General features: G+C 69.8%; 43 protein-coding genes, 1 tRNA gene and 2 pseudogenes. 27 read left to right on the forward strand and 19 right to left on the reverse strand.

The window, feature by feature from the left end; translation table 11 throughout:
* Positions 1–125 (reverse strand): annotated as a pseudogene (locus tag FV234_RS26695) (cold shock domain-containing protein); the annotation flags it as partial.
* Positions 126–433: 308 nt separating this feature from the next.
* Here FV234_RS26695 and FV234_RS14735 point away from each other — a divergent pair.
* The 3 genes from FV234_RS14735 (at position 434) to FV234_RS14745 (ending at position 2874) form a co-directional block, all read left to right on the forward strand.
* Complete coding sequence (locus FV234_RS14735; RefSeq protein ID WP_147753471.1) at positions 434–907, forward strand: response regulator; 474 nt, start codon at positions 434–436, stop codon at positions 905–907.
* A 150-nt stretch (positions 908–1057) separates the two neighbouring features.
* Positions 1058–2146, forward strand: coding sequence for a Ppx/GppA phosphatase family protein (locus FV234_RS14740; RefSeq protein ID WP_147753470.1), 1089 nt, complete (start codon positions 1058–1060; stop codon positions 2144–2146).
* Entirely contained in the window at positions 2143–2874 is a 732-nt protein-coding gene (locus tag FV234_RS14745; RefSeq protein ID WP_147830079.1) for an RlmE family RNA methyltransferase, read from the forward strand. Before FV234_RS14740 ends, FV234_RS14745 begins: the two co-directional genes overlap by 4 nt.
* 245 nt (positions 2875–3119) lie before the next feature.
* Here FV234_RS14745 and FV234_RS14750 read toward each other — a convergent pair whose 3' ends face one another.
* From FV234_RS14750 to FV234_RS14770, 5 genes are all read right to left on the reverse strand, one after another.
* On the reverse strand, positions 3120–4373 hold the full coding sequence (locus FV234_RS14750; protein ID WP_147830082.1) for a DUF4167 domain-containing protein: 1254 nt from the start codon (positions 4371–4373) through the stop codon (positions 3120–3122).
* 428 nt (positions 4374–4801) lie between these two features.
* Complete coding sequence (gene prmC, locus FV234_RS14755) at positions 4802–5692, reverse strand: peptide chain release factor N(5)-glutamine methyltransferase (RefSeq protein ID WP_246686208.1); 891 nt, start codon at positions 5690–5692, stop codon at positions 4802–4804.
* Between the two features lie 196 nt (positions 5693–5888).
* Entirely contained in the window at positions 5889–6974 is a 1086-nt protein-coding gene (gene prfA, locus FV234_RS14760) for a peptide chain release factor 1 (protein ID WP_147830084.1), read from the reverse strand.
* A 60-nt stretch (positions 6975–7034) separates the two neighbouring features.
* A complete protein-coding gene (gene ptsP / locus FV234_RS14765; protein WP_147751083.1) occupies positions 7035–9299 on the reverse strand; it encodes a phosphoenolpyruvate--protein phosphotransferase in 2265 nt (754 codons plus the stop codon).
* An 85-nt stretch (positions 9300–9384) separates the two neighbouring features.
* The gene (locus FV234_RS14770) at positions 9385–10620 is read right to left on the reverse strand and encodes an aspartate kinase (RefSeq protein WP_147830086.1); all 1236 of its coding nucleotides are present in this window, start codon (positions 10618–10620) and stop codon (positions 9385–9387) included.
* A gap of 265 nt (positions 10621–10885) precedes the next feature.
* Here FV234_RS14770 and ubiG point away from each other — a divergent pair, with 265 nt between their 5' ends.
* The 3 genes from ubiG to FV234_RS14785 are packed head-to-tail and all read left to right on the forward strand — an operon-like array spanning position 10886 to position 13308.
* A complete protein-coding gene (gene ubiG / locus FV234_RS14775) occupies positions 10886–11662 on the forward strand; it encodes a bifunctional 2-polyprenyl-6-hydroxyphenol methylase/3-demethylubiquinol 3-O-methyltransferase UbiG (protein WP_147830088.1) in 777 nt (258 codons plus the stop codon).
* Positions 11663–11713: 51 nt separating this feature from the next.
* Positions 11714–12274 (forward strand): YbhB/YbcL family Raf kinase inhibitor-like protein, encoded by a 561-nt coding sequence (locus tag FV234_RS14780; RefSeq protein WP_147830090.1) that lies wholly within the window; start codon positions 11714–11716, stop codon positions 12272–12274.
* A gap of 59 nt (positions 12275–12333) precedes the next feature.
* Positions 12334–13308, forward strand: coding sequence for an NADPH:quinone oxidoreductase family protein (locus tag FV234_RS14785; RefSeq protein WP_147830092.1), 975 nt, complete (start codon positions 12334–12336; stop codon positions 13306–13308).
* Positions 13309–13312: 4 nt separating this feature from the next.
* Here the strand turns inward: FV234_RS14785 and FV234_RS14790 are convergent, their stop codons facing one another.
* The 4 genes from FV234_RS14790 to FV234_RS14805 all read right to left on the reverse strand — a co-directional run bounded on the left by FV234_RS14790 (position 13313) and on the right by FV234_RS14805 (position 16289).
* Complete coding sequence (locus tag FV234_RS14790; RefSeq protein ID WP_147751078.1) at positions 13313–14326, reverse strand: adenosine kinase; 1014 nt, start codon at positions 14324–14326, stop codon at positions 13313–13315.
* Positions 14327–14392: 66 nt separating this feature from the next.
* The gene (locus tag FV234_RS14795; RefSeq protein WP_147830094.1) at positions 14393–14956 is read right to left on the reverse strand and encodes a Uma2 family endonuclease; all 564 of its coding nucleotides are present in this window, start codon (positions 14954–14956) and stop codon (positions 14393–14395) included.
* Between the two features lie 42 nt (positions 14957–14998).
* Complete coding sequence (locus FV234_RS14800; protein ID WP_147751076.1) at positions 14999–15319, reverse strand: hypothetical protein; 321 nt, start codon at positions 15317–15319, stop codon at positions 14999–15001.
* Positions 15320–15395: 76 nt separating this feature from the next.
* Complete coding sequence (locus FV234_RS14805; protein WP_147761484.1) at positions 15396–16289, reverse strand: protein-methionine-sulfoxide reductase heme-binding subunit MsrQ; 894 nt, start codon at positions 16287–16289, stop codon at positions 15396–15398.
* 197 nt (positions 16290–16486) lie between these two features.
* On the opposite strand from FV234_RS14805, the gene FV234_RS14810 reads away from it, so the two are divergent.
* Together FV234_RS14810 and FV234_RS14815 are read left to right on the forward strand one after the other, a co-directional pair.
* Positions 16487–17506 (forward strand): aldo/keto reductase, encoded by a 1020-nt coding sequence (locus tag FV234_RS14810; RefSeq protein WP_147830096.1) that lies wholly within the window; start codon positions 16487–16489, stop codon positions 17504–17506.
* A 146-nt stretch (positions 17507–17652) separates the two neighbouring features.
* Positions 17653–18774 (forward strand): DUF2336 domain-containing protein, encoded by a 1122-nt coding sequence (locus FV234_RS14815; RefSeq protein ID WP_147830098.1) that lies wholly within the window; start codon positions 17653–17655, stop codon positions 18772–18774.
* A gap of 102 nt (positions 18775–18876) precedes the next feature.
* On the opposite strand, the gene FV234_RS14820 is transcribed toward FV234_RS14815, so the two are convergent.
* The gene (locus FV234_RS14820; RefSeq protein ID WP_147830100.1) at positions 18877–19221 is read right to left on the reverse strand and encodes a hypothetical protein; all 345 of its coding nucleotides are present in this window, start codon (positions 19219–19221) and stop codon (positions 18877–18879) included.
* A 321-nt stretch (positions 19222–19542) separates the two neighbouring features.
* On the opposite strand from FV234_RS14820, the gene FV234_RS14825 reads away from it, so the two are divergent.
* Genes FV234_RS14825 through FV234_RS14835 form a run of 3 tightly spaced genes read left to right on the forward strand, consistent with a single transcriptional unit; the run spans position 19543 to position 22598 of the window.
* Positions 19543–21438, forward strand: a complete 1896-nt coding sequence (locus FV234_RS14825) for a PAS domain-containing sensor histidine kinase (RefSeq protein WP_147830102.1) — start codon at positions 19543–19545, stop codon at positions 21436–21438.
* A gap of 24 nt (positions 21439–21462) precedes the next feature.
* Positions 21463–22200 (forward strand): peptidoglycan-binding domain-containing protein, encoded by a 738-nt coding sequence (locus FV234_RS14830; RefSeq protein WP_348643066.1) that lies wholly within the window; start codon positions 21463–21465, stop codon positions 22198–22200.
* A 56-nt stretch (positions 22201–22256) separates the two neighbouring features.
* On the forward strand, positions 22257–22598 hold the full coding sequence (locus FV234_RS14835) for a DUF1491 family protein (RefSeq protein ID WP_147830104.1): 342 nt from the start codon (positions 22257–22259) through the stop codon (positions 22596–22598).
* 2 nt (positions 22599–22600) lie between these two features.
* Here FV234_RS14835 and gltX read toward each other — a convergent pair whose 3' ends face one another.
* On the reverse strand, positions 22601–23944 hold the full coding sequence (gltX, locus tag FV234_RS14840; RefSeq protein WP_147830106.1) for a glutamate--tRNA ligase: 1344 nt from the start codon (positions 23942–23944) through the stop codon (positions 22601–22603).
* Between the two features lie 337 nt (positions 23945–24281).
* On the opposite strand from gltX, the gene FV234_RS14845 reads away from it, so the two are divergent.
* The 3 genes from FV234_RS14845 (at position 24282) to FV234_RS14855 (ending at position 26341) form a co-directional block, all read left to right on the forward strand.
* Positions 24282–24356: transfer RNA gene (locus tag FV234_RS14845), tRNA-Val, on the forward strand.
* Between the two features lie 227 nt (positions 24357–24583).
* Complete coding sequence (gene motA, locus FV234_RS14850) at positions 24584–25441, forward strand: flagellar motor stator protein MotA (protein WP_147751068.1); 858 nt, start codon at positions 24584–24586, stop codon at positions 25439–25441.
* Between the two features lie 33 nt (positions 25442–25474).
* Positions 25475–26341: a flagellar motor protein MotB gene (locus tag FV234_RS14855; protein ID WP_147830108.1), complete on the forward strand. Its 867-nt coding sequence runs from the start codon at positions 25475–25477 to the stop codon at positions 26339–26341.
* A gap of 199 nt (positions 26342–26540) precedes the next feature.
* Here the strand turns inward: FV234_RS14855 and FV234_RS14860 are convergent, their stop codons facing one another.
* Together FV234_RS14860 and FV234_RS14865 are read right to left on the reverse strand one after the other, a co-directional pair.
* Complete coding sequence (locus FV234_RS14860) at positions 26541–27452, reverse strand: neutral zinc metallopeptidase (protein ID WP_147830139.1); 912 nt, start codon at positions 27450–27452, stop codon at positions 26541–26543.
* Between the two features lie 87 nt (positions 27453–27539).
* Positions 27540–28436: a uracil-DNA glycosylase gene (locus FV234_RS14865; RefSeq protein ID WP_147830141.1), complete on the reverse strand. Its 897-nt coding sequence runs from the start codon at positions 28434–28436 to the stop codon at positions 27540–27542.
* A 239-nt stretch (positions 28437–28675) separates the two neighbouring features.
* Here FV234_RS14865 and FV234_RS14870 point away from each other — a divergent pair, with 239 nt between their 5' ends.
* The 3 genes from FV234_RS14870 (at position 28676) to FV234_RS14880 (ending at position 33469) form a co-directional block, all read left to right on the forward strand.
* Complete coding sequence (locus FV234_RS14870) at positions 28676–30349, forward strand: electron transfer flavoprotein-ubiquinone oxidoreductase (protein ID WP_147830110.1); 1674 nt, start codon at positions 28676–28678, stop codon at positions 30347–30349.
* Between the two features lie 263 nt (positions 30350–30612).
* A complete protein-coding gene (locus tag FV234_RS14875; protein ID WP_147830112.1) occupies positions 30613–32481 on the forward strand; it encodes a tetratricopeptide repeat protein in 1869 nt (622 codons plus the stop codon).
* 115 nt (positions 32482–32596) lie between these two features.
* Positions 32597–33469, forward strand: coding sequence for a 4-(cytidine 5'-diphospho)-2-C-methyl-D-erythritol kinase (locus tag FV234_RS14880; protein WP_147830114.1), 873 nt, complete (start codon positions 32597–32599; stop codon positions 33467–33469).
* A gap of 36 nt (positions 33470–33505) precedes the next feature.
* Here the strand turns inward: FV234_RS14880 and FV234_RS14885 are convergent, their stop codons facing one another.
* Entirely contained in the window at positions 33506–34528 is a 1023-nt protein-coding gene (locus FV234_RS14885; protein ID WP_238271745.1) for a polyprenyl synthetase family protein, read from the reverse strand.
* A 163-nt stretch (positions 34529–34691) separates the two neighbouring features.
* Here FV234_RS14885 and FV234_RS14890 point away from each other — a divergent pair, with 163 nt between their 5' ends.
* Positions 34692–34922 (forward strand): DUF2007 domain-containing protein, encoded by a 231-nt coding sequence (locus FV234_RS14890; RefSeq protein WP_147830118.1) that lies wholly within the window; start codon positions 34692–34694, stop codon positions 34920–34922.
* Between the two features lie 2 nt (positions 34923–34924).
* Positions 34925–35686, forward strand: a complete 762-nt coding sequence (locus FV234_RS14895; protein WP_147830120.1) for a methyltransferase — start codon at positions 34925–34927, stop codon at positions 35684–35686.
* Positions 35687–35758: 72 nt separating this feature from the next.
* Here the strand turns inward: FV234_RS14895 and FV234_RS14900 are convergent, their stop codons facing one another.
* A complete protein-coding gene (locus FV234_RS14900; protein WP_147751060.1) occupies positions 35759–36034 on the reverse strand; it encodes a hypothetical protein in 276 nt (91 codons plus the stop codon).
* A 217-nt stretch (positions 36035–36251) separates the two neighbouring features.
* Between FV234_RS14900 and FV234_RS14905 the strand changes: the two genes are divergently transcribed.
* The gene (locus FV234_RS14905) at positions 36252–37106 is read left to right on the forward strand and encodes a S49 family peptidase (RefSeq protein ID WP_147830122.1); all 855 of its coding nucleotides are present in this window, start codon (positions 36252–36254) and stop codon (positions 37104–37106) included.
* Between the two features lie 35 nt (positions 37107–37141).
* Here FV234_RS14905 and FV234_RS14910 read toward each other — a convergent pair whose 3' ends face one another.
* Entirely contained in the window at positions 37142–37405 is a 264-nt protein-coding gene (locus FV234_RS14910; protein ID WP_147751058.1) for a hypothetical protein, read from the reverse strand.
* Between the two features lie 213 nt (positions 37406–37618).
* Between FV234_RS14910 and FV234_RS14915 the strand changes: the two genes are divergently transcribed.
* From FV234_RS14915 to FV234_RS14930, 4 genes are all read left to right on the forward strand, one after another.
* Positions 37619–38557 (forward strand): glycine--tRNA ligase subunit alpha, encoded by a 939-nt coding sequence (locus tag FV234_RS14915; RefSeq protein WP_147830124.1) that lies wholly within the window; start codon positions 37619–37621, stop codon positions 38555–38557.
* Entirely contained in the window at positions 38554–39015 is a 462-nt protein-coding gene (locus tag FV234_RS14920) for a DUF3828 domain-containing protein (RefSeq protein WP_147830126.1), read from the forward strand. The genes FV234_RS14915 and FV234_RS14920 overlap by 4 nt, the downstream gene beginning before the upstream one ends.
* Before the next feature lie 93 nt (positions 39016–39108).
* Positions 39109–41316, forward strand: coding sequence for a glycine--tRNA ligase subunit beta (gene glyS, locus FV234_RS14925; RefSeq protein ID WP_147830128.1), 2208 nt, complete (start codon positions 39109–39111; stop codon positions 41314–41316).
* A 208-nt stretch (positions 41317–41524) separates the two neighbouring features.
* On the forward strand, positions 41525–41920 hold the full coding sequence (locus FV234_RS14930) for a DUF559 domain-containing protein (RefSeq protein WP_246686209.1): 396 nt from the start codon (positions 41525–41527) through the stop codon (positions 41918–41920).
* A gap of 6 nt (positions 41921–41926) precedes the next feature.
* Here the strand turns inward: FV234_RS14930 and FV234_RS14935 are convergent, their stop codons facing one another.
* On the reverse strand, positions 41927–42925 hold the full coding sequence (locus FV234_RS14935) for a magnesium transporter CorA family protein (RefSeq protein WP_147830131.1): 999 nt from the start codon (positions 42923–42925) through the stop codon (positions 41927–41929).
* Between the two features lie 209 nt (positions 42926–43134).
* Here FV234_RS14935 and groES point away from each other — a divergent pair, with 209 nt between their 5' ends.
* From groES to FV234_RS14950, 3 genes are all read left to right on the forward strand, one after another.
* Entirely contained in the window at positions 43135–43422 is a 288-nt protein-coding gene (gene groES, locus FV234_RS14940; protein ID WP_055886789.1) for a co-chaperone GroES, read from the forward strand.
* Positions 43423–43506: 84 nt separating this feature from the next.
* Positions 43507–45159 (forward strand): chaperonin GroEL, encoded by a 1653-nt coding sequence (gene groL / locus FV234_RS14945; protein WP_147751053.1) that lies wholly within the window; start codon positions 43507–43509, stop codon positions 45157–45159.
* A gap of 304 nt (positions 45160–45463) precedes the next feature.
* Positions 45464–48919: a DNA methyltransferase gene (locus FV234_RS14950; RefSeq protein ID WP_147830133.1), complete on the forward strand. Its 3456-nt coding sequence runs from the start codon at positions 45464–45466 to the stop codon at positions 48917–48919.
* Between the two features lie 19 nt (positions 48920–48938).
* On the opposite strand, the pseudogene FV234_RS14955 reads toward FV234_RS14950, so the two are convergent.
* Positions 48939–49356, reverse strand: a pseudogene (locus FV234_RS14955) (peptidase inhibitor family I36 protein); the annotation flags it as partial.

The raw sequence follows: 49356 nt of genomic DNA on the forward strand, positions 1-49356 counted from the left end.
CCGCCGAAGCCGCCGCCACCGTATCCGCCGCCACTCGGGGGAGCCTGATCAGGCCATCTCGGCTCTGCGCCACCCTCATCGAAGCCGCGCTTCTGCGGCCCCCGGAAATCACGACCACGTCCCATCGAAAGCTCGCCAAAAACCGTCCGCCGACCACGTCTCGAATACCGCGTGCGCGCCATCCCAGACAGCTCACGCCCCGCACTCCCATTACCCCCGGTCGCGGTAACCAAGAATAACGCCTCAGTCCTGACGCAATTGGGGCTTGACCGCAAGGACCTTGTTGTCGATCCACCGAGAGTTCCATCACTTTCTCGTCGGCGCACCCGGGCGGCGCGACGCGGTGCCGCCCCGTTAGGGAAGCGCAAAGGGCGGTGGCGTATGCAGGGCTACAGGCTCCCGCCTCCGCCGGGGCCCGCGTGCCGCCCCCCGAATGATCGCGACCCCGACCTTCCCGGACTATTCCGCCCTCGTCGTGGACGAGAGCCTCTACATCCGCCGAATCGTGCGCGACATGCTGATGCGCGTCGGCATCAAGCGTGTGCTGGAGGCGCCCGACGGGGCCGAGGCGCTCGGCGTGCTGGCCGAGAGCAAGCCAGACCTGACGATCATCGACTGGGACCTCGCGATCCTCTCCGGCGAGGAGTTCATCCGGCTGGCCCGCACGCCCTCGACCTCGCCCTGCCCGACGATCCCGATCATCCTGATGCTCGCCCAGCCGCGCCGGAACGTCGTCGACCGGGCGATCAACCTCGGCGTCAACGAGATCATTGCAAAGCCGTTCTCGCCCAAGACGCTGTGGTCGCGCCTCGACGAGGTCATCAACCGGCCGCGCCCCTATTCCCAGGTGAAGAGCCTGCTGCGTCCCACCTCCCGCGCCGCGAGCCTCGCCAAGGCGATGGCCTGATTTCACAGAGCGTTCGCCACGGGCGACCGTGGATGCAGGGCCGGGTGCTGCGAACGGACGTTGCAGTTCGCCGCCGAGCGAGTAGGGTCGGACGCGAATGATGGCCGGGCTCCTCGCCGGGGCCAAGGATGGGAAAGCGCGGCGACGCCGATGAGGGACGAGAGTGGCGCGACCGCGCCGGCCCGCCCCCAGGGCGCGCCACCGGCAGGGGCACCCGGCTCCGCCCCCGTGGTCTCGCATCGCGACACGCGCCGCAACGCCTACGCGGCCCTGGACCTCGGGACCAACAATTGCCGGCTGCTGATCGCCGAGCCGTCCTCGCACGGCTTCCGGGTGATCGACGCGTTCTCGCGCATCGTCCGGCTCGGCGAGGGGCTCGGAAACTCCGACCGCCTGAGCGAGGCGGCGATCGAGCGGACGATCGACGCGCTGCGGATCTGCAAGGGGAAGATGCGCGCCCGCGGCGTCGGCCGGGCCAAGATCATCGCCACCGAGGCGTGCCGGCTCGCGGTGAACGGCGCCGACTTCGTCGCGCGGGTGCGCGCGGAGGTCGGCCTCGATCTCGAGATCGTCGATCGGCAGACCGAGGCCTATCTCGCCGTCACCGGCTGCGCGGCGCTCGCCGACCCGTTGGCCGAATCCGTCGTGATCTTCGACATCGGCGGCGGCTCCACCGAGATCGCTTGGCTCGACGGCGCGGCCGCCAACCCTTCGACCGACCCGACGCTTCGCATCCGCGCGTGGGATTCGCTGCCCGTCGGCGTCGTCACCCTGGCCGAGCGCCATGGCGGCTCCGAGGTCACGCGGATGATGTTCGAGGGCATGGTCGAGGAGGTGGCCGAGATGCTGGGCCCCTTCGCGATCCGTGCGGCGGCGGCGGCGATCGCCCCCGGCTTTCACCTGCTCGGCACATCGGGCACCGTCACCACCATCGCGGCGATGCACCTGCGTCTGGTTCGCTACGAGCGCCGCCGCGTCGACGGACTGTGGATGAGTGACGCCGAGGTCTCGGGCGCGATCGACGACCTGCTCGACACGCGCCTCGACCAGCGGGCCGAGAACCCTTGCATCGGCCGCGACCGTGCCGACTTGGTGCTCGCCGGCTGCGCGATCCTGGAGGCGATCCGCCGGGCGTTTCCAGCCGAGCGCCTGCGCATCGCCGACCGCGGCCTGCGCGAAGGACTTTTGATGAACATGATGCGGGAAGACGGCGTCTGGCGCCGCGGGGGCTACCGGTGACCGACAGGCGTGGCGGAGTGGGCGCGACGGGTGGAGTCCGCGGAGAGCTCAAGCAGCGGGTGAAGACCGGCCGTGGGCGCACCCACTCGCAGAAGAGCTGGCTCGAGCGGCAGCTCAACGATCCCTACGTGCAGCGGGCCAAGCGCGAGGGCTACCGCTCGCGGGCGGCCTTCAAGCTGATGGAGATCGACGAGCGGTTCAAGCTGCTCAAGCCCGGCCAGCGCATCGTCGACCTCGGTGCGGCGCCCGGCGGCTGGTCGCAGGTCGCGGCGAAGGTCGTCGGCGAGACCGGCCGCATCGTCGGCATCGACCTGCTCGAGATCGAGCCGATGCAGAACGTCGAGTTCATCACCCTCGACTTCCTCGATCCCGAGGCTCCGAAGCGCCTCACCGGCCTTCTCGGCGGCCCGGCCGACCTCGTCCTGTCGGACATGGCCGCCAACGCCACGGGGCACAAGAAGACCGACCACCTGCGCATCATCGGCCTTGCGGAGACGGCGGCCGAGTTCGCGCGTGAGATCCTCGCGCCGGGCGGCGCCTACCTCGCCAAGGTGCTGCAGGGCGGCACCGAAGGCGCGCTGCTCTCCGACCTGAAGCGCGACTTCGCGCTGGTCCGCCACGTCAAGCCGAACGCCAGCCGGGCCGATTCGAGCGAACTCTACGTGCTGGCGACCGGCTATCGCGGGCCGAGCCCGGCCGTCGCCCTCGCCGAGGCGGACGAGGACTGAATCGCGGCGTTTCGGACGCTGCGCGAACGGGCACCCGTCGTCCTGTCGAAAGCCGGCGACGCCTGGGGGTGGGATCTGGCGCCGTTCGCCGATTTTGCTCGCCGCCGTCGGCTGATCCACTCAGTCCGCGCCTATCCTGATTGTTCTTGGGTGCGATCGTAGGTGCCCATCGCCGGGCTTTAGCGCCAAAGAAAAAAGGCCGCCCCGGAGAACCGGAGCGGCCTTCGATGGAGTCGTGAAGGCGATTACTCGCCCGAGCCGGTGCCGTCCGGCGTCTTGCCCTCGGCGCCGCCTTCCGCCTCGATGCCCTCGAAGCGCGGGCGGCGCCGGCGGCGGACCTTGGGGGCCGGGGCATCGTCGCCGTCGGTCACGGGCTGGCTCGGCGCCTGCGACTCGACGACGGGCGCCTCCGAGGCGGCCGGAAGCCGCGGCGGCGTCATCAGGAAGGCCGGCAGGCCGGCCGCATCCTCGGCGACGGCGCGCGGCTCCTCGCGGCGGCGCTCGCGACGGGCGGGAGCCGGGGAGTCCGGGCGCACCGGCGCTTCGGCACGCACAGGCGCCTCGGCGCGGACGGGTGCCTCGGTGCGGACATCCTGGCGCGACTCGCGGCGCGGCTGTTCTGTGCGTCCGTTCTCGTAGCGGCTGTCGCGCGGCGCGTCGGTGCGGGGCTGCTCCTGGCGCGACGGGTCCTGTCGCGCGATGTCCTGCCGAGACACGTCCTCGCGCGGCTGGTCCCGGCGGGTGAACTCGGCACGGTTCTCTTGCCGGTTCTCTTGCCGGTTCTCCTGGCGAGGATACTCCTGCCGCCCGTTCTCTTGCCGCCCGTTCTCCTGGCGAGTGAAGGTCTGCCGGGGCGCGTCCTGACGGTCGTAGTCGGAGCGCTGGCCGTTATCCTGGCGCGGCTGATCCTGCCGATTGCCGTCCTGACGATTGCCGTCCGGGCGCTGGTTGTCGAAGCGGGCGCCGTTGTCGAAGCGCGGCCGGTCGTTGCGGTTGTTCTGGAAGCGGTCACGGCGCTCCTGCCGGTCGCCACGGTTCTGGTTCTGGCCGAACCGGTCGTTCTGGCCGCGATCGTTCTGGTTGCGATCCTGGCGCCCGTCCTGCTGGCCGCCCTCGCCGCGGTTGTCGTAGGGCTGCGGCTGCTGGCCGGGATCGCCATACTCGGTGGCGTAGCCGGCATAGCCCTGGCCGTTGGCCTCGCCGCCCTGCTCGTCGTCACCGTCTTCCATGTCGTCGTCGTAGGCGCGGGAGGCGTAGCCGGCGCCAGCCTGCGGGCGGCCCTGCTCCTGCGCGCCGGAGATGATCCGGAAATAGTGCTCGCCGTGCTGGAAATAGTTTTCCGCCGCCACCGGGTCGCCCGCCGCCTGCGCGTCGCGCGCGAGCTGCGCGTACTTGTCGGCGATATGCTGGGCGGTGCCGCGGACTTTGACGTCGGGACCGTTGGATTCGTAGGACCGCGTCAACGGATTCGGGCCCTTCGGCCGATTCCGGCCACGCACCCGTCGGTTCTGGTTTGGTCTCATCGGTCTCAGATGACCCTCGTTACTGCGAGCGCGTCTGGTCTGGGGTTCGGGCTCCCGAGGCGCCGCCAGGCGGGTCCTCGCCGGCGCCCGCGGAGGGATCATCGGACTTGATCCACGAACCGCTCGCCTACCAGCCGTCTGTCCCGATCCCTCGGGGCCTACGCTTGCGTCCAAGACGCGTGTCGATTGTCAGGTTCGAAAACCGCCGCGCCGCTGCTCGAACCCGAGCCTGCGTCTGATCGGCGGTGGAGCGCTCGGCCGACATCCCGCGAAGGATGACCCATGCCGAACCTACGATCGGTACTCTTAACGGATCGTCCACGAACCGCAAGTCGCACGGGTCTTTCCTGCAATAACGTGATGGGGATTTCGTCGCCTTTCGCAGGATCGTTGCAGCGAATCCGCTACGCGGACACCGCTTCGGCGCGCGAGGTGAACGATGCGACCCGTGCGTGCCCGGCGAGATCGCGCACGATGCCGCCCGGTCGAAGGCCGGCCGTCGCCCCCAAGTCGGTCACGGCCTCGGCCTGATCGTAGCCGATTTCGAGATGGAGCGAGCCGCCCGACGCCAGCAGGCCCCGAGACACCGCCCCAACGATCCGTCGATAGGCGCCGAGGCCGTCATCGCCGCCGTCGAGGGCCGCGAGGGGGTCGTGCTCGCGCACCTCGCGGTCGAGCCCGGTGATCACCGGGCTCGCGATATAGGGCGGGTTCGAGACCACGCGGTCGAACGGGGCGCCGAGGGCATCGCACCAATCGCCGGCGACGAAGCCGGCGCGCTCGGCGACGCCGTTGTCGCGCGCGTTCGCGCGCGCCGTCCTCAGGGCGCCCCAGGACCGGTCCAGCCCGATCCCGGTGGCGTTCGGCAGCGCGCTCAGCAAGGCGACGAGGATGCAGCCGCTGCCGGTGCCGAGATCGAGGATGCGGACCGGCGCCGCGTGGTCGGGGATCGAGGCGAGCGTCGCCTCGACCAGGGTCTCGGTGTCCGGCCGTGGCACCAGCGTCTCCGGCGACAGGCGGAACGGCAAGCCCCAGAACTCCCACGCCCCGAGGATGCGAGCCACGGGCTCGCCGGACAGGCGGCGCCTTGCTGCGACCTCCAGCCTATTCGCCTCTCCCGGCCCGAGTACACGTTGCCCGTGCAGCGCGAGGTCGATCGCGCGAAGATCGAGCACGCCGAGCATCAGGAAGCGGGCGTCGCCCTCGGGCACACCCTCGGCTACGAAGGTGCTGGTGAGACGCCGAAGCGCATCGCTGCGGCTGTCGGCGGGATGCACGATCGCTGCGGCGCTCAAGGCTGCTTCGCCGAGGCCCGCAATTCAGCGGATGCAACAGCGGCACGCTGTCCGAGCATGGCGCGGGTCCCCTCTTCCGGGGCGGAGGGGGACAGGGTGAGGGATGAGAACCGTCCGGAGAGGTCACGCCCCTCACCGCACCCCTCTCCCCATGGGAGAGGGAGCCGCGCTGCGGCCAGCCTTACGCGGTACGGGCTCACGACATGCCTTCGGCGGCCAGCAGCTCGGCTTGGTGCTCGGTGACCAGGGCGTCGACGAGTTCGTCCAGCGCGGTGCCGGAGAGCATCTCCTCCAGCTTGTACAGGGTGAGGTTGATGCGGTGGTCGGTGACCCGGCCTTGCGGGAAGTTGTAGGTGCGGATGCGCTCGGAGCGGTCGCCGGTGCCGACCTGCGACTTGCGGTCGGCGGCGCGGACGGCATCCTTGGCTGTACGCTCGGCGTCGTAGAGCTTGGCGCGCAGCAGCGACATCGCGCGGGCGCGGTTCTTGTGCTGGGAGCGCTCCTCCTGGACGAAGATCACGATCCCCGACGGCAGGTGGGTGATGCGGATCGCCGATTCGGTCTTATTCACGTGCTGACCGCCGGCGCCCTGCGAGCGCATGGTGTCGATCTTCAGGTCGGAATCGTTGACGACGATGTCCACCTCCTCGGCCTCGGGCAGCACCGCCACGGTGGCGGCGGAGGTGTGGATCCGCCCCTGCGCCTCGGTGTCGGGCACGCGCTGGACGCGGTGAGCGCCGCTCTCGAACTTCAGGCGGGCGAACACGCCACGCCCCTTCACCTCCGCCACGACCTCGCGGTAGCCGCCGACCGTGCCCTCGCTCTCGGAGATCACCTCGACCTTCCAGCCCTTGGTGTCGGCGTACTTCGCGTACATCCGGAACAGGTCGCCGGCGAAGAGCGCCGCCTCGTCGCCGCCGGTGCCGGCTCGGATTTCGAGGATCGCGCTCTTCTCGTCGGCCGCGTCCTTGGGCAGCAGCATCAGCTGCAGATCGCGATGCGCCTTGATCAGCGCGTCCTCGGCGTCGGGCTTCTCGGCGGCGGCCAGCGCGCGCATCTCCGGGTCGCCGCCGGGCTCGTCGATCAGCGCTTCGACCTCGGCGAGGTTGGCGGCGGCGGCACGGTAGGCATGGATGCCGGCGACGACGGGATCGAGGTCCGACAGCTCGCGGGAGAGCTGGACGATGCTCTCCGAGCTTCCGTCGCCAGCCGCGAGGGTGCCGGTGACGATGTCGTGGCGCACGAGGATGGCGTCGAGGCGGTCGGGGGGAAAGGGAATCATCGACCGGGGTCTACTCTGGGACGCTGACGGAAACGAGACCGGTTTTGACGCGCAGTGCGCTCAGACCGGGATGCCGTGGGCCTTGGCGAAGGCGGCGAGCGCCGGGCGGAGCGAGGCGCCGTCGTGAGAGCGGGCCATCTCGGCGTCGATCACGTCGGCGATCGCCCGCGCGTCGAGGCTCAGCACCATCGCCTTGATCGGGCCGATGGAGGCCGGCGACATCGAGAGGTCGCGGAACCCCATCCCGATCAGCGCCATCGCTTCGAGCGGACGGCCGCCGATCTCGCCGCACACCGTCACCGGGCACCCGGCCGCGTCGGCGCGCTCGGCGATCAGCCGGAAGGCGCGGATCGCGGCGGCGCAGAGCGGATCGAACCGGTCGGCGACCCGGCGGTTCTCGCGATCGACCGCGAACAGGAACTGCATGAGGTCGTTCGAGCCGACCGAAAGGAAGTCGGCGACCTTCGCGATTTCGTCGATCTGGAACAGCAGCGAGGGCACCTCGACCATGGCGCCGAGGCGGCAATCGCTCGGAAGCGGATGGCCGTGGCGGCGCAGGTGCGCCTTCTCGCGATCGACGATGGCCTTGGCCCGCACGAACTCGTCGACGGTGGCCACCATCGGGAACATGATCTTGAGCGGCCGCCCGGCCGCCGCCCGCAGCAGCGCCCGCAGCTGGACCCGCAGCAGCGCCGGCCGGTCGAGGCCGATGCGGATCGCGCGCCAGCCGAGCGCCGGGTTCTCCTCCTCGAGCTTGGGCATGTACGGCAGGATCTTGTCGCCGCCGATGTCGAGCGTCCGGATCGTCACCGGCCGGTCACCGGTGGCGGAAAACACCGCCTCGTAGAGCGCCTGCTGCTCGGCCGCCGACGGCATCCGCTGCGCCACCATGAACTGCAGCTCGGTGCGGAACAGGCCGATGCCCTCGGCGCCGGTCTCGTTCAGGTGCCCGAGGTCGACGAGGAGGCCGGCGTTGAGGTGGAGCCCGATGCGGATGCCGTCGCGGGTGATCGCGGGCACGTCGCGCAGCGCCCGATATTGTTCTTGCCGCTTGGCGCGCAGGCGCACCATCTCGGCATAGGCCGCCTCGATCTCGGGTCCGGGGCGGACCTGGACCTCGCCCGAGACGCCGTCGACGATGATCGCATCGCCGGAATCGCAGAGCGCCGTCGCGTTCTCGACCTCGCCGACGGCGGGGATGCCCAAAGCCCGCGCGACGATCGCGATATGGCTGGTCGGGCCGCCCTCCTCCAGCACCACGCCGCGCAACCGAGACGGGTCGTAGTCGAGGAGCGCCGCCGGCCCCATCGAGCGGGCGACCAGGATGGCGTTGTCAGGCAGGAACGCGCCTGAGCCCGCGCCCTCCTGGCCGGTGAGGCGGCGCAGCAGGCGGTTGGCGAGGTCGTCGAGGTCGTGCAGGCGGTCGCGCAGGTACGGGTCGCTCTGGCGCATCATCCGCGCGCGGTTGTCCGACTGGACCCGCTCGACCGCGGCCTCCGCGGTGAGGCCGGAGACCACCGCCTCGCGCATCCGGCGCAGCCAGCCCTTGTCGTGGGCGAACATGCGGACCGTTTCCAGCACTTCTCGCGATTCGCCGGTGCCGATCTTGTCGCCGCGCTCGACCAGGGCGTCGATCGCCGAGCGCACCGCCTCGATCGCAGCTTCGAGCCGGGTGATCTCGGCCTCGACGTTCTCGGCGATCAGTGTCTTCACGACGATACGCGGCTCGTGCAGCACGACGTGGCCGAGGCCGATGCCGTCGGCGAGCACCACGCCGCGGGCGCTGACCGCGCGGCGCGCGGCAGTGCCGGCGTCGGGCGCCAGCCCCTGCAACTCGCCGGACGCGATCATCTCCGAGAGCACCATGGCGGTGGTCTGGAGCGCCTCGATCTCTTCGTCGGAATAGACGCGGTAGGTCTTGTTCTGGACGGTGAGCACGCCGAGCGTGTTGCCGGCCCGCAGCAGAGGCACGCCGAGGAAGGCGTGATACGCCTCCTCCCCCGTCTCGGGGCGGTAGGAGAAGGCCGGGTGGGTCTGCGCGTCGGAGAGCGAAAGCGGCTCGGCCGTCTGGGCGATCAGGCCGACGAGGCCCTCGTCGGCACGCATCCGCGTGAGGTGGACCGCCTCGCGGTTGAGGCCTTCCGTCGCGAACAGCTCGAGCGTGTTGTCGTCGCGCAGGACGTAGACCGAGCAGACCTCGGCGATGACGTTGGCGGCGATGACCACGACGATGCGGTCCAGGCGCGCCTGGGGGCTGACCGGCTCCGCCATGGCTTCGCGAAGGCGGCGCAGCAGCAGGCGCGGGCCTCCGGGCGCAGCGGGCATCGTCTGGTCAATCCCCTGTCAGCGCGGCGCCGAACGTCGGCGCCGGGCAACCTCAGGTCGAACCCGTCGGACGGGCCTGCAAGCCTCAAGCTTGATCCAGGCCGTATAGCGAGTGGAGCGTGCGGACGGCAAGCTCGGTATAGGCCGCGTCGATCAGCACGGAGAACTTGATCTCGGAGGTGGTGATGGCGCGGATGTTGATGCCCTTGTCGGCAAGCGCCCGGAACGCCTTGGCCGCGACGCCGGCATGGCTGCGCATTCCCACGCCGATCGCCGACACCTTCACCACGTCGGTGGCGCCTTCGATCTGGGCGAAGCCGATCGTGTCGTGCGCCCGATCGAGCACTGTGCGGGCGCGGTCGTAGTCGGCCGCCGGCACGGTGAAGGTCATGTCGGTGGTGGACTGGTCGCCCGACACGGTCTGGATGATCATGTCGACGTTGATGTTGGCGTCGGCGAGCGGCCCGAAGATCGCGGCGGCGACGCCGGGGCTGTCCTTGACACGGCGAAGCGTGATCTGCGCCTCGTCCCGCGCGAAGGCGATCCCGGTGATGATCTGCTGTTCCACGTCGGTTTCCTCGTCGCAGATGAGGGTGCCGGGGCGCGCGGCGTCCGGCGGATCGAAGGAGGAGCGGACCGTGGTCGGCACCCGGTGCACCATGGCGAGCTCGACGGAGCGGACCTGCAGCACCTTGGCGCCGAGGGAGGCCATCTCCAGCATCTCCTCGAAGGTGACGCGCTCCATGCGCCTCGCCTTCGGCACGACGCGCGGGTCGGTGGTGTAGACCCCGTCCACGTCGGTGTAGATGTCGCAGCGCTCCGCGCCGATCGCGGCGGCGATCGCGACCGCGCTGGTGTCCGACCCGCCACGGCCCAAAGTCGTGATCCGGCCGGTCTGGGAATGGATGCCCTGGAAGCCGGCGATCACCGCCACCTCGCCGCGCTTGAAGCCGGCGTCGAGCCGGGCGCCGTCGATCTCCTCGATGCGGGCCGATCCGTGCGCGTCCGAGGTCTGGATCGGGATCTGCCAGCCTTGCCAGGAGCGGGCCGCGATGCCGGCCTTGCGCAGCGCGATCGCCAGTAGGCCGGAGGTGACCTGCTCGCCCGACGCGACGACGGCATCGTACTCGGCGGCGTCGTAGTCGCCGTCGGCGTCTTTGACCCAGCCGACGAGTTCGTTGGTCTTGCCCGACATCGCCGAGACCACGACCGCGACCTCGTAGCCGGCCGCGACCTCGCGGGCGACGTGGGCGGCCACGTTGCGGATGCGCTCGACGTTGGCGACCGAGGTGCCGCCGAATTTCATCACCAGACGGGGCATGGAGCGTCCGCGTTTCTCAAACTTCGTCGATCGGCCGATCCGGGCGCATCGGGACCGGGCGTGTAGGACGGCCCGCAGGGATTTCCGAGCGGCCGCACCGATCGCTGTACCGCACCGGCGTCCGGCGGGTACAAGCGGGGTCGGGACCTGTCAACACGCCGCCGATTCCGCTGCCGCGTTCCGCTGCGAAGTTCGGCCGCCCGTGCGAACCGGTCGGGCCGGCGCGTGTTTCCCACTGCCTGGTACGGACCCTCAAGGAGAGCGGATGAGCATCGACGAGACCGCCGCGGGCGGCGCCGCGCACGCGCGCACCGGGTCGGTGAACCCGGCCGAAATCGCCCGGTTCGACGCGCTGGCGGCGACGTGGTGGGACCCGCGCGGGCCGATGCGGGTGCTGCACCGCTTCAATCCCGTCCGCCTCGCCTACATTCGCGACACGGTCTGCCGCCATTACGGGCGCTCGGCTGAGACGCCCTTCGCGCTGGACGGCCTCTCGGTGGTCGACGTCGGCTGCGGCGGCGGCGTGCTGTCCGAGCCGCTGGCGCGCCTCGGCGCCGACGTCACCGGCCTCGACCCGGCCGTGCAGAACATCGCCGCCGCCCGCCGCCATGCGGAGGCCGAGGGCGTGCCCGTGGATTACCGGGCCGAGACCATCGAGTCGGTGGCCGCCGCGGGCCGGACCTTCGACGTGGTGCTGATCATGGAGGTGATCGAGCACGTCTCCGACATGCCGGCCTTCGTCCGCACCGCGGCCTCGGCGGTGAAGCCGGGCGGCCTGCTCTTCGCCGCGACGCTGAACCGGACGATGCGCTCCTTCGCGCTCGCGATCGTCGGTGCCGAATACGTCCTCGGCTGGCTGCCGAAGGGCACGCACGACTGGCAGAAGTTCGTGACGCCGTCCGAGCTGACGGCTGCGCTCCGGGGCGGCGACCTGTCCGTGACCGACACGACGGGCGTCGTCTACAACCCGCTCACGGACGGATGGCGGGTGGGCCGCGACACGGCGGTGAACTACATGATGGCGGCCGAGAAGCCGGCTTAGGGCGCCCCTGCCCAACCCTGCCACCACCGGGCGGTCCCCGAAGGAGACGCGATGCTCGAGAAGATACCCGCCGCCGTGGGCCATGCCCTGTCCGGCCTCAAGGCCGGGCTCGAGAAGGCCGTCTTTCACGCCGAATTCCCCGACGCTCCGGCGACGATCGCGTTGACGAGCCCAGACTTCGCTGACGGCGCGGCTCTGCCGGCCCGTTTCACCGCGGACGGCGAGGGAACCACGCCGGCGCTCGCCTGGAGCAACCTTCCCGCCGGCACGGCCGCCGTCGTGATCCTGGCGGAGGATGCCGACAGCCCGACGCCGCATCCGCTGGTGCATCTGATCGCGTGGAACCTAGCGCCGGCCATGTCGGATCTCGCCGAGGGCGCGTTGACCGCGGATGCGCCCGTGGATCTGGGCAAGAACAGCTTCCTCAAGGACGGCTGGCTGCCGCCGGACCCGCCGAGCGGTCACGGCGCGCACCGCTACCTGTTCCAGGTCTACGCCCTCGACCGTCGCCTCGACCTGTCGCCCTCCCCGGGCCGCGGCGCGCTGCTCGACGCGATGCGAGGCCACGTCCTGGCAAAGGGCTCGCTCACCGGGACCTACCAGCGGCGCTGAGGCGCATAGCCGGCCTCGATCGATCGAGGGCGGATGACCAAACCAACGGAACGCGCGCGATGAAGGCTCTCCTCTGCACCCGGCTCGGCGGACCGGACGACCTGTCGATCGAGACGTTGCCCGATCCCGTGCCCGGCCCCGGCGAGGCGCTGGTGCGGGTCTCGGTCGCCGCGCTCAACTTCTTCGACACGCTGATCATCGCCGGGCGCTACCAGGTGAAGCCGGAGCTGCCGTTCTCGCCCGGCGGCGAAGCCTGCGGCGTGGTCGAGGCGCTCGGCCCCGGCGCGGAGGGCGTGCGGGTCGGCGACCGGGTGATCGTGCACGCCAAGTACGGCACCTGCCGCGAACGGGTGACCGTCCCGGTGCGCCTGCTGACCCCCGTGCCCGACGGCGTGAGTGACGAGCAGGCGGCGGGCCTGACGATCACCTACGGCACCTCGCTGCATGCCCTGCGCAACCGCGCGAAGGTCCGGCCGGGCGAATGGCTCGCGGTGCTCGGCGCCTCGGGCGGCGTCGGCCTCGCGGCGGTGGAACTCGGGGCGCTGCTCGGCGCCCGCGTCATCGCCTGCGCCTCGTCGGAGGACAAGCTCGCGGTCGCGCGCGAGCACGGGGCCGAGATCGGCCTCGTCTACGACCCGGCGACCTTGCGCGACGCCCTCAAGGAGGCGACCGGGGGCAAGGGCGTCGACGTGGTCTACGACGCTGTCGGCGACGCGTTCTCGGAGCCGGCCTTCCGCGCGCTGACCTGGCGCGGGCGCTTCCTCGTCGTCGGCTTCGCCGCCGGCGAGATCCCGCGCCTGCCGCTCAACATCATGCTGCTCAAGGAACTCGACGTGATGGGCGTCCACTGGGGCGTGTTCACCGAGCGCGAGCCGGAGGTGCACCGCGAAAACCAGCGCCAGATGCTGGCCTGGGTCGCCGAGGGTCGGCTGACCGCGCGGGTGCACGGCGCCTACCCCCTCGAAGACTACGCCGCGGCCCTCGGCATCCTCAGCCGCCGCGAGGCGGTGGGCAAGGTGCTGCTGCGGCCCTGACGCCTCAGATCAGGCCCTGCGCCTTGGCGAGCGCCACGAGGTCGCCCTGCGGCCGGGCGCCGATGTGCTGGATCACCTCCGCCGCCGCCAACGCGCCGAGGCGGGCCGCGGTGACGTAGTCGAGGCCGCGGGCGTGCCCGGCCAGGAAGCCGGCGGCGAAGAGGTCGCCGGCGCCGGTGGTGTCCACGACCTCGCGCACCGGCGACGCCTCGACCGAGCGGATCTCGCCGCCCTTCACCACCATCGCACCCTCGGACGAGCGGGTGACGAGGCCGAGGAGGTGCTTGCCGCGGCCGTCGCGTTCGTCGCGCAAGGCCTTGAGCGCCGCGTCCGGGTCGTCGGTCTGGTACAGGCTCTGCAGCTCGCCGATGTTGGCGAACAGAATGTCGACGCTGCCGTCTCGGATCAGGCCGAGGAATTCGTCGCGGTAGCGGCCGACGCAGAACGCGTCCGAGAGGGTGAGCGCCACCGCATTGCCGGCACCGTGCGCGATCGACACCGCCTTGCGGAACGCGTCCTTGGCGGCCGGCGGGTCCCAGAGGTAGCCTTCGAGGTAGACGACGCGGGCGCTCTCGACGACCGCCTCGTCGAGGTCGGCGGGCGACAGGCCCTGGCATGCGCCGAGATAGGTGTTCATCGTGCGTTCGCCGTCCGGCGTCACCAGCACAAAGCAGCGGGCGGTGGCGGGGCCGTCGGTCGCGGCCGGCACGCCGAAGGCGACGCCGGTCGCCTTCAGGTCGTGGCTGAACAGGCGGCCGAGCTCGTCGTCGCGGACCTTGCCGACGAAGCCGGTCTTGGCGCCGAGCAGCGCGGCGCCGACCGCCGTGTTGGCGCCCGACCCGCCCGACACGATCGTCGCCGGCCCCATCGCGGAAAACAACGCCTCGGCGCGCGGCTCGTCGATGAGCGCCATCGCGCCCTTCGGCACGCCCTGGTCTGCGAGGAAGCCCTCGTCTGTGCGGGCGATGACGTCGACGATGGCGTTGCCGAGCACCAGGAGGTCGAGCTGAGCGGTCATTCGGTCGTCCCTTCGAAATCTGCCCGCGCTCTCGCACCGGCGTCCGAACGGGTCAAGCGAGGCGGCTCAGGCGTCGGCGAACATCTCGGCGACCGGCACGTCGAGGCCGAGCGGATCGAGCCGGAGCACGCCGTCGGCCGCGATCCGCGACTCGATCACCTCGGCGCCACGGCGGTGATGGATGACGAGGCGTTTGACGGGATCGACGATCAGGTAGTGCATCACGCTGGCGAGGCTGAAATACCCGGCGAACTTGACGCCGGTGTCGATCGCCTTGGTGCTCGGCGAGATCACCTCGACGACGATCAACGGATCGTTCACCTCGACCGCGTCGGCATCCATCCGGGAGCCGCACACGACGAGGGCGTCCGGCTCGAAAGCAGTGGTCGGATCGATCCGCACGGTCATGCCGTCCGGAAACACCTCGCACGGGAGGCCGCCGGCACGAACCGCGGCGTGCAAGGCTACGAAGATCCTCGATTTGGCGCGGGAATGCCGTGCGCGCTGCGGCGAGATGGCGAAGACTTCGCCGTTCAGGATTTCGTAGCGGCCACGTCGATCCTCGGCCCAGGTCAGGAACTGATCCACGGTCATTCCCGGATCGGGCCGAAGCTTGGGCTGAGCGCTCATCGGCCGATCCTAGCAGTCGGCGACGCCGTCGCGAAGCGACGGCTACTGCATCGACTTGACTTCGCACTGCGCGTAGTCGGCACTCGCCTTCACGTAGGCGTTGAGCTTCTGCAGGTAGCCTTCGGCCAGAGGCCGAAAGGCCTGGAGCTGCAGGTTGTAGGCCTTGATCGCGTCGTTGTAGCTGTAGGCCTCCCAGCCGGGGCATCCGCCCTTGGCGTCGAGGCAGGCGGGCTTTGCCGGCAGGGCCGGCTTCTCCGGCTTGGCCGAGGCCGGCGGCGGCTCCGGCAGGGGGCAGGCCGCGAGTGCCGCCCTGGGGGCGACGAGCGCCAGGGCGAACAGGGATCGGCTCAGGAAACCGCGCATGGACAGGTCGAGCTCCGTTCGGCCCGCGTCGGGGCCGGCCGGGTTGTGCGTCCGCGTGCCTCCGGGAGCAAGGCGGTCATCCGGCCGGCTGGACGCGGTGCGGCCGCTCCACCCGCGGCGCGGGCTTGCGCGCAGCCGGCATCCCGCGAACCAGGGCGACCACCGGTAGCAGCAGGCCGATGGCGAGCACCCACCAGGCGGGGCGGATCACGTCGGAGAAGTCGAGGTTGGCGCCGAGCACGAGGTCGGCCGGGATGCCGCTCTTGATCCCGTACCACGCCGCCTCGATCCCCGCCGTCGCGAGGCCGGCGGCGACCGCCAGCAGCGCCAGCGACCACGGCCGCATCGGCAGGCGGACGCGTTGCATCAGGCGCCAGCCCATCAGCAGCACGAAGAGCCCGGTCCAGAACACCGGGTCGGAGACGTCGATCTTCGATTGCAGGAAGTAGTGCAGCAGGCCGAGAATGCCGATCGCGTAGGCCGCCTTGTGCAGCCGCGTCCAGTTCTTTCCCATCCGCCGGATCGCAGCATCGGTCGAGGTGGCGCCGAGCGCGATCAGGCCGAGGAGCGCGACGAAGCCGATCGTCAGGTAGAACCGCAGTGCGATCTCGGACACGACCTTGGCGAGGTCGAAGTTCTGGTCGACCACGTAGAGCGTCAGGTGCGCCAGTGCGTAGGCCAGGGTGGTGACCCCGATAAGGCGGCGGACGTTGATCAGCTTCGGCCAGTTCGCCACCCGTCGCAGCGGCGTGACCGCAAGGGAGGCCAGCAGGAAGCGGATGGTCCACTCGCCGGTGCCGTGGATCAGCGCCGTGATCGGCTTGGGCCCGAGGGTGTTCGTCGCGTAGGCGCCCGCGAGGTAGCAGGCCGGCGCGACGGCGAGCAGGAACGCCGCGAGCTTCAGGAGCGAAAGGCGCCCGGTGCGGTCGAGCCAGGGCAGCGGCAGGGCGTGGGACCGGGCGTCGGACATGGCGGCTCTTCGTATCGGCTGTCGGTGACGGTTCGCGGCCCGGAACGGCCGGCGGGGAACGCTCGCGATCCATTCGCTGGGTTCGCCCCACGGTTACGGATGCGGGCCGTTTTCGGTTTCGAACGCGCGAAGACGGTTGACCGCACCGGAGCGCGGCCGAGATAGCCCCGCAACCCAACGACGCAGGATCGCATCCGATGGATTACCGCACGCTTGGCCGCTCCGGCCTCAAGGTCTCGCCGATCTGCCTCGGCACGATGATGTTCGGCGGCGCCACCGACGAGGCCGATTCCGCGCGCATCGTCGCCAGCGCCCGCGAGGCGGGCGTGAACTTCATCGACACGGCCGACGTCTACAACGCCGGCGTCTCGGAGGAGATCACCGGCCGGGCGATCGCCGCCGACCGGCATGCCTGGGTGCTGGCCACCAAGGTGGCCAACCCGATGGGCGACGGACCCAACGACCGCGGCCTGTCGCGCGTCCACGTGCTCCGCGCCGCCGACGAAAGCCTGCGCCGGCTCGGCACCGACTTCATCGACATCTACTACCTCCACCGGGAGGACCACGCGACGCCGCTCGACGAGACCGTGCGGGCGATGGAGACCCTGGTCCGCCAGGGAAAGATCCGGCATTTCGGCGTCTCGAACCACCGCTCCTGGCGCATCGCCGAGATCTGCCGCCTGTGCGACGCCTATGGCATCGACCGGCCGGTGGTGAGCCAGCCCTATTACAACGCCTTGAACCGCATGCCCGAGACCGAGCACCTGCCGGCCTGCGCGCATTTTGGCCTCGGGGTGGTGCCGTACTCGCCGCTCGCCCGCGGCGTGCTGACCGGAAAGTACGATCCCGACGCCCCGCCCCCGGCCGACACCCGCGCCGGCCGCCAGGACACGCGGATGATGCAGACGGAATGGCGCCCGGAATCCCTGCGCATCGCCCGCACCCTGAAGGACCATGCCGAGGCCCGCGGCATCACCGCCGGCCAGTTCGCCTTCGCCTGGGTGATGAACAACCGCGCGGTGACAGCGGTCATCGCGGGTCCGCGCACGCTGGCGCAGTGGACCGACTACCTCGGCGGGCTCGACTACGCCTTCACCCCCGAGGACGAGGCCCTGGTCGACGGCCTCGTCGTGACCGGCCACCCCTCGACGCCCGGCTACAATGATCCGGCCTACCCGGTCGAGGGCCGCGTCACGGTGAGCGGGACCAAGGCCTGAGGCACGTATCGATCGATCGGGTCCAATATTGGCGCAGGCAAGATTGGCGCAGGACGACACGGCCGTCGGGAAGGAGGATTAAAGGTCGATTCACGCAAAAGGCCCTAGCGTGATGGTCGTTGCAGTTCCTGCGTATCCGAAGTGCCATGCCCCCATCCGTCGAGGTCGCGCCCGACCTGTCCGGGCTGATCGAACTGTCGCGCATCGCGCATCTCGACCTGAAGCCCGTCATCCTGCGGGTCCAGACCGATCTGTTCGTGCAGGCAGCCAACCGCGACAAGTCGGACATCGAGTCCTTCGCATCCCTCGCCGGCGGGCTGATCCCGATCGTCGACGAGGAGACGGCGGCGATCGTCGCGGAGAAGCTCGCGCCCTTCGCCGACACGCCGCAATCCGTTCTGGCTACCCTCGCCGCCCGCGGCGGCCGCGTCCGCGACATCGTCCTGGAGACAGCCGTCACGCTCTCGCCCGCCCTGATCGACGCGGCGCTCCTCGACGGCGCCGACCTCGGCTCGGCGATGGCCGGGCGGCCCGGCCTGCCCCGCGCGGTCGTCGCCGAGCTGGCGCAGCGCGGCGATCCGGCGATCGACCGGGCGCTGGCCGGGAACCTCGCGATCACCCTGCGCAGCGACAGCGCCCGCCACCTCGTTGGCCGCGGTCGCGCCGACCCGGACCTCGCCGGCCTGCTTCTGGCGCGCCCGGACCTCGCGGCCGACGACCTCGCGCCGCTCTACCTGCATGCCGACCCGATCCGGCGCGATGCGATCCGCGAGGCCATCGCCGCCACGGCGGCGCTTCGCCCCTGCCCGCCCCCGCCACGCGACCTCGGCGCGATGCTGCTCGGACTGTCCGCCGCCCACGACGTGCCCGGCTTCATCGCCGCGCTGTCCGACGGCCTGGGGCTGCCGGCGAACTTCTTGCGCGCCGCGCCGGACCCGGGCTCGCGCTACGACCTGCTCACCCTATGCCTGCGCGCCGCCGACCTGCACGAGGAGGAGGCGGTCTACGTCTTCCTGACCCTCGACGAGGCGGTGTCGCGCTCGGCCGAGCGGGTGTTCGAGCTCGTCCGCCTGTTCCGCACCACCGATCGCCCGGCCGCCCGCGACCTGCTCTCGGCGATCCTCGACCGGCCGCTGCGCGAGCGCACCGCTACGGCCGACGCGCACCAGCCGCACCATGCGCCGGACACGGGCAAGGTCCGGGCAAGTGCCGTCGAACGGCCTGCCGCCCGCACGACCCTGCCGGGACGAGCGCGCAAGTCGTCTTGAAGCCCGCCCGGATGTCGGTGACGTGCCGGGCCTTTCGCTTGCTGATGGGCCGCTGGCGTTAGAGCCGGCTTCGCGCGTCGCAGCTCAATCCGCGCCGCGTCGTCAGTGCCCCTCCGCACCGCGCCAGGCGGCCTTGCGGTCGGCGTCCGCCAGGGTGTCGCGCGAGACGCTTGCCGTGCCGACGTGCCTGCCGAGCTCGGCCATGGCATCCTGCGCCAAACGCTGGCGGGACTCCGCCGGCAGTGCGCTCCAGGCCGCCGAGGCGGACCCGACCGTCGCGAGCACCGTCGATCCCGTCGCCAGGACCGTCGCAGCCGGATCGCGCACGGCCGCCGTCGCCGTCGCCGTCGCTGCGGGTCCGATCGCGGACGTCGAGGGCTGGTCGCGCGTCGCCGCGAAATAGGACAACGCGCCGATCACCAGGGCGGCTCGCAACAGGAACGACATAAACGGTGATCCGGACGGCGGACGGGTTGGACTGGCCGAGGGTGGCGCCGACTTCCTGAACCCGCCGTCAACTGAGCGCGGAAATCGGCGTCGATGGTGAACGAACCGCATTCGGGACGACGGCGCACAGTCACGGTTACGTTGTGGAAAGCATCCGGGTGATCGGAAGCCGGCGCGCAACACTCGTTTAAGCCGGGTCTGCGACGGTCGGCTCCTAGTCGTTCGTCACCGAACCGGGGGGCGCGAAGGCCGAGTATTTCCTGGGATGCCGCGTTGTTGGCTGCCCCGGGTCTTGGGTCTTGTGCGTTGCGCGTATCTGTCTTGCGTATTCAACACCGGCTGCCCACGCTGCTCGACGCCCGCCTTGCGAGCTTCGTGCATGAATCCGCGATCGAGGACGCGGCCGTGCGCTTCCGCCACGAGCGCTTCCTGGTCTCGCGCCTCGCCACCGGCGCGGTGATGATGGCAGGGCTGCCGCCCTACCTGCTGTGGCGCGGCGTGCCCTCGGGCATCGAAGTCCTTGCCATCGCCAGCCTGTTCCTACCGGTCCTCGCCGCCGTCCTGCTCTCGCGCACCGGCTCGCTCTGGGTCGCTCACGCGGTCTCCTCCGCCGGCCTCACCGGGCTGATCGTCTGCCTCGCCGGGCTCACCGGCGGCGTGCAGTCGGCCGCGACCGTCTGGCTCGTGGCGATCCCGCTCGAAGCGGTGGTCTCCGGCTCGAAGCGGGCGACCGTCGCCGCGTCCCTGCTGGCGATGCTCGGCGTGCTCGGCGTCGCGCTCGCCGGCTCTTGGATCGTCACCAGCCCGACGGTCGCGCTCTCGGCCACCGTGGCGTTGCCGGTCTTCGCCATCACCGCCATCGGCCACGTCGCCGCGCAGGTGTTGGAGCAGATGCGCAACGAGGGCCAATGGCGCAAGCGCATGCGCGACAACGAGGCCCGGGACCGGATGCTGCTCGCCGCGATCGACGACCTCGTCACCTGGCACGACGCCAACGGCCGGGTGATCGAGGCGTCGGCCTCGGCCGAGACCCTCGTCGGCACCGACGCCCTGCGCCTGCGCGGCCACGGCCTGCTGGAGCGCGTCCACGTCGCCGACCGCCCCGCCTTCCTGCAGGCGATCAGCGACGTCGCGGCGTTGGGCAAGCCCGCGACGGTGCAGCTGCGCCTCAACGTCGACCCGACCGGGCGGCGGCAGGACGGCGCACGGCTGATCCATGTCGAGATGCGGGCGCACCGGATCGCGCAGGGTCCGTCCGGCCCGGTCGGCGTCGTCGCCGTGACCCGGGACGTGACCGAGCATCGCCGCCACGCCGAGGAACTGGAGCGGGCGCGTGCCGAGGCGGAGCGCGCCGACGAGGTGAAGAGCCGGTTCCTGGCCAACGTCACCCACGAGCTGCGCACGCCCCTGAACGCCATCATCGGCTTCTCCGAGGTGCTGGCCGGCGAAGGCGCGATGGTGCTCGGGCCGGAGCGGGCGCGGGAATATGCCGGCATCATCGGCGCCTCGGGGCAGCACCTGCTCAGCGTCGTCAACACCCTGCTCGACATGAGCCGGATCCAGAGCGGCAACTTCGATTACGCGCCGGAGACGGTGGACGCGGCAGCTCTCGTGCGCAGCTGCTGCGACTTGATGAAGCTCAAGGCCGACGAAGCCGGAATCGTCCTCGTGCCGACGCCCGCGCACGGCTCTATCGAGATCACCGCGGATTCGCGTGCCTGCCGGCAGGTGCTGATCAACCTGATTTCGAACGCGGTGAAGTTCACGCCCGCCGGCGGCCGCGTCGAGGTGGCGCTGCGTAGGACCGCGACCGGCCTCGACCTCGTCGTCTCGGATACCGGCATCGGCATCCGGGAAGCCGACCTGCCGCGGCTCGGCACGCCGTTCTTCCAGGCGGGGACCGGCGGCTACAAGCGCACCCACGAGGGTACCGGCCTCGGCCTGTCCGTGGTGCAGGGTCTCGTCGGCCTGCACGGCGGCGCCATGACGATCGAGAGCGCGCCGGATGCGGGGACGACCGTCACCGTCAGCCTGCCGAAGGCCTGCCGCCAGCCCGAAAGCGCGCTCGGCACCGCGCCGCTGACCGCCCGGGTGCGTACGACCCGCAATGCGCCAGCCACCGGCGCCGTCGTTCGCCTGCCGCTCGGCCTGTTCGACAGCGGGCCGACGGTGGTGCGGGAGCCCGACGAAGCCGCGCGCCTGCGCCGCGCCGGCTGATCCGAAACGCAACGGGGAGACAGAATGTCCGAGATGCGCGACCATTGCGAGATCACCGTCGCCGGCGAGGCCCGCAGCGCACGCCCGGCCAAGGCCGCCCGCCACCCGACACCACCTCGCGCAGCCATCACCGATGCCGACGCCTCGGAATGGCGGGTGATGCTCGGGGCCGTGGCCAGCGGGACCTTGCGCATGTGCCGGCGCAACCCCGGTACGCTGTTCGGCGGGGTGGTCGCGCTCGGCGCCGTGGTGATGGTCTCGATGAACGCGCTGGGCCACCAGACCGGCCGCCACCCGGCGCCGATCCTGCCGAAGATCGCGATTCGCCAGGACGCGCTTCGCCAAGACGCGCTTCGCCAAGACGCGGTACGGAAGGACCCGGTCCCGAAGGCTTCGCCGGACATGGCGGCCGAAGCCGCGCGGCCCGCCGAGCCGTCACGGCCGCCGGCCAAGACCGCCGAATCCGCCAAGCCTGCGAACCGGGATGCGATCGCCGACCTGATCCGGTCCGGCGAGACCACCGCCTCGGTCACGCCGAAGGCGGCCGCCGCAGCACCGAAACCGCAGCCCTCGGTGATGCAGGCGCAAAAGGCTCTGACGAAGCTCGGCTACGGGCCGCTCAAGGCCGACGGGCTGATGGGCGCCACCACCCGCGCGGCGATCGAAAAGTTCGAGCGCGACCGCAAGCTGCCGGTAAAGGGCGAACCCGCCGGCCGGACTCTGCGCGAGCTCGCCGCCCGCGCTGCCCTGCCCCCGGCCTGATTGCATCGCGGTCCGGCGCGGCGCATGCCCGGCGCGCATCCGCACCGGGAGGTCCCATGCCGCGCCTGCGCTCCGATTTCTGGGTCTCGGCCCACCTGAGGCGCCTCGCCGTCGAGGGCATCTCCGCGGTTCAGCGGCGGCGCGGGGCGGCGGCGGCGGGCGCGATCTTCGTCAAGGTCGATCGCCTCGACGGACGCGCCGACCTCTACGGGCCGGCGCCGCAGGCTTTGTTCGAGGGCGAGGATTCCGGCGGCCGCCGTTTCGTGGCGATGGTCACCGAGGGCACGCCGCTCGATGCCGAGGAGCGCCTGACCAAGGAGATCCGCTTCGATTCCGACCTGTGGATCATCGAGATCGACGACCGCGAAGGCCGGCACCTCCTCGATCTCGCCGAATAGCCTCAGGCCGCCTCGCCCGCGAGTCGCCGCGCCGCACGATCGCGCCCGATCAGCGGCAGCAGGGCAGCCAGGTCCGGCCCGTGCTCCAGGCCGGTGAGCGCCAGGCGCAGCGGCATGAAGAGGGCCTTGCCCTTGGCGCCGGTCCGCTCGCGGATCGCGGTGGTCCAGGCCTTCCAGGTCTCGGGGCCGTAGGGCTGGGGCGGCAGCGTCGCCAACGCCGCGTCGGTCACGACGGCGTCCGCGATCACCGGCGCGACCGGCCCGGCCACCACCTGCCACCAGTCGCGAATCTCGGCGATCCGGTGGAGATTCGCCCGCGCCGCCAGCCACAAAGGTTCGGCGATGCCCGCCGGGATGCCGAGCGCGTCCAGGCGCTCGGCGGCTTCCGCGAACGGCATCTCGTGAAGGATGCGAGCGTTGAGCCCGTCGAGTTCGTGCGGATCGAACTTGGCCGGCGCCCGGGAGATGTGGGCGAGGTTCACGAGCTCGGCGAGCGCGTCCATCGTCGCGACCGCGCGCACAGCCTCGGCCGAGCCGGTGAGCACGGCGAGCGAGCGCACGGCGGCCGGCTCGTAGCCCGCCTCGCGCAGCGACCGCAGCGACAGGTGGCCGAGGCGCTTCGACAACCCCTCCCCATCCGCCGTCGTCAGAAGGTTGTGGTGGCCGAAGACCGGAAGCGCAGCCCCCAGCGCCTCGAAGATCTGCACCTGTACGCCGGTGTTGGTGACGTGGTCCTCGCCACGGATCACGTGGGTGACGCCGAGGTCGGCGTCGTCGACCACCGAGGGCAGCGTGTAGAGGTAGCTGCCGTCGGCGCGCACCAGCACGGGGTCGGAGAGCGAGGCGCAATCGACGTGCGCCGTGCCGCGGACGAGGTCGTCCCAGGCGACCGCCCGCGGCTCGAGCTTGAAGCGCCAATGCGGGATGCGGCCTTCCGCCTCCATGGCGGCGCGCTCGTTGTCGCTCAGCGCGAGCGCCGCGCGATCGTAGATCGGGGGTAGGCCGCGGCCGAGCTGGCGCTTGCGCCGCCGCTCCAGCTCCTCCGGCGTCTCGTAGCAGGGATAGAGCCGGCCGAGCGCCTTCAGCTTGTCGGCGGCGTCGTCGTACACCGCCGTCCGGTCCGATTGGCGGGCGCGCAGGTCCGGCACGATGCCGAGCCAGGCGAGGTCCGTCTCGATCGCCTTGGCGAAGGCCTCGGTCGAGCGTTCGCGGTCGGTGTCGTCGAGCCGCAGCAGGAAGCGACCGCCGTTCGCGCGGGCGAAGAGCGCGTTCAGCAGCGCGGGCCGCGCGTTGCCGATGTGGAGGAAGCCGGTGGGCGACGGCGCGAAGCGGACAAGAGGAGCCATGGCGGCGTCTTAACCTCCAATTGCCCCTCTCCGCCACAGCCCGACCGGGATGTCGCGCGGGGACGGCGGAAACACGTGGCGACGGATTGCACGGTCGGCGACGCTTCCAGGCAGCCGGAACCCGGCGTTCCTTGGATGGGGCGCCGCGGCGGCCGACAAGCGCGGAGCGGAATTCCGGCCGGAACCGGTGCGGTCGTCGACGTCGATCGGTGATCGCATCGGTTCTGCAGCTTGACGCCACCGCGCAGCCGGCCCTAGAAGGCCCTCGTTCCGGGATCGACGGCGTCAGCGCTGGTCGATCGGGATCGCGGCGTCCCAAGGGCTCGCCGCGCGGGATGGACGGTTAGCACAGCGGTAGTGCGTTCCCTTCACACGGGAAAGGTCGCAGGTTCGATCCCTGCACCGTCCACCATTTCCTCTCAGATCAGTTTGGCCGCTCGTCCGACCTACGTTGTCGTGCGCCGAAGCCACCGAACCTTGTGTCTCAGCCCTCACAGGTTGTTGGGAGGCGAGCGCTGCGTTGCCCGATCCAGCCTCCGGCCAAAGCGCGAAACCCGCCATTAACCTTCCTCGGTGATTTGTCGGATCGTTAACGGCTTCGCGCGGGCTGTCCCTGCTGCCGGCCAAGGATGGCACATCATGCGGCTGATCGTCGGCACCCTGATCGTCTTCGCCTGCGTCTTCGGCAGCTATTCGGCGATGGGCGGCCACCTCGAAGTGCTTTGGCAGCCGTTCGAGTTCGTCATCATCCTCGGTGCGGCGATCGGGGCCTTCATCATCGGCAACACCGGGCCGGTGCTCAAGGCCGTGCCCGCCATGTTCGGCACGCTCGTGAAGGGGCCGAAATACAACCAGCAAGCCTATGTCGAGCTTCTGGGAATGCAGTTTTCCTTGTTCAAGCTCGCGAAGCAGAAAGGCCTGATGGCGCTCGAGCCGCACATCGAAGAGCCGAGCGAGTCGACGCTGTTCAACGCCTTCCCGACCTTTGCAGCCAACCATCACGCGGTCGAATTCGTCTGCGACTACATGCGGATGGTGACGCTGGGCGCCAACAACGTCCACGAAATCGATGCGCTCATGGATGAGGAACTCGAGACGCACCACCAGGAGCAGGAGCGTATCGTCTCGGCCATGCAGTCGCTCGCCGACGGTACGCCCGCGCTCGGCATCGTCGCCGCCGTGCTCGGCGTGATCAAGACGATGGGAGCCATCAAGGAGCCGCCGGAGGTGCTGGGCCATCTGATCGGCGGCGCGCTCGTCGGCACCTTCTTCGGCGTCTTCGTCGCCTACGGCTTCTTCGGGCCCATGGCGCAGTCGCTCAAGAGCCTCTTCGAGGCGGAGTCGAAATACTACGTTTCGCTCAAGGCTGGTCTCCTTGCCCACATCGCCGGCCAGCCGCCGGTGATGGCGGTGGAATTCGCCCGCAAGGCCCTAATGAGCGACGTCCGCCCGACCTTCAACGAAGTGGAAGCGGCGACCGCCGCCCTGCCCGCCTAATCCGACCCCATCTCGAGAAGGGACGCGACGATCATGGCGCTCCAGCCGATCATCATCAAGAAGGTCAAGAAGGCCGCGCACGGGCACCACGGCGGGGCCTGGAAGATTGCCTACGCGGACTTCGTGACCGCCATGATGGCGTTCTTTCTGCTGATGTGGCTGATCAGCATGACAACGCAGGAGCAGAAGGCCGGTTTGGCGGAATACTTCGCGCCGGCGGCTTTGAGCCCTGCTACCAGCGGCGCTGGCGGAATGCTCTATGGGACCTCCCTCGATACGTCGGGCAACAAGCCGTCCACGCCCCGCGAGAAGGCGACGGGTTCAGCCGAGCAGGATGAGAGGGCGCGCCCGACCAGTGCGGGCGGCGCCAGCGACCTCGATGCCAGCCGCCCGGCCGCCAGCGTGCAGCCCAATTACAGCGCCATGGCCAGCCTGCGGCAGGCGCTCCAGAAGATGCCCGACATCGCCGAGCTGTCGCGCAACATCGTAATCGAGCCGACCAAGGAGGGCGTGAACGTCTCCCTCGTGGACGACGACGGCCGTTCCATGTTCCGCGAGGGTTCGGTCGACCCCCACGAGCGGACCCGTCGCGTGCTGGAAGCGCTGGCGCCCGCCCTGCGCCGGCTGCCCAACCGCCTGTCCATCACCGGCTACACGTCGGCCACCCGCCCGGGTTCGGCGCGGGCCGGCGAACCCTGGAATCTCACCGCCGGGCGTGCGCTCGCCGTACGCGAGATTCTGTCGGGCGCCGGGGTTCCCAACGAGAACTTCGCGTCGGTGGTGGGACGCGCCGACACCGAGCCGGTCTTCCCCGACAACCCCTACATCGCCCCGAACCGGCGGGTGACGGTCACGCTGCTCAATGCGAGCCCGGCGACGCCCCCGAACATCCTTCGCTGACGGACGAGCCGCATCGCCTCTGTTGAATGCTCGGCCCGATAGGACCGAACTGATCTGGGCACGGCGTCCACGGTGCGGTGCCATGCCTCGACCACCACTCTGAAACCTGATCTTCAGCCACTTTCAGTGTGGAACCACCGGCTCTCTGCGAACGAAGAGCGACCGAGCCTCACGTCCCAAGACAAACGTCCGGCAACGCTCAGTTGTTGGCGGTGCGGAACGTGTCGCAGGACTTCGTCTGGCCGCTCTTGTAGCCGTTCATGAACCAGCGTTGGCGCTGCTCGGACGAGCCGTGCGTGAACGAGTCCGGCACTGCGTAGCCCTGGCTCTGCTTCTGCAGCTTGTCGTCTCCGATCGCGCTGGCCGCGTTCATCGCCTCGTCGATGTCACCCTGCTCCAGGGAATTGTACTTGTCGTTGGAGTTCTTGGCCCAGACGCCGGCGAGGCAATCGGCCATCAGCTCGATCCGGACGGAGAGCGCGTTCGCGTCGCGCTTGGACGAGGCCTGCTGCTGGCGGGCCTGGACCTTGCCGAGGATGCCGAGGACGTCCTGCACGTGATGGCCGACCTCGTGCGCGATGACGTAGGCGTAGGCGAAGTCGCCCTTCACACCGAACTTCTGCTCCATCTCCTTGAAGAAGCCGGTGTCCAGATAGACCTTCTTGTCGAGCGGGCAGTAGAACGGACCCATTGCCGCCTGGGCCGAGCCGCAGCCGCTGCGTGTGCCGCCGGTGTAGAGCACCATCGTGGTCGGGGTGTACTGCTTGCCGGTCTGGTTCGGGAGGATCTGGCTCCAGACGTCCTCGGTGTTGCCCAAGATCTTGGAGGCGAAACGGCCGCTGTCGTCGGTCGGCGCCGTCTTGCGCCGCGTCTGCGTCTGCGGGTCGGCCTGCTCCTCGCGCTGGCTGCCGCCGCCGCGGGTCATCTGTTCGGCGCCGCCCATCAGGATCGCCGGATTGATGCCGGTGACCCAGCTGATGATCAGGATCACGACGATCGCGCCGATGCCGAGCCCGCCGGCACCGCCGCCCGGAAAGCCCATCCCGCCGCCGCCGCCTTCGCCGCGACGATCCTCGACGTTGTCCGAACTCCGAAAATCGTCCCAGCGCATAATTTCGACCGCCACTCGTTCTCACGACGCCGTTATCGCGAGTCGCAGGGTAATGACACAGGCCGAGCGAGGGTTCCGCTCGAACGGTCAAGCTTTTCCGTCGAGGGCGGCGCGCAGCAGCCGGAAATCCCGCCAGGCGAGCCGCTTCTGCATCGGCTGCCGCAGGAGGTAGGCCGGGTGGAGCGTGGCGAGCGCCCGCACCGTGCGATGGGACATCGCGTAGGGGTAGAACCGCCCGCGCGCCTTCAGGATGCCGTCCTTGGTGCCGGTGATCGCCTTCGTCGCCGGGTTGCCGAGGCAGACGATGATGTCGGGGTCGGCAAGCTCGATCTGCCGCTCGAGGAACGGGCGGCACACGGCGAGCTCCTGGATCGTCGGCTCGCGGTTACCGGGCGGGCGCCACGGCACCACGTTGGCGACGTAAGCCATCGTGCGGTCGAGGCCGATCGCCGCCATCATCCGGTCGAGCAGCTGGCCCGAGCGGCCCATGAACGGCTTGCCGACCCGATCCTCGTCGGCGCCCGGCGCCTCGCCGATGAACATCAGCTTCGCGGCGGGATTTCCGTCGGAGAAGGCGAGGTTTTTAGCCGTGAAGCGCAGCGGGCACCCGTCGAAGTCCGCGAGCAGCGCCTCCAGCTCCGCGAGCGTCCCGACCTCCCGGGCCCTGGCCCGGGCATCGGTGGCGGCTTCCTCGGGCTTGGCCGACGCAGATTGTCCGTAGGTGCGGGGCGGTGACGGCGCCTTCTCCGGTGCCGGCGGCGCCTCTTCGCGGGACGACACCGCGTCGCGCGGCGGCAATGCGCGGCGCGCGGCCTCGACGGGCGCGTCGCGGGCGGGTGCTGTGCGGAGCAGGGTCGGAGCCGGCGTGTCGGCTTCCTGGAAGCGGTCGTGCGGCGCCTCGTCGAGGGCGAGGTCGACGCCGCTCTCCACATGGAAATCGAGATACGCGATCAGGTCGCGCTGTGCGTCCGCCGACGATGTCATGGGCATGATGTGGGGCGTGACGCACCTGTGGACAACGCGGCATCGGTGCCGTCGCCGCGCGGCGCCGAGACGCCGCAATGCGCGACTTGGCCGCTCCCGCGCCTTCTCCCCTGCCAGCAGCGGCTTGCCAACCTACATTGGAACGGGTTCAGAACGACAGCACACGGCGCATCCACCGATCGGCCCGCGTCAGCGGGCGGTCCGGGCGCACGAAAGAGACACGGCAGGAGACGACAGGCATGGCGCATCCCGAACGCGAGGGCATGGATTTCGACGTGGTCATCGTCGGCGCGGGGCCGGCCGGCCTCGCCGCGGCCATCCGCCTGAAGCAGCACGCCCATGAGAGCGGCGACGAGATCAACGTCGTCGTCGTCGAGAAGGGCTCCGAGGTCGGCGCCCACATCCTCTCGGGCGCCGTGATCGACCCGTCGGGCCTCGATACCCTGGTGCCGGACTGGCGCGACGATTCCGAGCGTCCGTTGAAGACCGCGGTGGAGCGCGACGAGTTCCTGTACCTGACCAAGAACAGCGGCGTGACGATGCCGAACCTGTTCTTCCCCAAGTTCATGTCGAACCACGGTAACTTCGTCGGCTCGCTGTCGAACGTCGCCAAGTATCTCGGCGCCAAGGCCGAGGCGCTGGGCGTCGAGATCTATCCGGGCTTCCCGGCCTCCGAGGTGCTCTACGACGACCGGGGCGTCGTCGTCGGCATCGCCACCGGCGACCTCGGCATCGCCAAGTCGGGCGAGCCGCGCGACGACTACACCCGCGGCATGGAGCTGCGCGGTAAGTACGTCATCTTCGGCGAGGGCGCCCGCGGATCGCTGACCAAGACCCTGATCGACCGGTTCGAACTCAACCGCCACAGCGACCACCAGAAGTACGGGCTCGGCGTGAAGGAGCTGTGGCAGCTCGCGCCCGGCAAGTTCGAGCCGGGCCTGGTGCGCCACTCGATGGGCTGGCCCCTGCCGAACAAGGCCGGCGGCGGCTCGTGGCTGTACCACTTCGACGACCACCTGCTCTCGGTCGGCTTCGTCACCCACCTGAACTACGAGAACCCGACCCTGTCGCCGTTCGAGGAGTTCCAGCGCTTCAAGACCCACCCGATGATCCGCGAGGTGTTCGAGGGCGCCAAGCGCATCGGCTACGGCGCGCGCGCGATCATGGAAGGCGGCTGGCAGTCGGTGCCGAAGCTCGTCTTTCCCGGCGGCTGCCTCGTGGGCGATTCCGCCGGCTTCGTGAACGTGCCGCGCATCAAGGGCTCGCACAACGCGGTCCTCTCCGGCATGCAGGCGGCCGACGCCATCGCCGACGCGCTGAAGGCGGGCCGCCAGGGCGACGAGCTCACCGCCTACGACGCCGGCTGGCGCGACAGCGCGATCGGCGCCGACCTCAAGGCGGTCCGCAACGTGAAGCCGCTCTGGTCGCGCTACGGCACCCTCGCGGGCGTGGGCCTGGGCGGCCTCGACATGTGGTCGAACACGCTGCTCAACGCCTCGCCCTTCGGCACGCTCAAGCACGGCGAGCCCGACCACGCCTGCACCAAGCCGATCTCCGAGGTGACGCCGATCGTCTACCCGAAGCCCGACGGCAAGCTCACCTTCGACCGGCTCTCGTCGGTCTACCTCTCGAACACCAACCACGAGGAGGACCAGCCGCCCCACCTCCAGGTAAAGGACATGGGCCTGCAGAAGGCCTCCGAGCACGACGTGTTCGGCGGTCCCTCCGCGCGCTACTGCCCGGCCGGCGTCTACGAGTGGGTCGAGGATGCGGCGGCCGGGGACGGCGTGCGCTACCAGATCAACGCGCAGAACTGCGTCCACTGCAAGACCTGCGATATCAAGGACCCGAACCAGAACATCAATTGGGTGACGCCGGAGGGCCCGGGCGGACCGAACTACCCGAACATGTGATCAGGAGGCGGCCGGAGACCTGCTCCGGCGCAGAGCGTGTCTCCAACGCAGCGCGCCTCTCCCGGAGGGCTTCGGTGGAAGGAAAGCGCGCTCGCACGGCCTTGCGAGCCTAAGAATCGCGACGGGTGCGGCGGCCTTGAGCGGTCGTGCCCGCGCCATCCTTTCGCCTTGCGGGCGTGGCGGGAAGAGTCCAGTGTCCCCGCCGAATTCGGCGCCGCCTGGCCGCGATGGGCCGGCGCCCGCAGGAGCCGTGAACGGTGCCCATGACCGATGTCCGCCCCCGTCGCACCCGTTCGGTGCTCGCCCTGACGTTCGCCGCGAGCGTCTCGCTGTGCGGGCCCGCGCTCGCCGTGCAGCCGCGGGAGTCGAGCCCGATGTCGGAATACGAGCCGGCGGAGTCCCTCGAAGGCAACTTCCTCTCGGCCTACATCGCCGGCGCCTCGCGCGACACCGCGGCGGCTGCGAGCTTCTACCGTGAGGCGGTGAAGGCCGACCCGCGCAACACCGACCTGCTGGAACGGGCCTTCGTCTCGCTCTTGGCCGACGGCGCCCTGCCCGACGCGTTCCGCGCGGCCGAACGCCTCGTCAACCGCGACTCCACCAACGGGCTCGCTCAGCTCTCGCTCGGCGTGCGCCAGATCAAGGCCGGCCAGTGGGCCGCCGCCCGCCAGAACTTTTCGCGCAGCGGACGCGGCGCGGCCGCCGACCTGACCGCGACGCTGCTCACCGCCTGGGCCTATGCCGGCGCCGGCGACGGCAAGCGGGCGTTGGAGACCGTGAGCAAGCTCAAGGGCGAGCGCTACTACAACACCTTCCGCGACTACCATGCCGGCCTCATCGCCAGCGTCACCGGCGATCAGGCCGAGGCCGAGCGCCGCCTCAAGGCGGCCTACGAGGCCGACAAGAACACCCTGCGCATCGTCGACGCCTACGCCCGGTTCGAGGCCAATGCCGGCCGCACCGACCTGGCGATCCAGGCCTATTCCGACTTCGACGCGCTGATGCCGCGCCACCCGATCGTGCGCGACGCCCTCGACAAGCTGAAGGCCGGCAAGCCGCTCGCCCGCCTCGTCACCAACGCGCAGGAAGGCGCCGGCGAGGTGCTGTATGGGCTCGGCTCCGCCGGCTCGACGCAGGGCGACGAGCTGCCTGCTGTGGTCTACCTGCGGCTTGCCCTCTACCTCGCGCCCGAGCACGCCCTGGCCCGCCTGACGCTCGCCGACACCCTCGACCGGATGAAGCAGCCGGAGAAGGCGAACGAGGCCTACGCGCAGATCCCCGCCACCTCGCCGCTGAAGCTCAACGCCGACATCCAGATCGGCCTCAACCTCGAGCAGGCGGGCAAGGGCGACGAGGCGCTGCAATATCTCGACGCCGCGATGAAGGCGCACCCGGACGACATCGACATCATCACGGCGCTGGGCAACGTGCAGCGCTCGCGCAAGAAGTACGAGGAGGCGGCCGAGACCTACAGCCGCGCGATCGCGCTGATCGGCGACCGGCCGCAATCGAACTTCTGGACCACCTACTACTTCCGCGGCACCGCCTACGAGCGCGCCAAGCAATGGCCGAAGGCCGAGGCCGACTTGAAGAAGGCCCTGGAGCTGGTCCCGGCGAGCCAGCCGGCGGCGAAGGCCCAGGTGCTGAACTACCTCGGCTATTCCTGGGTCGATCAGAAGATCAACATCGACGACGCCTTCAAGCTGCTCAAGCAGGCGGCCGACGCCAGCCCGCGCGACGGCATGATCGTCGACAGCCTCGGCTGGGCCTATTTCCGCCTCGGCCGTTGGGACGACGCCGTGCGCGAGCTGGAAAAGGCCGTCGAGCTGAAGCCGGGCGACCCGACTATCAACGACCACCTCGGCGACGCCTACTGGCGCGCCGGCCGCCGCCTCGAAGGCAAGTTCCAGTGGCAGCACGCCAAGGACCTCAACCCCGAGCCGGACGACCTCGTGCAGATCAACGAGAAGCTGAAGAACGGCCTGCCGGACACCGACAAGCCGACGGCCACCGCCGAGAACCCGCCGGCCCCGGTGGCGGCGCCGCACAATGCCGAGAACCCGGAACTTCCCAAGGGCGCACCGGCCCCGACCGAGGCCCCCGGCGCGGCCGACAAGAAGAGCGGCGGCTGAACGGCCTTTCACCGATTCAATCCATCGTTCATGCCGGCTGCCATCCAGGGCAGCCGGCATTTCTTTGCGGCGCATCCTCGCTGGAGGCGTCGTCCACATCGGTCCAGAATACGCGATGGCACGTCTCACCACCCGCGCTCCTGCGAAGATCAACCTCACCTTGCACGTCCTCGGGCGTCGCCCCGGCGACGGGTATCACGTGCTCGAAAGCCTCGTGGCGTTTGCCGGCACAGGGGACACGTTGACCCTCGATCCCGGTCCCGCGCTGTCGCTCGCGGTGAGCGGCCCGACCGCCGGGCCGGCCGGGCCGACCGGGGACAACCTCGTGATCCGGGCGGCCCGGCACCTCGCGGACGGCGTGCCAGATTTGAAGGTCGGGGCGTTCGACCTCGTCAAGCGCCTGCCGGTGGCGGCGGGCATCGGCGGCGGATCGTCGGATGCGGCGGCCGCCCTGCGTCTCCTCGCGGAGCTGAACGGGCTCGCCCTCGACCACCCCGCGGTGATCGCCGCCGCGCGGGCGACGGGGGCCGACGTACCGGTCTGCCTCGATCCGCGGGCGCGGATGATGCGGGGCGCGGGCGAGGAGATCGGCCCGACGCTCGGGATCGCACCGCTGCCGGCGGTGCTGATCAATCCCGGCGTGCCGGTGCCGACGGCCCCCGTGTTCAAGGCGCTCGGACTCCAGGTCGGAGACAGGCTCGACGGCGCAGCGCATCCCGAGATCGGCGGCGGCGACGCCGACACGCTGCTCGCGGCGATCGGGCCGGCGCGCAACGACCTCGAAGCGCCGGCACTCACCGTGGCGCCGGTGATCGGCACGGCGCTGACGGCGTTGCGCACCCAGCCCGGGTGCCGGCTTACGCGGATGTCGGGTTCGGGCGCGACGGTGTTCGCCGTGTTCGCCGACCGGCATGCGGCCTCGCGCGCGGCCCGGGCCATCGGTTCGGCCCAGCCCGGTTGGTGGACCGTCGCGACCTACCTGCGCTGACAGGCCGGAGCAGGCGCCGGCTCGCTACGACGAGGATCAATGGACGCGCGAGACGCAGAAATCCACGACCTGCAGCAGCGCCGACTTCATCGGGCTTTCCGGGAACGGATCGAGCGCGTCCCGCGCCAGCGTGCCGTACTCGCGGGCGCGCGCCACCGTTTCCTCGAGGGCGTGGTGGCGCCGCAGGATCGTGTGGGCGGTCTCGAGGTCGCCCTCCTCCAGCGCGCCCTGCTCCAGCGTCCGCCGCCAGAACGCGCGCTCCTCCTCGGTGCCGCGGCGGACCGCGAGCACGATCGGCAGCGTGATCTTACCCTCGCGGAAGTCGTCGCCGACGTTCTTGCCGAGGGCCGCGCTGGTGCCGCCGTAATCGAGCACGTCGTCGATCAGCTGGAAGGCGATGCCGAGGTTCATGCCGTAGGCGCGGCACGCCTCCTGCTCCGCGACCGGGCGCCCGGCCAGCACCGGGCCGACTTCGCAGGCGGCTGCGAACAGCTCGGCGGTCTTGGCGCGGATCACCGCGAGGTACTCGTCCTCCGAGGTGCCGGTGTTCTTGGCGGCGGTGAGCTGCATCACCTCGCCCTCGGCGATCACGGTGGCGGCGGCCGAGAGGATGTCGAGGGCGCGCAGCGACCCGACCTCGACCATCATCCGGAAGGCCTGGCCCAGCAGGAAGTCGCCGACGAGCACGCTCGCCTCGTTGCCCCACTTGATCCGTGCGGCGACCCGGCCGCGGCGCATGTCGCTGCCGTCGACCACGTCGTCGTGCAGCAGGGTCGCGGTGTGCATGAATTCGACGCTGGCGGCGAGCTTCACGTCGCCGTCGATCCCCGCATAGCCGCAGAGGTCCGCGCTCGCGAGCGTGAGGATCGGGCGCAGGCGCTTGCCGCCGGAATCGATCAGGTGGTTGGCGACCTCGGGGATCATCGCCACGTCCGATCCGGTGCGCGACAGGATCTGGGCGTTCACCCGCTCCATGCCACCCGAGACCAGGGCCACGAGGTCGGCCAGGCTCGCCTCCGCGTCGGGGCGGCCCTCTTCGATGGAAACGACGACACCCAAGGTCCGATGCCTCCAGACCGATCTTCGATTGCAGCGCGCGATGCGCCACCCCTTCGCACGGGCTTCAGGGCACCGCAACATGCGCGCGTGAAACCGGATATGGTGCCGCCGCATGGATCGGCGCACGCGACGAAAGCGCCCTCCACCCGCGAACGGGGCCGCGATGACCGAACTGATCCGCACCAACGACATCGTCCTGATCGGCTTCGCGCAATCGCTGCTCGAGGGCGCTGATATCCCGGTCCTCGTGGCCGACAACCACATGAGCCTGATGGAGGGTTCGATCGGCGCCTTCCCCCGCCGCCTGCTGGTGCCCGGCGACCATGCGGCCCAGGCCCGCCGGCTCCTGCGCGACGCCGGGCTCGGCCACAAGCTGCGGGACGCGACCGCCTGACCATGCGCCAGACCTCGGATGCCGCGCCGGACGACTTCCTCGGCGGGGCCTTGCGCCTGCTGCAGCCGCCGCGCGGGAGCCACCGGGCCGGAACCGATGCGGTGCTGCTCGCGCGCCTCATCGAGCCGAAGGCCGGCGACGTGATCTGCGACGTCGGAGCGGGAACGGGTGCGGTCGGGCTCGCGGCCGGAATTGGCGCGCCGGGCAGCCGCGTCGTGCTGGTCGAGCGCGCGCCCGACCTCGCCGCATTGGCGCGCCGGAACGCCGAGGCCAACGCGATGGCCGATCGCGTCTCGGTCGTCGAGGCCGACGTGCTCGGTCCAGGGGCAGAACGCCGAGCCGCCGGCCTCGTCTCCGGCAGCGCCGACATCGTGCTGACCAACCCGCCGTTCTTCGAGGCCGGTCGCCACCGCCCGTCGCCGGATGCAGGCAAGGCGGCCGCGCACGCATTTCCCCCCGGCGGATTGGAGGCCTGGATCCGCACTTGCACCGACCTTCTGCGGGCCGGCGGCCGGCTCGGGCTGATCCACAGGGCCGACGCGCTACCGCTCTGCCTCGACGCCCTGCGCAATCGGTTCGGCGGCGTCGCGATCCGCCCGGTCCACGCCCGGGCGGATCGTCCGGCGATCCGCATCCTCGTCAGCGCGACCAAGGGGAGCCGCGCCGCCCTGGAACTGCGTCCGCCCCTCGTCCTCCAAGGGGTGGACGGCGCCTTCACCGCCGAGGCGGACGCCCTGCATCGCGGCCGGCCGTGGCCGCCATGAAGCCGTTTCGCTCTGGCCAAGTTCGTCTAGGGTATGGATCAGGCGGCGTGCCGGACACCGCCCGAGCGCATCTCAGTAGAACCGCAGGCGGCGGTGATGCCCGAAATGGTGGCGGTGATGGTGATGGCGGCGCCAATGGTGGTGGCGGTGCCAGCGGTGATGCCGGTGCCAGTGATGGCGGTGCCAGTGCCGGCGGCCGTGCCAGCGGGCGGTCTGCACGAGCGGTTCGGCGTCGGACTGGGCGGCGGCGATCGGCACGCTCATCGGGGCGGCCTTCGCCGAGAGGCTCAACCCGGTCGCGCCGCCGAGCAGCGCGAGCACGACCATCAGAAATTTCCAGGATCGCATCGAGACGTCCTCTCCTCCCTGTGACACGGTCGAGGATCGCGCCCCCGCCCGGACGGAAACCACTCCGCCGGGCCTGAAACGGCGATGGGCCTGTTTCGGTTCGATCGACGACACGCGAAACACTTCGTCGTGCGACGACGGCCCCTTGGCGAAAGCCTTGCGCAAGCGGTGCCGATGACCAATTCGGAAGGCGCAACTCTTCCCGAGCAGAGCCCCCATGCCCCTCGCCGTTCCGGACTTCGTGCGTGCCCTGCTGCCGGCGCGCTTCCGCAAGGCGCGCCCGCGCGTCGCCGTCGTGCGGTTGAATGGCGCCATCGGCGCGGTCTCGCCGCTCCGTCCCGGCCTGTCGATCGGCACCGTGGCGGGTAGCCTCGAGCGCGCCTTCGAAACCCCGGGCGCGGTGGCGGTGGCGATCGTGATCAACTCGCCGGGCGGCGCGCCGGCCCAGTCGCACTTGATCCACCGGCGTATCCGCGACCTGGCGACGGAAAAGAAGCTGCCGGTCTACGCCTTCGTCGAGGACGTGGCGGCCTCCGGCGGCTACATGATCGCGTGCGCGGCCGACACAATCGTCGCCGACCCGACCTCGGTGGTCGGCTCGATCGGCGTGGTCTCGGCGGGTTTCGGGTTCGATAAGCTGCTCGCGCGCGTCGGCGTCGAGCGCCGCGTCCACACCCAAGGCGACGCCAAGGCGATGCTCGATCCGTTCCGGCCGGAAGACCCGGCCGACGTCGAGCGCCTTTTGCGCATCCAAGCGGACGTGCAGGACCTGTTCACCGCCCTCGTCACGGCCCGCCGCCCGACCTTGAAGGCCGGCGACAACCTGTTCACCGGCGCGATCTGGACCGGGCGGCAGGCGTTGGAGCTCGGTCTCGTCGACGCGCTCGGCGACATCCGTTCGACCTTGAGGACCCGCTTCGGCGACACCGTCGAGATGCGGCTCGTCGCGGAGGCGAAGGGGTCGTTCGTCAGCCGCCTCTTGCGTCGCGCGGCACCGGGCGGGATCGGCCTTGCGGACGAGGCGATTGCCGCGGTGGAGGAGCGGGCGGCCTGGGCTCGCTACGGGCTCTGAGCGAGGCTGCTAGCTCGGCTATCAGCAATCTGCGGTCAGCGGACCAGGCAGGCGGCGTCCGGCGTGCCGTAGCCGCTATAGACCACCCGCACCTTGCGGGTGCAGCCCTCGGCCTTGATCGCGGGCGCCGCGACCGGGGCGACCTCGACCGGCATCACCGCGACCGGCACGGTCACCGTGGCGGTGTCTTCCACGGTCGCGAAAGCGCTGCTGGCGCTCATCACCAGCGGGGTGGCGACCAGCGAGGCGGCGACGAGGACCGCGAAGACGGTGACGTTCTTCTTGGCGAGGCTGCGCATGACTGATGTTCCGTGGCGTTCGGCCCCTGCGGGCGCCGGATGTCCTGATGTCGGGCAATAAACTTGGCCGTGCCGATACGGTTCCGCTTGTCCGTCGAATTTGCGCCACATTCGGTGCGGGCCCGCACGCGCAGCGGCCTAGCGGTTGCTCAATGGGGCGGCGCACGCTTAAACCCCGGGCGCCCTCCCCCCGCGCGACGACGAAGAAGCCCCATGCCGAGCGATGCCGATCTCAGCCCAAAGACCTCGTTCCAGGGCCTGATCCTGACGCTGCAGCGCTTCTGGGCGGCCAAGGGCTGCGTGATCTTGCAGCCATACGACATGGAGGTCGGCGCCGGCACGTTCCATCCGGCCACGACCCTGCGGGCGCTCGGGCCCAAGCCCTGGAAAGCCGCCTACGTGCAGCCCTCGCGCCGGCCGAAGGACGGGCGCTACGGCGAGAACCCGAACCGGCTGCAGCACTACTACCAGTTCCAGGTGATCCTGAAGCCGAACCCGGACAACCTGCAGGAGCTCTACCTGGAATCGCTCGCCGCGATCGGCGTCGACCTCGCCCTGCACGACATCCGCTTCGTCGAGGACGACTGGGAGAGCCCGACGCTCGGCGCCTGGGGCCTTGGCTGGGAATGCTGGTGCGACGGCATGGAGGTGAGCCAGTTCACCTACTTCCAGCAGGTCGCGGGCCTCGAATGCGCGCCGGTGGCGGGTGAGCTGACCTACGGGCTGGAGCGGCTGGCGATGTACGTCCAGGGCGTCGAGAACGTCTACGATTTGAACTTCAACGGCGGCGCGGGCGCCGACAAGGTGACCTACGGCGACGTGTTCCTGCAGGCCGAGCAGGAATACTCGCGGCACAACTTCGAGGCGGCCGACACGACGATGCTGTTCCGCCAATTCGCCGACGCCGAAAAGGCCTGCCGCAGCTACCTCGACGGCGGCGCGCCGGAGCGCGAGGGCGCCCGCCATCGCATGGTGCAGCCGGCCTACGACCAGTGCATCAAGGCGAGCCACGTCTTCAACCTGCTCGACGCACGCGGCGTGATCTCGGTGACCGAGCGCCAGAGCTACATCCTGCGGGTGCGCGAGCTGGCCAAGGCCTGCGGCGCAGCCTGGCTGCTGACGGAGGCCGGCGGCGCCCCGGCCGCGGCATGAACCGCGTCGCGCTCGCCGCCTTGGCCCTGGTCTGCCTCGCCAATCCAGCTGCGGCGCAATCCGCCACCGACCCCGTCGAGACCGTGCGCGCCTTCTACGCCAAGGACGACATCGGGGCCGTCGGCTTCTACGCCACGCGTCTGCGCGCGCTCTACGAGCGGGATCGCCGCGAGGCCGGGAACGAGGTCGGCCGCCTCGATTTCGCGTTCACTGTCAACGGGCAGGACACCGAGGCGAATTGGCAAAAGACTCTGCAGCTGGTCGCGCTCTCTGACGATGTCGCGCTCTCTGACGATCATGAACGCGCGCAGGTGCAGGCGACCTTCCGCAACTTCACGCCGCAGGATCTGCGCTACGATCTCGTGCGCGAGGACGGGCGCTGGCTGATCGCCGACGTGCGGTCGATGACAGGCCAGACCTGGGATCTGGTGACAATCCTGTCGTCGAAGCTGCCATAGGCGCATCGCGAAGCGGATATCGGCGGTGGCATCCCGCGCCTTCCGCGTCGCTTCGTCTCGACGGACGCCGAGCGGGCGTCTATTCCCGCGCGCATGCCCGATTTGCTGCTCGAACTCCGCTCCGAAGAAATCCCGGCCCGCATGCAGCGGCGTGCGGCCGAGGACCTGAAGAAGCTCGTCACCGACGCCCTGGTCGAGCGCGGCTTCCTCTACGACGGCGCCAAGGCCTTCGCGACGCCGCGCCGCCTGGCGCTCCACGTCGCCGGCCTGCCCGCCCGCGGCGAGGCCGTGCGCGAGGAGCGGCGCGGGCCGAAGGTCGGCGCGCCGGATGCGGCGGTGCAAGGCTTCCTGCGCGGCGCCGGCCTGACGAGCCTCGACCAGGCGCAGACCGTCGTCGACCCGAAGAAGGGTGAGTTCTACCTCGCGGTGATCGAGAGGCCCGGCCGCGCGACGCTGGACGTGCTGGCCGAGATCCTGCCCGCGATTATCAAGAGCTTCCCCTGGCCGAAATCCATGCGCTGGGGCGCGGCCTCGGCGCAGGCGGGGGCCTTGCGCTGGGTGCGTCCGCTGCAATCGATCGTCGCGACCTTCGGCCCGGAGACCGAGACGCCGGACGTGGTGCCGTTCGAGGTCGGCGGGATCGTGGCCGGGGCGACGACCTACGGCCACCGCTTCCTGGCGCCGGAAGCGATCGAGGTGCGGCGCTTCGACGACTACGTCCAGAACCTGGAGCGCGCCAAGGTCGTGCTCGACGCGGACCGCCGCAAGGACATCATCCTGCACGACGCCCGCGACCTCGCCTTCGCCCGCGGCCTCGAACTTGTGGAGGACGAGGGCCTGCTGGAGGAGGTCGCCGGCCTCGTGGAATGGCCGGTGGTGCTGATGGGCACCTTCGACCAAAGCTTCCTCGACATCCCGGGCGAGGCGGTGCGCGCGACCATCCGCGCCAACCAGAAATGCTTCGTGGTTCGTGAAGCCGGCGGCGCGCTGGCGCCGGCCTTCATCCTGGTCTCGAACCTCGTCGCCTCGGACGGCGGGGCCGCGATCACCGCCGGCAACGAGCGCGTCGTCCGCGCCCGGCTCTCGGACGCGAAGTTCTTCTGGGAGACGGACAAGGCGATCCGCCTCGAAGACCGGCTACAGAGGCTCGACACCATCGTGTTCCACGAGAAGCTCGGGACGCAGGGCGAGCGGGTGCAGCGCATCGCGGCGCTCGCGAAGGAACTGGCGCCGCTGGTCGGCGCCGATCCCGAGCTGGCGGAGCGCGCCGCGCGCCTCGCCAAGGCCGACCTCGTCACCGAGATGGTCGGCGAGTTCCCCGAGCTGCAGGGTTTGATGGGGGCTCGCTATGCCGCTCTCCAGGGCGAGCACCCGAGCGTCTGCGCTGCGATCGAGGAGCATTACAAGCCGGTCGGGCCGTCCGACCGGGTGCCGACCGACCCGGTCTCGGTGGCGGTGGCGCTCGCCGACAAGCTCGACACGCTGGTCGGGTTCTGGGCGATCGACGAGAAACCGACTGGGAGCAAGGACCCGTATGCGTTGCGGCGGGCCGCTTTGGGGGTCGTGCGACTCGCGGTCGATTGTTCGCTAAGATTGAGTCTGACGCAGGCTTTTGCGTTCGCATATCTTGCAAGGTCATTGACTCCAGACGAATCAAGCTACTTCAAGCGAAGCCATAACGAGGGTATCCCAAGCCAGCGCACGACTTCGGATATTGTAAAAAATGCGGGTATCCCCGGGTCGAGTTTTGCGGATTTGGTCGATGGCAAAGGAAGTCTTCTCACCTTTTTCGCCGATCGCCTCAAAGTCTACCTCCGCGAAAAAGGCGCCCGCCACGACTTGATCGACGCGGTCTTCGCGCTTCCCGGCCAGGACGACCTGCTGATGGTCGTCCGCCGCGTCGAGGCGCTCGGCGCCTTCCTCGACACCGAGGACGGCAAGAACCTGCTCGCGGGGGTGAAGCGCGCCTCGAACATCCTCCGGATCGAGGAGAAGAAGGACGGCCGCGCCTACGACGCCGAGCCCGACGCCGCGCTCGCCGCCTCCGGCCAGCCCGAGGAGCGGGCGCTCGCCGAGGCGCTGGCGACCGCCCGGACCGAGGCCTCGGCCGCGGTCGCGAAGGAGGATTTTGCCGGCGCGATGCGGGCGCTCTCGCAGCTGCGTGCCCCGGTGGACGCCTTCTTCGAGCACGTCACCGTCAACGCCGACGACCCGCGCCTGCGCGAGAACCGCCTCACCCTCCTCAACGCGCTGCGCGCCGCCACCCGCGAAGTCGCGGATTTCTCGGCGATCGTGGGATAGTGCGCGGGTCCCTTCTCCCAGGGGGAGAAGGACAGGATGAGGGGCGTGAGGCGTCAGGAAGGACCGCGCCGGTCGCAACGTGTCTGCCGGATTCGGTCCGGCAGCGACATGGGCTCGTCGATCGGCCGACGCTGTCGACCTTGCGCGCAGTTCGGTGGCGTTACGCCCCTCATCCCAACCTTCTCCCCCTGGGAGAAGGAGCCATGTCGTGGAAGACGCGGGATTTCCGCCACCGTCGCGCCGTGAGGCCTTTATGGAGCAGATCGCTTACGCGCGGGGTTTGCGTCGCACGCAGACGCGAGCCGAAGCCAAGCTCTGGTCCGTGCTCCGAAGGCGCCAACTGAACGGGTGGAAGTTCCGGCGCCAGTGCCCCATCGATCGCTATGTTGCGGATTTCGTCTGCATCGAGGCGAACCTCATCGTGGAAGTGGATGGCGCGACCCATTCCACGATGCAGGAATGCGAGCGGGATGCGGTTCGCACCCGTACCCTTGAATCCTGCGGTTTCGCGATCCTGCGCGACACCAACGCCGAGATCGCCGAAAACCTCGACGGCGTGCGCGAGACGATCCTCGCCGCGGTCGAGCGGCGGCTCTCCGTCTGATGCGTCTCAGAACCAGCCCTTGATCCGGAACACCACGATCGGGATGATCGCGCTGGCGAGGATCAGGCTTAGGGCGTAGGGGTAGCCGTAGGCCCAGTCGAGCTCGGGCATGTGCTTGAAGTTCATCCCGTACATCGAGGCGATTAGCGTCGGCGGAACGCCGACCACCGAGACGACGGTGAGCACGCGGAAGACGTTGTTCTGTTCGATGTTGATCAGGCCCAGGGCCGCGTCGAGGAGGAACTGGACGTTCTCCGAGAGCCGCGTCTCGAACTCGTCGAGGGATTCGATGTCCCGGCGGATCGTCTCGAAGCGGGCGTCGGTCTCCTCCTGAGCCAGCACCTGCTCGCAGGCGCCGGCGACGAAGGGCACGATGCGCTCGAGCCCGAGCAGGCTCGCCCGGATCTTGCCGAGCACCTTCCCGCGGCGGGCGATGCCCCGCAGGATGCGCCGCAGCGCCAAGTCCCGCCGGCGCGGGGGCGCCGCCTCGTCGGATTTCGCGGGCCGGGCGCGCACGTCGAAGTCGAAGATGCGGGTGGAGAGCCTGTCGAGCTCGGCGCCCATGTCCTCCAGGGAGTCGGCCAGGCTGTCGACGAGCTCCTCCATCAGCAGCAGGAAGACCGCGATCCCGGTCTTGGCCTCCTCGCCCTCGTGGACCCGCTTGCGCACCTCGGCGAAGGCGCGCAGCTCATGGAATCGCACCGTCACGAGGTGGTCCTTCGTCAGCACGAAGCCGAGTGGGTTCAGGACCGAATCGGTGCTCTCGAAGGTGATCATCGGCGTCGAGAGCGACAGGCCGTTCTTCAGCCGGCGCAGGCGGCTCGAACTCTCGACCTCCGACAGCGCCTTGCGCGAGGGCACCCGGACGCCGGTGGCCTCCTCGACCGCGCGGGCCTCCTCGGGCGTCGGGTCGTTGAGGTCGATCCACACGGCCTGCGTCGGGACGGCGGCGGCGCCCGCCTCGCTCGGCGCGAGCGCGCCCTCCGGTCCGTGCAGGCTCAGCATGGCAGGATCATCCGTCGGCGCGTGCGATCAGGGGAGAAACCCGGCGCGCGACGGCCGTCGCAGGGTGCGACAGACTTGACTCGCCAAGGGGCCGCGGCTATCTCGCCCGCAGCCTTGGCACTCATCTTTCGAGAGTGCTAACGGCAGGGTTGGACGCGGACCACCGCGGCATCAACGCCGTTTCGCGAATTCAAACAAGAGGGCAGCTCATGAAGTTCCGTCCGCTGCACGACCGGGTCGTCGTCCGCCGCATCGAAGGCGAAGAGAAGACCAAGGGCGGCATCATCATCCCCGACACCGCCAAGGAGAAGCCGCAGGAAGGCGAGATCGTCGCCGTCGGCCCGGGCGCCCGCGACGAGGCCGGCCGCATCAACGCGCTCGACGTCAAGGCCGGCGACCGCGTCCTGTTCGGCAAGTGGTCGGGCACCGAGGTCAAGATCGACGGTCAGGACCTCCTGATCATGAAGGAATCCGACATCATGGGCGTCGTCGCCTAAGGTCTTCGGACACCTGACTTAAACCGCCCTTCGAGGCCCGAACCGGTCTTGGGGCTTCCCCACCAACGAAAAGGAATCCTGCACATGGCAGCGAAAGACGTTCGTTTCTCCTCCGACGCGCGCGACAAGATGCTCCGTGGCGTCGACATCCTCGCGGATGCCGTCAAGGTGACGCTCGGCCCCAAGGGCCGCAACGTCGTGATCGAGAAGAGCTTCGGCGCGCCGCGCATCACCAAGGACGGCGTCACCGTCGCCAAGGAGATCGAGCTCGCCGACAAGTTCGAGAACATGGGCGCCCAGATGGTGCGCGAAGTGGCCTCGAAGACCAACGACATCGCCGGTGACGGCACCACCACCGCGACCGTGCTCGCCCAGGCGATCGTCCGCGAAGGCGCCAAGTACGTCGCCGCCGGCATGAACCCGATGGACCTGAAGCGCGGCATCGACCTCGCCACGGCCGCCGCGGTGAAGGACATCATCGCGCGCTCCAAGAAGGTCGCCTCGTCCGAGGAGGTCGCCCAGGTCGGCACGATCTCGTCGAACGGCGACAAGGAAATCGGCGAGATGATCGCCCACGCCATGCAGAAGGTCGGCAACGAGGGCGTGATCACGGTCGAGGAGGCGAAGACCGCCGAGACCGAGCTCGACGTCGTCGAGGGCATGCAGTTCGACCGCGGCTACCTCTCCCCGTACTTCATCACGAACGCGGAGAAGATGGTCGCCGAGCTCGAGGACCCCTACATCCTCATCCACGAGAAGAAGCTGTCGTCGCTCCAGGCGATGCTGCCGGTGCTCGAGGCCGTGGTGCAGACCGGCAAGCCGCTGGTCATCATCGCCGAGGACATCGAGGGCGAGGCGCTGGCCACCCTCGTGGTGAACAAGCTGCGCGGCGGCCTCAAGGTCGCGGCCGTGAAGGCTCCGGGCTTCGGGGACCGCCGCAAGGCGATGCTCGAGGACATCGCGATCCTGACCCAGGGCCAGATGATCGCCGAGGACCTCGGCATCAAGCTCGAGAACGTCACCCTGCCGATGCTCGGCCGCGCCAAGCGGATCCGCATCGAGAAGGAGACCACCACGATCATCGACGGTTCGGGCGAGAAGGCCGACATCGAGGCCCGCGTCGGGCAGATCAAGGCGCAGATCGAGGAGACCACCTCGGACTACGACCGTGAGAAGCTCCAGGAGCGCCTGGCCAAGCTCGCCGGCGGCGTCGCGGTCATCCGCGTCGGCGGCGCGACCGAGGTCGAGGTCAAGGAGAAGAAGGACCGCGTCGACGACGCGCTCAACGCCACCCGCGCGGCTGTCGAAGAGGGCATCGTCCCCGGCGGTGGCACCGCCCTGCTCCGCGCCAAGAAGGCGGTCGCCGCCCTCTCGAGCGACAACCCCGACGTCCAGGCCGGCATCAAGATCGTGCTGAAGGCGCTCGAGGCCCCGATCCGTCAGATCGCCCAGAACTCGGGCGTCGAGGGCTCCATCGTCGTCGGCAAGATCACCGACAACACCTCTTCCGAGACCTACGGCTTCAACGCCCAGACGGAAGAGTACGTCGACATGATCCAGGCCGGCATCATCGACCCGGCCAAGGTCGTGCGCACCGCCCTGCAGGACGCGGCCTCGGTCGCCGGCCTGCTCGTCACCACCGAGGCCATGATCGCCGACTCTCCGAAGAAGGACAGCGGCGCCTCCATGGGCGGCGGCGGCGGCATGGGCGGCATGGGCGGCGGGATGGACTTCTAAGTCCCAGCCACCATCGCAAGGTCGGAAAGAGGGTCGCCGCAAGGCGGCCCTCTTTTCGTTTGCGTCCGCCATGCTTGGGAGACTCTAGATTTATTTTTTCTCCCGAATGGCGCTGGTGATCGGCCCGCGAGCGATATGCGCATATGCTAAAATTTCAGCAAGTCGCTCTAAAATATCGTTTATTTCCAGACACCGCGGGTACTTTCAAGGGAGAGCGATCTTCCAAAGCCAATCTAGCATATGACTTGAGGTTGATTTCTCGACCTGGATGAGATTTCCTTCCGTTCGGCGGGGGGAGACGGGTTTGGACGTCGAGGGCTTCATCGAACGCTGGACCGCACGCGAGGGCGGTGCGGAGCGCGCGAACTACCAGATGTTCCTCAGCGAGCTCTGCGACGTGCTCGGCGTACCCCGACCGGAGCCGGCCGGCGGCGACACCGCCCGCAACGACTACGCCTTCGAGCGCGCCGTGCGCCTGCGCGCGGGCGACGGCGGTACGGCTCCCCGGCGCATCGACCTCTACCGGCGCGGGCACTTCATCCTCGAAGCCAAGCAATCGCGCTTTCCCGGCGCGAAGAACGCGCCGCGGCAGGTCTCCGCCGCCCAGCTCTCCCGGCTTGCCGCCGAACCGGAACAGCTCGGGCGCCGGGCCGCCACGAAGGGCTGGGACGTGATGATGCAGAACGCCCGGCGCCAAGCCGAAGGCTACGTCTTCCTGTTGGATCCCGAGCATGTGGCACCGCCCTTCCTCATCACCTGCGATGTCGGCCACGCGCTGGAGGTGTTCGCCGATTTCTCCGGGACCGGGCGGGCCTACGTGCCGTTTCCCGACCGCCAGGGCTTCCGCATCTTTCTCGAAGACCTGCGCGACCCGGCGGTGCGCACCCGGCTCGCGGCGATCTGGACCGACCCGGGCAGCCTCGATCCGGCGCGGCATGCGGCCAGGGTCACTCGCGAGATCGCCGCGCGGCTCGCCGCCGTGAGCAAGGCGCTCGAGGCGGACCATGCGCCCGAGGAGGTCGCCCACTTCCTGATGCGCTGCATTTTCACGATGTTCGCCGAGGGCGTGGACCTGCTGCCGAAGGGCAAGTTCACCAAACTGCTGGCAGAATGCGCCGAAAGCCCGGGCGTCTTCGCTCCGCTCCTCTCGGACCTCTGGGCCAAGATGGACGCGCCGCGGGAGCAGGATCGCTTCTTCTCGGGGTTCCAGCAGCACCTGCGCCTCTTCAACGGCAACCTGTTCTCCAACGCGACGGCGTTCCCGCTGGCGCGCGAGGAGATCGGGGAGCTGCTGGCGGCCGCCCGGAAGGACTGGACGGAGGTCGATCCCGCGATCTTCGGCACGCTGCTGGAGCAGGCCCTGGACAAGGCGGAGCGGCGACGGCTCGGCGCGCATTACACGCCGCGCGTCTACGTGCGGCGTCTCGTCGAGGCGACCGTGATGCAGCCGCTCCGGGCCGACTGGCAGGCGGCGCTCATGAGAGCGGAGACCGCCCACCAGGGCGGGGACGAGAAGGCGGCGGTCGGCCACGTGCGTGCGTTCCACCGCACGCTCTGCGCCACCCGCGTCCTCGATCCGGCCTGCGGCACCGGCAACTTCCTCTACGTCGCGCTCGAGCTGATGAAGACCCTCGAAGGCGAGGTGCTGGAGACGCTGGCGCGCCTGGGCGAGCCCGAGAACATGGGGCTGGATCGCGAAACCGTCGATCCGCACCAGTTCCTCGGTTTGGAACTGAACCCGCGCGCCGCCGCGATCGCCGAGCTCGTGGTGTGGATCGGGTACCTTCAGCAGCATTACCGGACCCGCACCGGACACCCGTCCGAGCCGATCCTGCGCGCCTTCAAGAACATCAACTTCGGACGCGGCGAAGGCTACGATGCCGTCTTGACCTGGGACGGCTATCCGCTTCCGACGATCGTCGAGATAAATGGCAGACGCGTCGAGACCTATCCGAAGGCCCGGCGGCCGGACTGGCCGGACGCCGATTTCATCGTCGGGAATCCACCGTTCATCGCAGGAAGCGACCTGCGCGGCGAATACGGACACGGCTATGCCTCAGCCGTCTGGGCCGCCTATCCGAACGTCCCCGGCGGCGCGGACTTCGTGATGTGCTGGTGGGATCGGTCGGCCGTCCAGCTTGCGGGGCCGATCCTGAAACGGTTCGGCTTCGTGACGACGAACAAGATCGCACAGGGATTCAGTCGCAAGGTCGTCGCCCATCACCTGGGTCTCAAACGCCCGATCCGCATCGCGTGGGCGATCGACGATCACCCCTGGTATCGCGGAAAGGGCGGCGTCGCGCAGGTCCGGATCGCGATGACGGTCGGCGATCGAAAAACGACGGCGGGACGCCATCTAAGAATCAAGCAGGAAAAGCTCACCTCCGACGAGCAGATCGCAGTCGAATACGTGGAGGAAGACGGCATCATCAACGCGGACCTGACGATCGGCGCCGACATCACGAAGTCAAAGGCGCTTCTCGCGAACCGAGGCTGCTCTCACGACGGTGTGAAGTTGCACGGAAAGAGGTTCGTCCTGAACGAGGCGGAGGCTGGCCTGCTCGGGGTCGGGACACGCGCGGGCATCGAGGAATTCATACGGCCGTACCGGAACGGACTCGACCTGCGATCCGTCAGACCCTCCAGGCTCGTCGACGACATGTACGGCCTCGCTCCCGACGACATCCGAGCGCGCTATCCCGAGGCCTATCAACGTCTGCTCGAGGTGCTCGACGAGCGTCAGGACGCCATCGACCAGGTCCGCCTCAAGGGCCGCGAGCCCAGCAAGGATGTTCTGGCGTACCGGGACTTGTGGTGGCTCTTCGGCAAACCGCGCCCCGAGATGCGTTTCGCGTTGGCGAATCTCGGCCGGTACATCGGCACGATCGACACGGCGAGAAAACGCCTCTTTCAGTTCATCGACAGTGATATCCTATGCGATGACAAGATCGTCGTGATCGCGATCGAGGATGCGGCCACCCTGTCCATCCTGTCGTCCCACATCCACGTCACATGGGCCGAGCGCTCCGGCGTCTGGCTCGGCGTCGGGAACGACTCGGTCTACTCGAAGACGCGTTGCTTCGACCCTTTCCCGTTTCCCGAACTGTCTGCCAAGCTGAGGATGCAGCTTCGCACGATGGGAGAGGAGCTGGATTCGACGCGCAAGGTCATCCAGGAAGAAAATCCCGACCTGGGCCTGACGGAGGTCTACAAGCTGCTCGACCTGATCCGTGCCGGAGCCCCGCTCAGCAGTCGGGACGAGGACGTGAGAACGCGCGGGCGCGTCCTCATCCTGCGGGAGCTGCACGACACGATCGACCGGCTGACCGCCGACGCCTACGGATGGCCGCACGGATTGTCCGATGCGGACATCCTGGTCCGGCTCGTCGCGCTCAATGCGGAGCGGGCCCGCGAGGAGGCTGCGGGCCATGTGCGTTGGCTTCGGCCCGACTACCAGATCCCGCGCTTCGCCGGAGAGATCGGGGCGAGGACCGAAGACCTGGATCTCGGCGAGGCCGAGATCGCGATCGGCAGGGACTTGCCGGCGTTCCCCACGGACCGCAGCGAACAGCCCCTCGCGGTCGTAGCCATCCTTCGCAGAGTCGACCGCCCGATGGACGCGGCCGCCCTCAGTCGCGGGTTCAAGCGCGGCGGCAGGCGCATCGAGGCGCGGGTGGCGCAGATCCTCGCTACGCTCAGCCTCTACGGCCACATCGTCGAAGCCGGCGACGGTCGCTTCCTTGGACGACGCGCCGCCTGATGCGGTGCGGCGGCCCGGTTCAGCCCGCCCGGCGTCCGCAGCGGACGTAGGAGGCTGTGCCCTTTCCGCTCGTCCAGGTCAGGCGGTCGCCGTCGACGACGAGGCGGACCTGCGACGACCAGCGCCGGCCGCGGTCGGCGCAGTCGGCGGCCATCACCCAGGCGTTGCCGGTGCGGCGGCCGTCGTGGAAGCTGCAGATCGTCCGCCCGGCGCTGGCGCGGTCGGGGGTGATCGTCGCGGGGATGTAGCCGCGCCGGCGCGAGCGCCGGCCGCAGGCGGCCTCGGTCGGCCCCCAGGTGCCGACGTACTCGGCGCGATCCATCCGCGGGACCGGCGCCGGGGCCGGCATCGGCGCGGCGGCGACGGGGGCGGCCTGGGGCTCCACGGCGACGCTTGGCGAAGGCGCCGTCGGGGCCTGGACCGCCGCGACCACCGGC

The sequence above is a fragment of the Methylobacterium sp. WL8 genome (assembly GCF_008040045.1).
Lineage (GTDB): Bacteria > Pseudomonadota > Alphaproteobacteria > Rhizobiales > Beijerinckiaceae > Methylobacterium > Methylobacterium cerastii.

What these genes read in the sequence shown, in the direction of transcription:
- FV234_RS14735 (WP_147753471.1), top strand. Translation starts at nt 434, where the DNA reads ATGATCGCGACCCCGACCTTCCCGGACTATTCCGCCCTCGTCGTGGAC.
- FV234_RS14770 (WP_147830086.1), bottom strand. Translation starts at nt 10,620, where the DNA reads ATGCCCCGTCTGGTGATGAAATTCGGCGGCACCTCGGTCGCCAACGTC.
- FV234_RS14920 (WP_147830126.1), top strand. Translation starts at nt 38,554, where the DNA reads ATGAACCGCGTCGCGCTCGCCGCCTTGGCCCTGGTCTGCCTCGCCAAT.
- FV234_RS14880 (WP_147830114.1), top strand. Translation starts at nt 32,597, where the DNA reads ATGGCACGTCTCACCACCCGCGCTCCTGCGAAGATCAACCTCACCTTG.
- gltX (WP_147830106.1), bottom strand. Translation starts at nt 23,944, where the DNA reads ATGGCTCCTCTTGTCCGCTTCGCGCCGTCGCCCACCGGCTTCCTCCAC.
- ubiG (WP_147830088.1), top strand. Translation starts at nt 10,886, where the DNA reads ATGAGCATCGACGAGACCGCCGCGGGCGGCGCCGCGCACGCGCGCACC.
- motA (WP_147751068.1), top strand. Translation starts at nt 24,584, where the DNA reads ATGCGGCTGATCGTCGGCACCCTGATCGTCTTCGCCTGCGTCTTCGGC.
- FV234_RS14905 (WP_147830122.1), top strand. Translation starts at nt 36,252, where the DNA reads ATGCCCCTCGCCGTTCCGGACTTCGTGCGTGCCCTGCTGCCGGCGCGC.
- FV234_RS14795 (WP_147830094.1), bottom strand. Translation starts at nt 14,956, where the DNA reads ATGAGCGCTCAGCCCAAGCTTCGGCCCGATCCGGGAATGACCGTGGAT.
- prfA (WP_147830084.1), bottom strand. Translation starts at nt 6,974, where the DNA reads ATGATTCCCTTTCCCCCCGACCGCCTCGACGCCATCCTCGTGCGCCAC.
- FV234_RS14780 (WP_147830090.1), top strand. Translation starts at nt 11,714, where the DNA reads ATGCTCGAGAAGATACCCGCCGCCGTGGGCCATGCCCTGTCCGGCCTC.
- FV234_RS14935 (WP_147830131.1), bottom strand. Translation starts at nt 42,925, where the DNA reads ATGCTGAGCCTGCACGGACCGGAGGGCGCGCTCGCGCCGAGCGAGGCG.
- FV234_RS14785 (WP_147830092.1), top strand. Translation starts at nt 12,334, where the DNA reads ATGAAGGCTCTCCTCTGCACCCGGCTCGGCGGACCGGACGACCTGTCG.
- FV234_RS14830 (WP_348643066.1), top strand. Translation starts at nt 21,463, where the DNA reads ATGTCCGAGATGCGCGACCATTGCGAGATCACCGTCGCCGGCGAGGCC.
- FV234_RS14810 (WP_147830096.1), top strand. Translation starts at nt 16,487, where the DNA reads ATGGATTACCGCACGCTTGGCCGCTCCGGCCTCAAGGTCTCGCCGATC.
- FV234_RS14815 (WP_147830098.1), top strand. Translation starts at nt 17,653, where the DNA reads ATGCCCCCATCCGTCGAGGTCGCGCCCGACCTGTCCGGGCTGATCGAA.
- groL (WP_147751053.1), top strand. Translation starts at nt 43,507, where the DNA reads ATGGCAGCGAAAGACGTTCGTTTCTCCTCCGACGCGCGCGACAAGATG.
- groES (WP_055886789.1), top strand. Translation starts at nt 43,135, where the DNA reads ATGAAGTTCCGTCCGCTGCACGACCGGGTCGTCGTCCGCCGCATCGAA.
- FV234_RS14800 (WP_147751076.1), bottom strand. Translation starts at nt 15,319, where the DNA reads ATGCGCGGTTTCCTGAGCCGATCCCTGTTCGCCCTGGCGCTCGTCGCC.
- FV234_RS14855 (WP_147830108.1), top strand. Translation starts at nt 25,475, where the DNA reads ATGGCGCTCCAGCCGATCATCATCAAGAAGGTCAAGAAGGCCGCGCAC.
- FV234_RS14870 (WP_147830110.1), top strand. Translation starts at nt 28,676, where the DNA reads ATGGCGCATCCCGAACGCGAGGGCATGGATTTCGACGTGGTCATCGTC.
- FV234_RS14790 (WP_147751078.1), bottom strand. Translation starts at nt 14,326, where the DNA reads ATGACCGCTCAGCTCGACCTCCTGGTGCTCGGCAACGCCATCGTCGAC.
- FV234_RS14865 (WP_147830141.1), bottom strand. Translation starts at nt 28,436, where the DNA reads ATGACATCGTCGGCGGACGCACAGCGCGACCTGATCGCGTATCTCGAT.
- glyS (WP_147830128.1), top strand. Translation starts at nt 39,109, where the DNA reads ATGCCCGATTTGCTGCTCGAACTCCGCTCCGAAGAAATCCCGGCCCGC.
- FV234_RS14915 (WP_147830124.1), top strand. Translation starts at nt 37,619, where the DNA reads ATGCCGAGCGATGCCGATCTCAGCCCAAAGACCTCGTTCCAGGGCCTG.
- FV234_RS14835 (WP_147830104.1), top strand. Translation starts at nt 22,257, where the DNA reads ATGCCGCGCCTGCGCTCCGATTTCTGGGTCTCGGCCCACCTGAGGCGC.
- FV234_RS14805 (WP_147761484.1), bottom strand. Translation starts at nt 16,289, where the DNA reads ATGTCCGACGCCCGGTCCCACGCCCTGCCGCTGCCCTGGCTCGACCGC.
- FV234_RS14820 (WP_147830100.1), bottom strand. Translation starts at nt 19,221, where the DNA reads ATGTCGTTCCTGTTGCGAGCCGCCCTGGTGATCGGCGCGTTGTCCTAT.
- FV234_RS14875 (WP_147830112.1), top strand. Translation starts at nt 30,613, where the DNA reads ATGACCGATGTCCGCCCCCGTCGCACCCGTTCGGTGCTCGCCCTGACG.
- ptsP (WP_147751083.1), bottom strand. Translation starts at nt 9,299, where the DNA reads ATGCCCGCTGCGCCCGGAGGCCCGCGCCTGCTGCTGCGCCGCCTTCGC.
- FV234_RS14900 (WP_147751060.1), bottom strand. Translation starts at nt 36,034, where the DNA reads ATGCGATCCTGGAAATTTCTGATGGTCGTGCTCGCGCTGCTCGGCGGC.
- FV234_RS14910 (WP_147751058.1), bottom strand. Translation starts at nt 37,405, where the DNA reads ATGCGCAGCCTCGCCAAGAAGAACGTCACCGTCTTCGCGGTCCTCGTC.
- FV234_RS14895 (WP_147830120.1), top strand. Translation starts at nt 34,925, where the DNA reads ATGCGCCAGACCTCGGATGCCGCGCCGGACGACTTCCTCGGCGGGGCC.
- FV234_RS14890 (WP_147830118.1), top strand. Translation starts at nt 34,692, where the DNA reads ATGACCGAACTGATCCGCACCAACGACATCGTCCTGATCGGCTTCGCG.
- FV234_RS14740 (WP_147753470.1), top strand. Translation starts at nt 1,058, where the DNA reads ATGAGGGACGAGAGTGGCGCGACCGCGCCGGCCCGCCCCCAGGGCGCG.
- FV234_RS14860 (WP_147830139.1), bottom strand. Translation starts at nt 27,452, where the DNA reads ATGCGCTGGGACGATTTTCGGAGTTCGGACAACGTCGAGGATCGTCGC.